The following is a 57,173-nucleotide window of genomic DNA, read 5'->3' on the forward strand; positions in this document are numbered from 1 at the left end:
TCATCGATTTTCTCGACATTCCCACCAGCAGTGGCAGGCCGAACTGATGAAACTCTGATAAGCGCGCAAGCAACGCGTAATTGTGTGAGAGATTTTTACCGAAACCGAAGCCCGGGTCGAGCAGCAATTTCTCTTTTGCGATACCCGCACGTTCACAGCGTTCGATATGCTCAATAAAGAAGCGGGTGACGTCGGCAAACACATCGTCATATTTTGGCGCCTCCTGCATTGTCTTAGGCTGGCCCTGCATATGCATCAGACACACCGGTAGCCCGGTTTCTGCGGCGGCTTCAATCGCGCCCGGCTCGGTCAGCGAGCGGATATCATTGATAATGTGAGCGCCAACTCTCGCCACTTCACGGATCACTTCGGGTTTGGAGGTATCAACGGAGATCCACACTTCAAAGCGCCGGGCGATAGCCTCCACCACCGGCACCACGCGCGCCAGCTCTTCCTCCACCGAAACCTCCGCCGCACCAGGCCGCGTTGACTCCCCTCCAACGTCAATGATGGTGGCACCCGCGTTGATCATTAAATTCGCGTGTTTAACCGCGTCGATAAGCGAATTATGCGTGCCGCCGTCAGAGAAGGAATCAGGCGTGACATTCAGGATCCCCATCACATGAGGATGTGAAAGGTCGAGATGCGAGTCCTGGGCGAATAGTTTCATGGTGAAGTCTCTGGAATTAATGTGGTTAAACAGATAAGAAAAACCCCGGAGCAAGCTCCAGGGTTTGAGATACAGACAAACGCTTCAACAGCAGTGACTTACTTGTCGCCCAACTGCTCTGACATGGTGTTGCCCGGGTTTGGCGTACGCGGTTCATCGACCGGACGCGGCGCACGCGGGGTGCCATTGTTGTCAGAATTGTTAGACGCGCCTGGGTCTTCCCAGCCTGCCGGCGGACGCACTTCGCGGCGCGCCATCAGGTCGTCAATCTGCGGTGCATCGATGGTCTCATATTTCATGAGCGCATCTTTCATCGAATGCAGGATGTCCATATTGTCGTTCAGGATCTGACGGGCGCGAGCGTAGTTACGTTCAATCAGCGCTTTCACTTCCTGGTCGATGATACGTGCCGTTTCATCGGACATATGTTTCGCTTTTGCCACGGAGCGGCCCAGGAATACTTCGCCCTCTTCCTCTGCATACAGCAGCGGACCGAGTTTGTCGGAGAAGCCCCACTGAGTCACCATGTTACGCGCCAGGTTTGTCGCCACTTTAATATCGTTCGACGCACCGGTGGAAACATGTTCCGCACCGTAGATAATCTCTTCAGCCAGACGACCGCCGTACAGGGTTGAAATCTGGCTTTCCAGCTTCTGACGGCTGGCGCTGATCGCGTCGCCTTCAGGCAGGAAGAAGGTCACACCCAGCGCACGACCGCGCGGAATAATCGTCACCTTGTGTACGGGATCGTGTTCCGGCACCAGACGACCGATAATCGCGTGGCCCGCTTCGTGATATGCCGTGGACTCTTTCTGCGCTTCCGTCATCACCATGGAGCGACGTTCCGCACCCATCATGATTTTGTCTTTCGCTTTCTCGAATTCCACCATGGACACCACGCGCTTGTTACCGCGAGCGGCAAACAGTGCTGCTTCGTTGACCAGGTTAGCCAGATCCGCACCGGAGAAGCCTGGAGTACCACGCGCGATGATTGCCGCGTCGATATCTGGCGCCAGCGGTACGCGTCGCATATGCACTTTCAGAATCTGTTCACGACCGCGAACATCCGGCAGACCGACCACAACCTGACGGTCAAAACGGCCTGGACGCAGCAGCGCAGGGTCGAGTACGTCCGGACGGTTAGTTGCCGCGATAACGATAATACCTTCGTTACCTTCGAAGCCGTCCATCTCAACCAGCATCTGGTTCAGGGTCTGCTCACGTTCATCGTGACCACCACCCAGGCCTGCGCCACGCTGGCGGCCTACGGCGTCGATTTCATCGATGAAGATGATGCACGGTGCTGCCTTCTTAGCCTGCTCGAACATGTCACGCACACGAGATGCACCGACACCCACGAACATTTCAACGAAGTCAGAACCTGAAATAGTAAAGAACGGCACCTTCGCTTCACCCGCGATGGCTTTTGCCAGCAGGGTTTTACCGGTACCCGGAGGGCCGACCATCAGGACGCCTTTCGGGATCTTACCGCCCAGTTTCTGGAAACGGCTCGGCTCGCGCAGGTATTCAACCAGTTCACCCACCTCTTCTTTTGCTTCGTCACAACCTGCTACGTCAGCAAACGTGGTCTTGATCTGGTCTTCCGTCAGCATACGCGCCTTGCTCTTACCGAACGACATGGCACCTTTGCCACCACCGCCCTGCATCTGGCGCATAAAGAAGATCCAGACGCCGATAAGAAGCAGCATCGGGAACCAGGAAATGAAGATAGAAGCCAGCAGGCTTGGTTCTTCCGGCGGCTCGCCTACCACTTTGACGTTTTTGGTCAGAAGGTTATCAAGCAGCTTAGGATCGTTCACCGGGATGTAAGTCGTGTAACGGTTACTATCTTTCTTGGTAACGTTGATCTCACGTCCGTTGATACGCGCTTCGCGAACCTGGTCCTGATTGACCTCTTGCAGGAAGGTAGAATAATCCACCTTGCGGCCATTCGACTCGCTGGGCCCAAAGCTCTGGAATACTGACATCAGCACAACGGCAATGACCAGCCAGAGTATTAGGTTTTTCGCCATGTCACTCAAGGGATTAACCTCATATTACAACTGTGTTAAAAACAGCGTCAGGATACTCTATATCCAGTTTCATTCAAACTTTCGCCTGAAATCTACCGGTTATCATTTTCGCCCGGTCGCTACAATATACACTTCACGGGAACGGGCCCGGGAAGAGTCCGGCTTACGAACTTTCACCTTCGCAAACAGGGAGCGAATTTCCTTAAGATACTCCTCGAAACCTTCGCCCTGAAACACCTTCACAACAAAACTACCACCAGGCGCTAGTACATCACGACACATTTCTAACGCTAGTTCCACCAGATACATGGCGCGGGGGATATCCACCGCCGGTGTTCCACACATATTTGGCGCCATATCCGACATGACAACCTGGACCTTACTGTCACCTACACGATCAAGTAGTGCTTTAAGCACTAATTCATCACGAAAGTCGCCCTGAAGGAAGTCGACACCGACGATGGGATCCATTGGTAAAAGATCGCATGCGATGATTCGGCCCGTTCCGCCGATCTGCGTAACCGCATACTGGGACCATCCGCCAGGTGCCGCACCGAGGTCGACCACCGTCATTCCCGGTTTAAAAAGTTTGTCACTTTGCTGTATTTCATCAAGTTTAAACCAGGCGCGGGAACGCAACCCCTTTTTCTGCGCCTGTTGAACATATTTATCGCTAAAGTGTTCCTGAAGCCAGCGGCTGGAGCTGGCAGAACGCTTTTTACCTGTCATTTAACATTTCCGTCCTGGTTCATCGTTGCTTGCCTGTGACGTAAATTTCTACGCAGCTATTTGGCGATATTAGGGAGATGGCGGTAGAATGAACCGTTTTCAATCCCAACGTAAGCAAAAATATACGATGAATCTGAGTACTAAACAAAAACAGCACCTTAAAGGTCTGGCACATCCGCTCAAGCCTGTAGTGATGCTTGGCAACAATGGTTTGACCGAAGGGGTGCTTGCCGAGATTGAACAAGCGCTGGAACACCACGAGCTGATCAAGGTGAAAATCGCCTCTGAAGACAGAGACACTAAAAACCTGATCGTGGAAGCCATCGTGCGCGAAACCGGCGCCTGTAATGTACAGGTCATCGGTAAAACGCTGGTGCTCTATCGCCCATCTAAAGAGCGCAAAATCTCGCTGCCACGTTAAGGATATCCTGAATCGAACACATTTTCTGTGTGAAACGAGGGATTTCTTTCAGCAGGCGAGCAAAATGCCATGCTCCTTGAGTTGATAAAAGGCCGCTATGCGGCCTTTTTCTTTTCTTTACAATGTATCAACATCTTAGTAGAGAAGCGAATTACAGGTATTCAACCTTAATAATTTCGTATTCCACTTCACCACCAGGGGTGCGGATGGTGACCACATCGTCCTGCTCTTTGCCAATCAGGCCACGAGCAATCGGCGAGTTCACCGAAATCAGGTTCTGTTTGAAGTCCGCTTCATCATCACCCACGATGCGATAGGTCTGCTCTTCGTCGTTGTCCAGATTCAGGACGCTGACGGTAGAGCCGAAGATCACACGGCCATTATTTGGCATTTTGGTGATATCGATAACCTGCGCGTTAGACAGTTTCGCCTCGATATCTTTAATGCGCCCCTCACAGAAACCCTGCTGCTCACGCGCCGCGTGGTATTCAGCATTCTCTTTCAGGTCGCCATGCTCACGCGCTTCCGCGATAGCGGCGATGATTTCAGGGCGACGCACGGATTTGAGAAAATCCAGCTCTTCGCGCAGTTTTTCGGCACCACGTAAGGTCATCGGAATAGCTTGCATTTGTTATACCTCTTAAACATTCCTGTTGGGAGCAGTGTTCCCTGCTCCAGCCCACCTGAACAGGCCAGAAGCAAAAAGAAAACCGACCCGGGAGCAACGCCCCAGGTCAGCAGCAATTTTTCAATTTGATACGCATTTTACCGCGAAGTTCACTATGGGTCATCGTTTACTTTACAGTGCCATGCACCGTAGTATGACGGTTTGTTTTCGGGTTGTTAGCGCGAGATTATGCGATTTTCCAGTTTTATCATCGGATTGACTACCAGTATAACGTTCACCGTTCAGGCCGCGAATGTTGATGAGTACATTAATCAACTGCCCGCCGGCGCGAACCTTGCCCTGATGGTGCAGAAGGTTGGCGCGCAGGCTCCCGAGATTGACTATCACAGTCAACAGATGGCGCTGCCTGCCAGTACCCAGAAGGTGATCACTGCCCTCGCCGCCCTGCTCCAGCTCGGGCCTGACTTCCGTTTTACTACCACCCTTGAAACCAGAGGTAACGTTGAGGGTGGCGAACTGAAAGGCGATCTTATCGCCCGTTTTGGTGGCGATCCCACCTTTAAGCGCCAGGATGTCCGCAATATGGTGGCGGTACTGAAAAAATCCGGCGTAACAAAAATTGATGGCAACGTGCTGATCGACACCTCCATTTTCGCCAGCCACGATAAAGCGCCTGGCTGGCCGTGGAACGACATGACGCAGTGCTTTAGCGCCCCGCCAGCCGCCGCCATCGTTGACCGTAACTGCTTCTCCGTATCGCTTTACAGCGCGCCAAAACCAAATGACTTAGCTTTTATCCGCGTGGCCTCATACTACCCGGTCACGATGTTCAGCCAGGTGCGGACGCTGGCGAAAGGCTCCCCGGAGGCGCAGTATTGCGAGCTGGACGTGGTACCGGGCGATCTCAATCGCTATACGCTCACCGGCTGCCTGACCCAGCGGTCCGATCCCCTCCCGCTGGCCTTCGCCATTCAGGATGGCGCGGGCTATGCCGGTGCCATTTTTAAAGATGAACTGAAGCAGGCGGGCATAACCTACACCGGAACGCTGCTGCGCCAGACGCAGGTGAATGAGCCAGGCACGGTGATCGCCAGCAAACAGTCCGCGCCACTGCATGATTTGCTTAAGATTATGCTGAAAAAGTCGGATAACATGATTGCCGACACGGTGTTCCGCATGATTGGGCACGCGCGATTTGGTGTGCCGGGCACCTGGCGGGCCGGTTCTGATGCCGTACGTCAGATCCTGCGCCAGCAGGCGGGTATCGATCTGGGCAATACGATCGCCGTTGATGGTTCCGGTTTATCGCGTCATAACCTGATCTCGCCGGCCACCATGATGCAGGTGTTGCAGTACATTGCTCAGCATGACGCTGAGCTAAACTTTATTACGATGCTGCCGCTTGCCGGACACGACGGCTCTCTTCAGTACCGCGCGGGCCTTCACGCTGCGGGCGTGGATGGCAAAGTGTCAGCCAAAACGGGTTCCCTGCAAGGCGTTTACAACCTTGCCGGTTTTATCACTACCGCCAGCGGACAACGCATGGCATTTGTGCAGTATCTTTCCGGCTATGCCGTCGAACCGGCTGACCAGCGCAATCGCCGTATTCCACTGGTGCGTTTCGAAAGCAGGCTCTATAAGGACATCTACCATAATAACTAGCGATGAAACTACTGATAGTTGAAGACGATCTGTTATTGCAGGAAGGGTTAGCGCTGGCGCTGGGGAATGAAGGCTACGCCCTGGATTGTGCCACCACGGCCGCTGAAGCAGATGCCCTGATCCAGAGCGGTGAATACAGCCTCGTGATCCTGGATTTAGGGCTGCCGGATAAAGACGGCGCGACGCTACTCTGCCAGTGGCGTCGTCGCGGGGTTGAGAATCCCGTCTTGATTCTCACCGCCCGCGATGCCATTGAAGACAGAATTAACGGGCTGGATTCTGGCGCTGACGATTATCTGGTAAAACCCTTCGCCCTTGCCGAGCTACAGGCTCGCGTACGGGCGTTGATCCGCCGCTATCAGGGCCACAGCGACAACCTGCTGACGGACGGAGATATCACCCTCAATCTGCAAACTCAGCAGGTGCTGCGCCAGTCTCAGCCTGTGGAAGTGACGCCAAAAGAGTTCGCTCTGCTGACGCGCCTGATCATGCGCAGCGGGCAGACCGTGCACCGCGAAACGCTGCAACAGGACATCTACTCCTGGCAGGACGATCCAGGATCAAACACGCTTGAAGTTCACATTCATAATCTGCGGCGCAAGCTCGGTAAAGATCGCATCAAAACCGTACGCGGCGTGGGTTACCGTCTGGAGAGCCAGAAATGAACAGTATGCGCCGGCGATTAATGGTGTTGCTGGCGGTTATTCTGCTATTTTTTCAACTCATTAGCGTTGTCTGGCTGTGGCATGAGAGCCGCGAGCAGATCGGTTTTTTGGTGAACGAAACGTTGTCCGCCAAAGCGCGCAACAACCATGTCGAAAAAGAGATCCGCGAAGCCATTGCCTCCCTGCTGGTCCCTTCTCTGGTGATGGTCGGTTTTACCCTGCTCTTCTCATTTTGGGCCGTCACCTGGATCACCCGACCACTCAACAAACTTCGCGCCAGCCTTGCGAACCGTTCGGCGGATAATCTGACTCCCCTGCCGATGTATTCCGATATGGAAGAGATAGGCGCTGTGACCACGTCGCTCAATCAACTCCTCGCCCGGCTGGACCACACTATTCAACAGGAACGCCTGTTTACCGCCGATGCGGCACACGAGTTACGTACGCCGCTTGCGGGGATCAGGCTCCATCTGGAACTGATGGCTCAGTCCGGTTCCCCGCAGGCCACGCCACTGATAAGCCGTATCGATCAGCTGATGCACACGGTGGAACAGCTGCTGATGCTGGCGCGTGCCGGACAGGCGATGGCCAGCGGCCATTACGATACCGTGAACTGGACAGAAACGATCATTGCTCCGCTCAGTCTGGAGCATGAAGCCAAAGAGCATACGGTAATATGGCCGGCCCACAGCGCGCTGACGGTACAGGGGGACGCCGTCCTGTTACGTCTGATGCTAAGGAACCTTCTGGAGAATGCCGCCCGCTACAGCCCGGCAGGCACAACCATTGAAGTGGCATTAACAGCGACGGAGGGCGGTACCCGGGTGAGCGTTACCGATCAGGGGCCGGGTATTGATGAGGCGCACCGCCAGTCGATCACCGAACCTTTCCGACGTCTCGACCAGCGCTACGGCGGCAGCGGCCTTGGGCTGAGCATCGTACAGCGTATCGTACAGCTCCATCATGGCCATTTAACGCTGGAGAACGGCGCTGAGGGCGGCCTCATCGCCAGCTGTTGGTTACCGGCGAAAATAGGATAAAAAAAAGCCCCGTTAAGGGGCTTTATACAGGGTTAGTGCTTGTAGATGAACTCGACGCCTTCTTCGTCGTCTTCATCCCAGTCATCGTCCCAGTCTTCATCATCTTCTTCCGCTTCCAGCTCTTCGAGTTGCTGGCGGTGGTAGTCATCCCACATGAATTCGACTTTTTCAGGCTGTTTCGCCTCTTCTGCCTGAACAACCGGATTCTCGATGATAAAGGTCATCACATCCCAGCAGAGATCTTTCACGCCAACCTGGCTGGCGGCAGAGATCAGATAGTACTTATCTTCCCAACCCATCGCGTCGGCAATCGCTTTAGCTTTCGCTTCAGCTTCCGCTTTATCCATCAGGTCGATCTTGTTAAATACCAGCCAGCGCGGTTTTTGCGCCAGTTTTTCACTGTATTTCTCCAGCTCGCCGATAATAATACGGGCGTTTTCAACCGGATCGGAACCGTCGATTGGATCGATGTCGATGAGGTGCAACAGTACGCGACAACGCTCAAGGTGCTTCAGGAAGCGAATACCCAGACCGGCGCCTTCTGCTGCCCCTTCAATCAGACCCGGGATGTCAGCGACCACAAAGCTCTTCTCGTTATCCATACGGACAACGCCCAGGCTCGGCACCAGCGTCGTAAACGGATAATCCGCTACTTTGGGTTTCGCCGCAGAGACCGCACGGATAAACGTCGATTTACCGGCGTTTGGCATACCCAGCATCCCCACATCCGCCAGCAGCATCAGTTCCAGTTGCAGGTCGCGCTTATCACCCGGGGTACCCATGGTTTTCTGACGCGGGGTACGGTTAACGGAAGATTTGAAACGGCTGTTACCCAGACCATGCCAGCCGCCTTTCGCCACCATCAGGCGCTGACCGTGTTTGGTCATATCACCCATGGTTTCGCCCGTGCCCTGATCGATGACACGCGTACCCACCGGCACTTTGATCGTCACGTCTTTACCGCGTTTACCGGTACAGTCGCGGCTCTGGCCGTTCTGGCCACGCTCGGCGCGGAAAGATTTTTCGAAACGGTAGTCGATCAGCGTGTTGAGGTTTTCATCCGCCTCCAGCCACACGTCGCCACCGTCCCCACCGTCACCGCCGTCAGGACCGCCACGAGGAATATATTTTTCACGGCGGAAGCTTACACAACCGTTACCGCCATCACCTGCCACGACCAGAATCGTCGCTTCATCAACAAACTTCATTTTACTCTCCGTAACTCATTCGCCTGAGCGGGGGACTATTACAACCGCTTCATTTTTGCGCCAACGCCCCCAAAGACGATGACCAATGGCGGAATACATCGCGCCCGCAACCACGACAAACGCACCGAGATAACCCAACAGGTTGAGCATCGGCTTGACGAAGACATCGGGCCAGGCCATTGATAACAAATCTGAAAATAACAGCGTAAACAGCGGGGTAAGCGTGATTAAGGCGCTCACCTGTGCTGCCTGCCAGCGCGCCATGGCTTCAGCCAGAGCGCCATAACCGACCAGCGTATTCAGCCCACAAAAAATGAGGCACGCCAGTTGCCAGTCGCTGAGCTGGGTAATTACACCCGGCTTCGCTAAAGGCAATAATGCCAGTGTACACAAAGTGTACAGCAAAAAGAGGATCTGCTGTGAGGCAAGACGGCGCAATAACACCTTTTGCGCGACGCCATAACTCACCCAGACCGTTGCTGCACCCACCCCAAAAATGACACCCCAGGTGTAATCCGTCAGGCGGGTAAAAATCTCAATCAGGCTGGTGTTAAAGAACATCACCAGCCCGCAAAGCAGCATGCTTGCCCCGATGATCTGCGTGCCGCGCATCTTCTCCTTGAGGATGAATACGCTGGCGACCATCATGCCGACCGGTGAAAGCTGACCAATCACCTGCGACGCTGTAGGGCTAAGATATTGCAGGGAAGAGCTGAACAGAATGAAGTTACCGAACAGACCGCCCGTCGCGATAGCCAGTAACACCAGCCAACGCGGTTTTCGGAAGATGCGCAGCGGTGGCAGCTTACCTTTGACGGCCAGAATGGCGCCCAGGCCTATGCTTGCCATCAGGAAGCGATAAAACACCACCGTCGGTGGCTCCATGACTTCCAGTACCTGCTTCATTGCAATTGGCAGCGCACCCCAGCACATTGCGGTAGTGAGCGCCAAAAGAATACCCATGCCGGCCTGCTGCTTCATGCCCGTTTTCCCTACAGAAAATTTTCCGGGTTTCCAATGTAAAAAGCCCCGCAACACGTTGCGGGGCTTTAATCCGTTACCGGACCGAGAAAACCTTACTCAGCAACGATGCTGATGTATTTACGGTTGTTCGGGCCTTTAACTTCAAATTTCACTTTACCGTCTGCTTTAGCAAACAGAGTGTGGTCACGACCGCAACCTACGTTGGTACCCGCGTGGAACTTGGTGCCACGCTGACGAACGATGATGCTACCCGCCAGAACGGATTCGCCACCGAAACGCTTAACGCCCAGGCGTTTAGCTTCTGAATCGCGACCGTTACGTGTGGAGCCGCCAGCCTTTTTATGTGCCATTTAAATCTCTCCTCAGGTCTTAGGCGCTGATGCCAGTAATTTTCACATCAGTGAACCACTGACGGTGGCCCTGCTGCTTACGATAGTGTTTACGACGACGAAACTTAACGATTTTAACTTTCTCGCCACGACCGTGAGCAACAACTTCAGCTTTGATAACGCCGCCATCAACGAAAGGAACGCCGATTTTGACTTCTTCACCGTTTGCGATCATCAGAACTTCAGCGAACTCAACAGATTCGCCAGTTGCGATGTCCAGCTTTTCCAGGCGAACGGTCTGACCTTCGCTTACTCGGTGTTGTTTACCACCACTTTGGAAAACCGCGTACATATAAACTCCGCTTCCGCGCACATCCTCGTATGATTCAGAGTGCGCTATAAATATTCACAATAGGGCGCGAATATTACGCAAAACGCGAGCCTTTGACAAGTGCTACCATCAATACATGAAGAAAAAAAACACAACACGTACGGTAACGTTTATCTGAGCCGTTTTTTCAGTACAATCAGCAATACTATTTATAAACCGAAACCCTTTGTGTACCCATCTCGTGTGGGATAAACAGGATAAAAAGCCCGGCTTTTGCGATGAATTTAGAAAAAATCAATGAGTTAACCGCGCAAGATATGGCGGGTGTGAATGCAGCAATCCTGGAGCAACTCAACTCTGACGTTCAGCTGATCAATCAGTTGGGCTATTACATCGTCAGCGGCGGCGGTAAACGTATTCGTCCGATGATTGCCATTCTGGCCGCACGCGCGGTTGGCTATCAGGGAAATGCCCACGTCACGATCGCGGCGCTGATCGAATTTATCCACACCGCCACCCTGCTTCACGACGATGTTGTGGATGAATCAGACATGCGTCGTGGAAAAGCCACCGCCAACGCCGCGTTTGGTAATGCGGCAAGCGTTCTGGTAGGCGATTTTATCTATACCCGCGCCTTCCAGATGATGACCAGCCTTGGCTCGCTGAAGGTGCTGGAAGTGATGTCAGAAGCCGTGAACGTTATCGCTGAAGGTGAAGTCCTACAGCTGATGAACGTCAACGACCCGGACATCACCGAAGAAAACTATATGCGGGTGATTTACAGCAAGACCGCACGTCTGTTCGAAGCCGCCGCGCAATGCTCCGGCATTCTGGCAGGCTGTAGCGAAGCTCAGGAAAAGGGCCTTCAGGACTATGGCCGTTATCTCGGCACCGCGTTCCAGCTGATTGATGATTTGCTGGACTACAGCGCGGATGGCGAAACGCTCGGTAAAAACGTCGGCGATGACCTGAACGAAGGCAAGCCAACGCTGCCGCTGCTCCACGCGATGCGCAATGGCACACCAGAGCAGGCGAAAATGATACGGGAGGCTATCGAGCAGGGAAATGGACGCCATCTTCTGGAACCGGTACTGGAAACAATGGCTATCTGCGGCTCCCTGGAATGGACGCGTCAGCGCGCTGAAGAAGAAGCGGACAAAGCCATCGCCGCCATTCAGGTCATTCCCGACAGCCCATGGCGTGATGCGCTAATCGGCCTCGCGCACATCGCCGTCCAGCGCGATCGATAATCCCCTCCTCATCTCCCTGCGCCCACGCAGGGAGATTCCAGTACACACCAATAAATTACATTTCCGCGTAAGCCCATCGGGTTACAGGCCGCATGTATAAAGCCGTGCCTTATTCTGAATATTGCTTCTCGTAACATGAACTTTTTAGAACACATGTTCGAAGTGAGTATAGTAATGCTGTCTTTTCACACGAAACGACGTGGACGATAACGAACACAAGGACAGCATTATGGATACAAAATTCATCGACTGGCATTCTGCTGACATTATTGCGGCACTGCGTAAAAAAGGAACATCGCTGGCTGCCGAATCACGTCGTCATGGGCTAAGCTCGTCGACGCTGGCAAACGCCCTGACCCGCCCATGGCCGAAGGGGGAACTGATTATCGCGACGGCGCTGGATACGCATCCGTGGGTGATATGGCCGTCACGCTACCACGATCCTATTACCCATGAATTTATCGACAGAACGCGCATGATGCGCCAGGGCAAAACGAAGAAAGCACATCAGGACTGATGCACCAGGATTGACAGGAACAGCAATCCCCCGGCCTGTTATGGCAGGGGGGTGCCGGAACGATTACTCGCCCTTCACACGCTCGATATTTGCACCCAGCGCGCGCAGTTTGTCCTCAATACGCTCGTATCCACGATCGATGTGGTAGATACGATCGACAACGGTAGTCCCTTCCGCAATACAACCTGCCAATACGAGGCTCGCAGACGCGCGCAGATCGGTCGCCATCACCTGCGCACCGGACAGTTTTTCAACGCCGTGGCAAATTACCGTGTTGCTTTCAATCTCAGCATGCGCACCCATACGGATCAGTTCCGGTACGTGCATGAAACGGTTTTCGAAGATAGTTTCCGTGATGAAGCCCGTGCCTTCGGCCACCAGGTTCAACAGCGTGAACTGTGCCTGCATATCCGTCGGGAATGCCGGATGTGGCGCAGTACGCACGTTAACGGCTTTAGGACGCTGCCCGTGCATATCGAGGCTGATCCAGTCTTCACCGATTTCGATATCCGCACCCGCATCGCGCAGTTTCGCCAGCACCGCATCCAGGGTATCCGGCTGGGCGTTACGGCAGACAATCTTACCGCCAGAAATGGCCGCGGCCACCAGGAAGGTACCGGTTTCGATACGATCTGGCAGTACGCGATACACACCACCACCCAGACGTTCAACGCCTTCGATGGTGATACGGTCTGTGCCCTGCCCGCTGATCTTCGCCCCCAGCGCGACCAGGAAGTTCGCGGTATCCACGATCTCCGGCTCACGGGCGGCGTTTTCGATGATGGTAGTGCCTTCTGCCAGCGTAGCAGCCGACATGATGGTGACCGTTGCGCCCACGCTCACTTTGTCCATGACAATGTGCGCGCCTTTCAGACGACCATTGACGGACGCTTTAACGTAACCCTCTTCCAGCTTGATCTCCGCGCCGAGTTTTTCCAGGCCGAAGATATGCAGGTCAACGGGACGCGCGCCGATAGCGCATCCGCCCGGCAGTGAAACCTGTCCCTGACCGAAACGCGCCACCAGCGGACCAAGCGCCCAAATGGAAGCACGCATGGTTTTCACCAGCTCATACGGCGCTGAGAAGTTGTTCACGTTGCTGGCATCGATCCAGACGGAACCGTTACGCTCCACTTTGGTGCCCAACTGGCCGAGCAACTTCATGGTCGTGTCGATATCTTTCAGCTTCGGTACGTTCTGGATCTCTACCGGCTCTTCTGCGAGCAGCGCAGCGAAAAGAATGGGCAGCGCGGCGTTTTTAGCGCCAGAAATTGTGACTTCGCCCTGGAGACGCGTGGGTCCCTGTACACGAAATTTATCCATCGTTTGCTCTCTTATAAATTCAACCGTGCTGCGGGCGTTTCGCCCTCAGCTCAAAAACCGTTTAGTTTGCGATCGCGTGCCCACTCCTGTGGGGTGAACGCTTTAATCGACAGGGCGTGGATGCGGTTATCCGCAATGTATTCCATCAGCGGCGCGTACACAGCCTGCTGTTTCTTCACGCGACTCATTCCGTCGAACATCTCACCCACAGCAATAACCTGGAAGTGACTGCCATCGCCAGAGACGTGGGCTTCCTGAAGGGAGAGTGCATTCATCAGCACAGTCTGGATTTCATTATTTTCCATGGGGTCTACATCATCTGATAGTGAAAACAAGCTCAACATCTTAGAGCAAAGTGGCGCGGTCTTAAACAAGCAAAAAGCCCCGACGCGTAAACTGTCGGGGCTTTCAGAAGTAACGTACTGAAAAAATTAGCGAGGTAATACGTCTTCGGGCAAATTGTAAAGCTGTGCAAGGGTAATCACGTTATCGCTTACCCCCGTCAGGGTAACGCTGCTCCCCTGCTTTTTGCCCGTGGCCACCAGGTGCGCCAGCAGGGCGATACCGGCGGTATCTACCCGCGTAACGCCATGGAGATCAATCAGCGTCACGCCCTGCATCGCGTTATGGCGAGCGTCCCACAGCGGGTTAAGCAGATCCTGATCCAGCTCTCCCGTCAGCGTCAACGTCTCGCCGTCACGCGCCCAGCTAAGCTGCTGTGACATTACTTCTTCTCGTCCAGGGTAATTTTCTGACGAGAGATGGACTGAAGCTGAGCCGTCAGGCCATCGATGCCTTTAGTGCGCAGCAGATCGCTCCACTCGTTCTGTTTAGTGGTGATCATGCTGACGCCTTCAGCGATCATGTCGTACGCCTGCCAGTTTCCGGTCTGGCTGTTTTTACGCCACTGGAAGTCCAGACGAACCGGTGGACGACCGTTTGGATCGATAATCGTCACGCGAATAGGAATGATAGTGGCATCGCCCAGCGGCTGTTCAGGGGCAATCTGATAGGTCTGCCCGTGGTACATCGCCAGCGCCTGGCCGTAAGCCTGTTTCAGGTATTCACGGAACGCCGCAAAGTAAGCCTCGCGCTGTGCAGGGGTCGCATCTTTGTAGTAACGGCCCAGCACCAGTGCGCCCGCATACTTGATCTGCACATACGGCAGCAGTTCCTGATCCACCACATCACGCAGATAATCAGGGTTAGAACGGATTTTTGGCTGTTCGTTTTTAAGACGGTCGAAGGTTTTCTTCGCGGCCTCATCCATCAGTTTGTACGGGTTACTCTGATCCGCAGCGTGCGCCGCGGTAAGAGGGGCAATGACCAGCATGGCAACCATTAACAGTCGTTTAAACATGAATGACTTCTCCTGAAATTAATTCGTCGCGCCTGGCGTCGGTTCGACGTTGGTGTGGTCTTCACTCTGCGCAGGGGCATCGTCAGACTTTTTATCATCCCCTTTACTGTTGTAAAGGAACTGACCAATCATATCTTCCAGCACCATCGCTGACTTGGTATCCTGGATTACGCTACCGTCTTTAAGGATAGTCGTTCCCAGCTCAGGATCTTCAAAACCAACGTTAAGGGCCAGATATTGCTCCCCCAGCAGGCCAGAGGTGCGGATAGAAAGCGAGCTGGTGTCCGGAATGTGGTTATAGCGCTCTTCGATATCCATCGCGACGCGCGGCAGATAGGTTTTCTCATCAAGCGTAATGTCAGCGACACGTCCGATAACGACGCCACCAATACGCACCGGTGAGCGCGCTTTCAGGCCGCCGATGTTATCGAAAGTCGCGTAGACACGATACGTCGGCTCGGCGCGAACAGAGGTGATGTCCGCCGCTCGCAGGCAGATGAACAGCGCGGCCAGCAGCGCCAGAAGCAGAAACACGCCAACCCAAATTTCATTTTTTCTCGTTTGCATGAACTCAATTCCCAAACATCAGTGCGGTGAGCACAAAATCCAGACCTAAAACGGCCAGCGACGAATGTACGACAGTACGCGTCGTTGCACGGCTAATGCCCGCCGACGTCGGAATGGCATCGTAACCATTAAACAACGCAATCCAGGTAACCGTCACAGCGAAAACCACGCTCTTGATCAGACAGTTCACCAGATCCATCCGCAGATCGATGGCGTCCTGCATGGCAGACCAGAAGAATCCGGCATCAATGCCTTTCCAGTTAACGCCAACCAGCGCGCCTCCCCAGATACCTACCGCCACAAAGAGGATAGTCAGTAACGGCAAGGAGATAACCCCGGCCCAGAAGCGCGGCGAGATTACCCGGCGCAGCGGATCGACTGCCATCATCTCCATACTGGAGAGCTGCTCGGTGGCGCGCATCAGGCCAATTTCCGCCGTCAACGCTGACCCGGCACGCCCGGCGAACAGCAGCGCGGCAACCACCGGCCCGAGTTCACGCAGCAGCGAGAGCGCCACCAGCATGCCAAGGCTGGTTTCCGCGCTGTAGGTTGTCAGCACCAGATACCCCTGCAACCCCAGCACCATGCCAATAAACAGACCCGACACGATGATGATAAGCATCGACAGCACGCCGACGTTATAAAGCTGCCGTACCAGTAACGGCGCATGCTTGCGGAACTCCGGTTTGCCGACCAGCGCGTTGAACAACATTAATCCGGCACGCCCGAACGTACTGATGGTTTTTAGGCCACGGTGTCCAAGACCCGCCAACGCATTTAACAGCATGAGTGGCTTAACTCCCTATTCCGAGTAAATCGTCATGATAGTCGCCCGCCGGATAGCGGAAAGGCACCGGCCCATCTGCGATACCGTCCAGGAACTGCCGCACGCGTGGATCGCCATTCTCCTGCAACGCCTGCGCGCTGCCGTGGGCGACGATCTTTTTGTCAGCCACAATATAGGCGTAATCAGCGATACTCAGCACTTCCGGCACGTCGTGGGAAACCACCACGCAGGTGACGCCAAGGGCGCTGTTCAGCTCCGAAATTAACTTCACCAGCACGCCCATGGTGATGGGGTCCTGCCCGACGAACGGTTCATCGAACATGATTAAATCGGGTTCCAGGGCAATAGCACGCGCCAGCGCGGCGCGGCGCGCCATCCCACCCGAGAGTTCGGACGGCATGAGTTTCGCAGCCCCCCGCAGCCCCACGGCTTCAAGCTTCATCATCACCGTACTGTGCAACAGCTCAGGAGGAAGATGGGTGTGCTCACGCAACGGATAGGCCACGTTGTCAAAAACGTTCATATCCGTGAACAGCGCGCCCGACTGAAAGAGCATGCTCATCCGTTTGCGAACCGTGTAGAGGCGCGAGCGAGACATCGCCGGGACATTTTCGCCGTCGAAGAGAATTTCGCCGCTGTCAGGGGGGATTTGCCCGCCGATAAGACGCAGCAACGTGGTTTTACCGATCCCTGACGGCCCCATGATGGCGGTGATTTTACCGCGCGGCACGGTCAGCGAAATATCATCAAATATTAACCGGTTGCCGCGAGAAAAACTGACGCCCCGGACATCGACTATATTCGCCATCGTTTGGCTCATTTATGGTTCCTTACTTACCTTGCTTCACGGCTGGCATGAAGCGTAAATCAGCCCTAAACCCCGCATTTTTACAGAATATTCACTATTGGGGTTAGCGAAAGCTGGCATTTGTTTTACTTTTCCGGCGCATAAAGTCAAAATTAGGAATTCGTTACGTCTCAGACTTCATCTGGCGCCAACATTCGTGCGCAGTGGACCAGCGAGTATACCTGAAGAAAGGACTTTTGATGCTTTTAGCAACAGCACTGTTAATAATTGGTTTACTGTTGGTGGTCTACAGTGCTGACCGTTTGGTCTTTGCCGCATCCATTCTCTGTCGACTCATTGGCATGCCGCCCATCATTATCGGCATGACGGTGGTCAGTGTAGGCACATCGCTTCCTGAAATCATCGTTTCTGTTTCAGCCTCGCTGCATGGGCAGGTCGACCTCGCTATCGGCACCGCGATTGGCTCTAACATCGTCAATATCTTACTGATTTTAGGCTTAGCCGCATTACTGCATCCATTTCGCGTGCATTCTGATGTTTTGCGCCGGGAATTGCCGTTAATGTTAGTCGTCAGTCTGCTGGCAGGCTACGTACTTTATGACGGGGTGCTGAGCGTCGGTGACGGTATATTCCTGCTCGCCCTGGCCGTGATCTGGTTGCTTTACAGCGTGAAGATCGCACGTCTGGCGGAAAAACAGGGTAACGATAGCCTCACGCGTGAGCATCTCGCCGAGCTGCCCCGGGAAGGGACCTTACCCGTCGCCCTGCTGTGGTTGGGCGTCGCGCTAATCATCATGCCAATGGCCACGCGGATGGTGGTCGATAACGCGACGGTGCTGGCGCACGCGTTTGCGATGAGCGAACTGACAATCGGTCTGACGGTAATCGCCATCGGCACCAGCCTGCCAGAGCTGGCCACCGCCATCGCCGGGGCGCGTAAAGGGGAAGATGATATCGCCATCGGCAATATCATCGGCTCGAATATTTTCAATATCGCAATCGTGACAGGGCTGCCGGCGCTAATCTCGCCGGGGCCGTTTAACCCTATGGTTTTCACGCGCGATTACGGTGTGATGCTGCTGGTCAGCGTGATTTTCGCCCTGCTCTGCTGGCGGCGAAAAGAGCAGATCGGCAAAGGCGCAGGCGCGCTGCTGACGGGTGGATTTATCGTATGGCTGGCGATGCTGTACTGGCTTTCGCCTCTTCTCTCTGGGTAAACGGAAACGCATTATGTCGCAAATAGAATTGCAGCCGGGTTTTGACTTTCAGAAAGCAGGCAAAGACGTTCTGGAGATTGAACGTGAAGGTCTGGCGCAGTTAGATCAGTACATTAATCAGGATTTTAGTCTGGCCTGTGAGAAGATGTTCTACTGTGCCGGCAAAGTCGTGGTGATGGGGATGGGCAAATCCGGCCATATCGGACGCAAAATGGCGGCGACCTTTGCCAGTACCGGCACGTCGTCATTCTTCGTTCATCCCGGTGAAGCCGCGCACGGTGACCTCGGCATGGTTACGCCGCAGGACGTGGTTATTGCGCTGTCCAACTCCGGGGAATCGAATGAAATCCTGGCGTTGATCCCGGTACTGAAGCGTCTGCACGTACCGCTGATTTGCATGACCAGCCGACCGGAAAGCAGCATGGCGCGTGCGGCGGATATTCACCTGTGCGTGAAAGTGCCTAAAGAAGCCTGTCCGCTGGGGCTGGCGCCGACCTCCAGCACAACCGCCGCGCTGGTGATGGGCGATGCCCTTGCCGTTGCGCTGCTGGAAGCCCGCGGTTTTACGCCTGAAGATTTTGCCCTGTCTCATCCCGGCGGCGCGCTCGGGCGCAAACTGCTGCTGCGGGTTAACGATATTATGCACACCGGAGATGAGATCCCGCACGTGAGCAAAGAGGCCTCTTTGCGCGACGCGTTACTGGAGATCACCCGTAAAAACCTGGGCATGACGGTTATCTGCGACGATCTGATGAAGATTCAGGGCATTTTCACCGACGGCGACCTGCGCCGGGTATTCGATATGGGTGTGGATGTCCGAACGCTGGGCATTGCTGATGTGATGACGCCAGGCGGGATCCGCGTCCGTCCGGGCACGCTGGCGGTAGATGTGCTGAACCTGATGCAGTCCCGTCATATTACCTCAGTGATGGTTGCCGATGGCGACCAACTGCTGGGTGTGGTACATATGCATGATCTGCTGCGCGCTGGCGTAGTGTAATGAAGGATAAGACAATGAGTAATGCGGGTGCATCCCTTGCAACCTGTTATGGCCCGGTGAGCGCCCACATGATGGCAAAGGCGGAAAATATCCGCCTGCTGATCCTCGATGTGGATGGTGTGCTCTCCGACGGTCTGATTTATATGGGCAATAACGGCGAAGAGCTGAAAGCCTTTAACGTTCGCGACGGTTACGGTATCCGCTGTGCGCTCACGTCCGGAATTGAAGTTGCAATCATCACCGGGCGGAAAGCTAAACTGGTAGAAGATCGGTGTGAAACGCTGGGCATTACCCATCTCTATCAGGGGCAGTCTGATAAGATGGTAGCTTTCCGGGATCTGCTGGGAAAACTGGCCATTGCACCAGAGAATGTGGCATACGTCGGGGATGATTTGATCGACTGGCCAGTGATGGCGGAGGTGGGTCTGAGCATCGCCGTGGCTGACGCGCACCCGCTGCTGATCCCGCGTGCTGATTACGTTACCCATATTCACGGTGGCCGCGGCGCCGTCCGTGAAGTCTGCGATCTGCTTCTGCTGTCGCAGGGCAAGCTTGATGAGGCGAAAGGGCAATCGATATGAGTAAAACCAGACGTTGGGTTATCATTCTGCTTGCGCTTGTCGCCCTGGTACTGATTGGCGTCAACCTCGCTGACCGCGATGATACGCAAGCGGAAGTGGTTAACACGAGCGACCCGACCTACAAAAGCGATCACAGCGACACCGTGGTCTATAGCCCGGAAGGCGCGCTGAACTATCGCCTCGTTGCTCAGCATGTAGAATATTTTTCAGATGACGGTACCTCGTGGTTTACCCAACCGGTCATGACCACCTTTGATACGGACAAAGTGCCGACGTGGTCTATCAAGTCTGACCGGGCAAAACTGACAAATGACCGTATGCTTTACCTGTATGGTCACGTTGAAGTCAACGCCCTGACCGCTGACGCGCAACTGCGAAAAATTACGACGGATAACGCCCAGATCAACCTGGTCACCCAGGATGTCACGTCGCAGGATCTAGTCACCCTGTATGGCACAACATTTAATTCCAGCGGTTTAAGAATGCGCGGGAACTTACGCAGCAAAAACGCCGAGCTGATTGAAAAGGTTAGAACCTCCTATGAAATTCAAAACAAACAAACTCAGCCTTAAAGTTGTTATCGCCAGCGCGCTGCTGGCGGCCAGTCTTCCCGCGCTTGCTGTGACTGGCGACACCGAACAGCCGATTCATATTGAATCCGATACCCAGTCTCTGGATATGCAGGGTAACGTCGTCACCTTTACCGGCAACGTCGTCATGACCCAGGGCACCATTAAAATCAACGCCGACAAAGTGGTCGTTACCCGTCCGGGCGGCGAGCAGGGCAAAGAGATTATCGATGGTTATGGCAACCCGGCCACCTTCTACCAGATGCAGGACAACGGCAAGCCGGTGAAAGGCCATGCCTCGCATATGCACTATGAACTGGCGAAGGATCTGGTCATCCTGACCGGTAATGCTTACCTGGAACAGCTGGACAGCAATATCAAAGGCGACAAGATCACCTATCTGGTGAAAGAGCAGAAAATGCAGGCCTCCAGTGAAAAAGGCAAACGCGTCACGACCGTGCTTGTGCCTTCGCAGTTGCAGGACAAGAACAACGGTCAGGCTCCGGCACAGAAAAAGAGTAACTAATTCGTTATGGCAACTTTAACTGCAAAAAACCTCGCGAAAGCGTATAAGGGCCGCCGCGTCGTCGAAGATGTCAGTCTGACCGTCAACTCCGGCGAAATCGTGGGTTTGCTTGGCCCTAACGGGGCGGGTAAAACCACGACCTTCTACATGGTGGTGGGCATCGTCCCGCGTGACGCCGGCAACATCATCATCGATGATGAAGATATCAGCCTGCTGCCGCTGCATGCCCGCGCGCGTCGTGGCATCGGCTATTTGCCGCAGGAAGCGTCTATTTTCCGCCGCTTAAGCGTGTTCGACAACCTGATGGCCGTGCTCCAGATCCGTGACGATCTGACCAGCGAGCAGCGCTCTGACCGTGCGAACGAGCTGATGGAAGAGTTTCATATCGAACATCTGCGTGACAGCCTCGGCCAGGCGCTGTCCGGTGGTGAACGCCGCCGCGTTGAGATTGCGCGCGCGCTGGCAGCAAACCCAAAATTCATCCTGCTGGATGAACCGTTTGCGGGCGTTGACCCCATCTCCGTTATCGATATCAAACGTATCATTGAGCACCTGCGCGACAGCGGGCTTGGCGTACTGATCACGGACCACAACGTTCGTGAAACGCTGGCCGTGTGTGAGCGCGCCTACATAGTGAGCCAGGGCCATCTGATTGCCCACGGTACGCCGCAGCAAATCCTCGAAGATGAGCATGTTAAGCGCGTGTACCTTGGGGAAGACTTCAGACTCTGATAGGGTAGAGGTTAAGTCACGCCGAACCGGAGAAAAACGCTCTGAACATGAAGCAAGGTTTGCAATTACGGCTCAGCCAGCAACTGGCCATGACGCCGCAGCTACAGCAGGCAATCCGTCTGTTGCAGCTGTCCACGTTAGAACTCCAGCAGGAGCTCCAGCAGGCGCTGGACAGCAATCCGCTGCTGGAGCAAACCGATCTTCATGACGAGGTAGACGCCCAGCAGACGCAGGACACAGAAACGCTCGACTCCGTAGATGCGCTTGAACAGAAAGAGATGCCGGACGAACTGCCGCTGGATGCCAGCTGGGACGAAATCTACACCGCGGGTACCCCTTCCGGGACACGTGCAGACTACCAGGACGATGAACTCCCGGTCTACCAGGGCGAAACCACCCAGTCGCTTCAGGACTACCTGATGTGGCAGGTAGAGCTGACCCCTTTCTCCGATACCGATCGCGCCATTGCCACCTCGATTGTCGATGCCGTTGACGACACGGGCTATTTGACCGTGACGCTGGACGAGATTCTGGAAAGCATCGGCAATGACGAGATTGAACTGGAAGAGATTGAAGCCGTCCTGAAACGCGTTCAGCGCTTCGACCCGATTGGCGTCGCCGCGAAAGATCTGCGCGACTGCCTTCTGATCCAACTTTCGCAGTTTGCCAAAGAGACACCGTGGATTGACGAAGCCCGGCTCATCATCAGCGATCATCTGGATCTGCTGGCGAATCATGACTTCCGCACCCTGATGCGCGTCACGCGCCTGAAAGAAGAGGTGCTGAAGGAAGCGGTGAATCTGATCCAGTCGCTCGATCCGCGTCCGGGGCAGTCGATCCAGACCAGTGAACCGGAATATGTCATCCCCGATGTGCTGGTGAGAAAACACAATGGCCGCTGGGTCGTTGAACTGAATGCCGACAGCATTCCTCGCCTGCAAATCAACCAGCAATACGCCTCCATGTGCACCAGCGCACGTAATGACGCTGATAATCAATACATTCGCAGCAACCTTCAGGAAGCACGCTGGTTGATCAAGAGCCTGGAGAGCCGTAATGACACGCTGCTGCGCGTCAGCCGCTGTATTGTCGAACAGCAGCAGGCGTTCTTTGAGCAGGGCGAAGAGTTTATGAAACCGATGGTGCTGGCAGACATCGCCCAGGCCGTCGAGATGCATGAATCAACCATTTCCCGCGTGACCACGCAGAAATATCTGCACAGCCCACGCGGTATTTTTGAGCTTAAGTATTTCTTCTCCAGCCACGTGAACACCGAAGGCGGCGGCGAGGCCTCGTCAACGGCTATTCGCGCACTGGTGAAGAAGTTGATCGCCGCGGAGAACCCCGCGAAGCCACTCAGTGACAGTAAGTTAACCACCATGCTGTCCGATCAGGGTATTATGGTGGCACGTCGTACTGTCGCGAAGTATCGAGAGTCTTTATCCATTCCGCCGTCTAACCAGCGTAAACAACTGGTTTGACACAACCGATAAGGAAGACACTATGCAGCTCAATATCACCGGACATAACGTCGAGATTACTGAGGCTTTACGCGATTTTGTAAACACTAAGTTTGCGAAACTCGAGCAGTATTTCGAGAGGATCAACCAGGTCTATGTTGTGTTGAAAGTGGAGAAAGTGACGCATATCTCGGATGCGACCCTGCACGTCAACGGAGGGGAACTCCATGCCAGTGCGGAAGGGCAAGACATGTACGCGGCTATCGACGGCTTGATTGATAAGCTTGCGAGACAGCTCAATAAACATAAAGATAAACTGAAACAACACTAATTGTCCGGGCAGTTAACGGGTGCAGGACGGCCTGTTGTGAAACACAACAGGCCATTTGTACAGTTAGCGCTTAGGTGAAATTATGATAAACAACGATTCCGCTCTTCAACTGAGCAATGTCCTTAACCAGGATTGTACCCGCAGTGGCGTTCACTGCCAGAGCAAAAAACGTGCGCTGGAAATCATCAGTGAGCTGGCCGCAAAACAGCTGGGTCTGCCGCCGCAGATCGTGTTTGAAGCCATTCTGACCCGTGAAAAAATGGGCAGTACCGGCATCGGCAATGGCATTGCGATCCCGCATGGCAAGCTGGAAGAAGATACGCTGCGTGCCGTGGGGGTGTTTGTGCAACTGGAAACGCCTATCGCTTTTGACGCCATCGATAACCAGCCTGTGGATCTGCTTTTCGCGCTGCTGGTTCCTGCCGATCAGACCAAAACCCACCTGCACACGCTGTCGCTGGTTGCCAAACGTCTGGCGGATAAAACCATTTGTCGTCGACTGCGCTCAGCCCAAAGTGATGAAGAGCTTTATCAAATTATCACTGAAGCAGAAGGCAATCAGGATGAGGCATAATCGGGAAAGGGCCTTCAGAACGGCTGCCCTGAGGAGAAACGGAACATGGTGCTGATGATCGTCAGCGGTCGTTCGGGGTCCGGGAAGTCCGTGGCCCTGCGCGCGCTGGAAGACATGGGATTTTACTGTGTAGATAACCTGCCGGTAGTGTTGTTACCCGATCTGGCGCGGACGCTGGCGGACAGGCAAATCTCTGCCGCCGTCAGTATCGACGTGCGTAACATGCCGGAATCGCCGGAAATCTTCGAGCAGGCAATGAACAGCCTGCCGGAATGCTTCTCGCCTCAGCTCTTGTTCCTGGACGCTGACCGCAACACGCTGATCCGTCGCTACAGCGATACACGTCGTTTGCATCCGCTCTCCAGTAAAAATCTTTCGCTGGAAAGCGCCATCGATAAAGAGAGCGATCTGCTTGAGCCGCTGCGTTCCCGGGCCGACCTGATTGTCGACACCTCCGAAATGTCCGTCCACGAGCTGGCGGAAATGCTGCGTACGCGCTTACTCGGCAAGCGCGAGCGCGAACTGACGATGGTGTTTGAATCCTTCGGCTTTAAGCACGGCATACCTATCGATGCGGATTACGTTTTTGATGTGCGTTTCCTGCCGAACCCACACTGGGATCCGAAACTGCGTCCGATGACCGGTCTGGATAAGCCGGTGGCGGCGTTCCTCGACAGACACACAGAAGTACACAATTTTATCTACCAGACGCGAAGCTACCTTGAGCTATGGTTACCTATGCTGGAAACAAACAATCGCAGCTACCTGACGGTGGCGATTGGCTGTACCGGCGGTAAACATCGTTCGGTCTACATTGCCGAACAGCTGGCCGATTACTTCCGCTCACGCGGGAAGAACGTTCAGTCCCGCCATCGCACGCTGGAAAAACGCAAAACATGACCGTAAAACAGACCGTCGAAATCACCAACAAGCTGGGCATGCATGCGCGCCCGGCGATGAAGCTGTTTGAACTGATGCAGGGTTTTGATGCTGAGGTGCTGCTGCGCAACGACGAGGGAACCGAGGCAGAAGCCAACAGCGTGATTGCGCTACTGATGCTGGATTCTGCCAAAGGCCGTCAGATTGAAGTTGAAGCCACCGGCCCGCAGGAAGAAGAAGCGCTGGCGGCAGTGATTGCCCTGTTCAACGCCGGGTTTGACGAAGACTAACGTTCGCCATGTCGGCGGGTAGCGCTGCGCTTACCCGCCCTACCTAAGATTATTTCGCTCCATAAACCCTTCCCCACCCAGCTGACGCATCTGGCGCATAATCCACGCCTGGCGGCTTCGCACGTAGCCTGACGGGGCGCTGGCCTTAAAACGCAGCGGGTTCGGCAGCACGGCGGCAAGCAGTGCCGCTTCGGACATAGTCAGCCTGCTGGCGGGCTTGCCAAAATAGCGCTGCGATGCCGCTTCGACACCAAATACGCCGTCACCAAATTCCGCGATATTCAGGTAGACGGTTAAAATGCGTTTTTTGCTCCACACCGTCTCGACCCCCAGCGTCAGCCCGGCCTCCAGCCCTTTTCTCACCCAGCTGCGACCGTCCCATAAGAACAGGTTTTTTACCGTCTGCTGAGAAAGCGTTGACGCGCCGCGGACGCGGTTTTCATGACGTTCATTATGATCCAGCGCCTTCTCGATAGCCGCCACGTCAAAACCCCAGTGCTCCGGGAATTTCTGATCTTCTGCCGCAATGACCGCCAGCCCCATCCACGGGGAGATGGCATCCATGCTGACCCAGTCAGAATGGGCAACATAGCCAAAATCCCCAGAGAGCCAGGCGCTAATCTGCCGCTCTGCCATCACGGCCGAGAACGGGACGGGCAGGATGCTGAACAGCGCAATACCGCCGCCCCAGAACACAGCCAGGACCAGCACAATACGCAGCAGGATCCGTTTTAACCACCCGCCGGGGGAGAATTTACGACTCATTCGGTCAGGACCAGCACTCTGTCCACCAGCTTTTCAATGCCTGCGGCAGCCTCGGCGATGTTCTGCGCCAGCATATACGCTGGCGTGGTGATGATCTTGTTGTCCTCGTCCACCACAATGTCGTCTACCGGACATGGCACGTGTTCACCGCCCATATCCTCGACAATCTCAGCGGTATCAATGTCGGTTCCGATCGTGAGCCGCAGCGGGAAATCAAAAATTTTCGGCAGCATGGCCGGCGCAATGCAGATAAAGCCCTGCGGCTTACCTGCCGCATGCATCGCCAGCGATAGCGCTTTCAAATCGGGATCGACATGACACGCCGTGCCTTCCGTTGCAAACGTGCTCAGGTTTTTCGCCGCGCCAAAACCGCCCGGCACGATGAGCGCATCAAGTTCAGCGGCATCGGCCTGTGCCAGCGGGTGAATATCGCCGCGCACAATACGCGCCGCTTCAATCAGCACGTTACGGCTTTCCGCCATTGGCTCGCCGTTAAGATGATTAATCACATCTGCCTGGGTTTTATCCGGGGCGAAGCAGATAACATCTGCTCCCTGGCGCGATAATGCCAGCAGCGTTAATACGGTTTCATGTATCTCTGAACCATCGTAAACACCACATCCGCTCAGCACGACACCAATCTTTTTCATTCTGACGATCCTTCTATGCAACTCGCTGAAGCACATTAAAAATTCTGATTAAAACGCTATGCTTCACACATTTCACTGATTCATGTAACAAACTGTTTAAGATTTGCTATCTTATCTGCGTGCGGCCTCAATTTTCAGGCGGCGTCCATGCGAAAACAACCCATAAAAATCAGGCGCAGCCACGATTTCCCTGGTGTTGGCGCAGTATTCGCGCACCCCGGTATAGCCGGGGTCATTTTTTTCTGGCGTCCACCCAGGCTTTCAGCACTGCCACATCGTTTTGCCACTCTTGTTTCATCTCTTCGACCCAATCACCTACGTTATCTTCCCAGGCAGGTAAATCAGGAGACTGAATCTGTTGGCCCAGCTGCTGGAGATGGCGTAACCCGACAGATCCTGCCGCGCCTTTGATTTTATGTCCCTCTTCGACGATGCCCTTCTGGTCACGCGCCGTCAGGTTGGATTCGAGCACGTTCAGATAGCCCGGCATCATTTTTTCGAACACGGCGAGGCCATCGGTGATCAGTTTTGGTCCCACCAGATCGATATACTGCTCCAGCATGGCGGTATCCAGTATCGTTTGGGCTTTAGCGCTATCAACAGACGTCATGGTGCTCTCCTCTTCATCACAGGTATCCCAGAACTTCTTGATCATCGCCGTCAGGGCGGGTACCGCCAGCGGCTTGCTGAGCACATCGTCCATACCGGCCTCGAGATACTCTTTTTTATCTTTCAACACGTTTGCGGTCAACGCCACCAGCGGCGGCAGCTCGTCAGGAGCATATTTGCGCGTCAGCTCGCGGGAGATATCCAGCCCGGTCATGTCCGGTAGCTGAATATCGAGCAGCACCAGGTCATACTCGCCCGGCGTGAACATCTCCAGCGCGGCTTTGCCGGTCATCGCCACATCCACGCTGTTACCGAGTTTTTCCAGTACCGACCGGGCGACAATGACGTTCAGCTCAATATCTTCCACCAGCAGGACGTGCAGGGCTGGCAGCGGCATATCGTCGTTCTCAAACGTATCTTCCACCTCTTCCGCCACGGCAGGCGCGTGGACGGTAAGCGTAAAGGTGGAGCCTTTACCCGGCTGGCTGGCAACGGTGATATCCCCGCCCATACTTTTCGCCAGACGTTTCGACACCGCCAGTCCAATGCCCGTACCGGTCGCCGGTTTACCGCCGTGGCTGTCTTTAACCTGATAATACATGGCGAAGATCTTATCCTGCTCCTCCTGAGGAATGCCGATACCCGAGTCCTCAACTTCAAAGTGCAGCATGTCGCCTTCGTCATAGCGAATGCGCACCGCAACCTGCCCCTTCTGGGTAAACTTCACGGCGTTGCTGATGAGGTTCCACAGGATCTGCCGCAGACGTGTGCCGTCCGTCACCACTTTATGCGGCAACGGCAGCGTTGGCTCCATCACAAAGCTCAACCCTTTTTGCTGAGCCTGTAAACCTGACAGGTTTTCCAGGTCCGCGAGGAAACCGGTAAAATCAACCGGCTGGTTGTCGAGCTGAACTTTACGGCGCTCCATCTTATCCATGTCGATAATATCATTGAAGATATTACCCAGCGTGACCGCCGAGACGTGGATCGTTTTCAGGTATTTTTCCTGCTCGCTGGTCAGCTCGGTATCCAGCAGAATGCGGCTCAGCCCCACAATGCCATTCAGCGGGGTGCGCAGTTCATGGCTGATGGTGGAGATGAAGGTTGTTTTATCCCGGCTGGCGCGCTCCAGCGCATCCTGATAGCGCTTACGCTCGGTGATATCGCGGCCAAAGCCCATCAGACCATGACGTTTCCCCACCCGGTCGTAATAAGGCACTTTGCGGATCTCAAAGCAGGCTTTGCGCCCGTCAGGATAGTCCAGCCACTGCTCATAGGTCAGCGAAACGTTATGGCGGAAGACCTTTTCATCCGTCTCCATCACTTTTGCTGCCGCCTCTTCGGAATAGACATCCTGAGGTTTCAGGTGGATCAGCTGCTTTTCGCTTTTCCCGGTCAACAGTTCCATGGCCCGGTTACAGCCGGAGAACTCTTTATCTTCATTACGGTAGAACACCAGATCCGGCGACGCATCGAGGAACGAGCGCAGGAAAGAGGATTGCTGTTCAAGCTGGATCTGCGTCACTTCACGCTCTTTCATCTCAACTTTTAGCTGCTCAAGCGTGGTCTGACGCTCGGCTTCCGCCTTCTCACGGTCTGAAATTTCCTGATTCAGCTGGGCAATGTTGTCCTTGAGCTGGACGTTGAGTTTGAGATCGCGCTCGCGCATCTCTTCCAGCTTATCCACCAGTTTCGATAAACGCTGTCGGGACTCTTCCAGTTGCTCAACCACCACGGAGAGAAAATAGACCGCCCATGGGGTAATCAGCAGGCCAAAGAAAATAGAGCGGATCACGTCGATGCTCTCGACCTGACCATGCAGAACCATGGTCACGGCCATTTGCACGACGATGGCCAGAACGACCAGCGCCAGCGCCAGCAGCATGGAAAAACGCACCAGCCCGAGCTTCATCATCAGGTCGACGTAGTACTGGGCCAGCATTCGAATTTGCTTCATAGAGGATCCCTTCACGACTTTATCGCTCAATAATACTCAAATTCACGGCGAGGCGTTGAAGGTTGTGAGAAAAAGTGCGGGGTGAAACAGGAGATTAGCCTCGCCCCCGGGCAACCGGGAGCGAGGAAGAAGGTTTATCAGGAGCGTTTTAGCAGCATCCAGAGGCTGATCAGGAAGAAACTGGCGCTCGGCAACAGTGCGCCGATAATTGGCGGAATGCCATACACCAGCGTCAGCGGACCGAAAATCTGATCGAGGACGTAGAACACAAAACCAAAGCTGATACCGGTTACCACGCGAACCCCCATCGGCACGCTACGCAGCGGTCCAAAGATGAACGATAGCGCCATCAGCATCATCACGGCCACGGACAGCGGCTGGAAGATTTTGCTCCACATGTTGAGCTGGTAACGCCCCGCATCCTGTCCGCTCGATTTCAGATACTTCACGTAATTATGCAGACCGCTGATGGAGAGCGCATCGGGATCGAGCGCTACCACCCCAAGCTTGTCCGGCGTCAGGTTGGTTTTCCAGGTACCGCTAACGGTCTGCGAACCGGTGATCTGTTTCGGGTTCGTCAGGTCAGATTCATCAACCTGGGATAACCGCCAAAGCTTGTTGTTCGCATCAAATTTAGCGGAGGCGGCATAACGCACCGACTGTAAACGACGATCGTTATTGAAGGCATAGATACTCACGCCGCCCAGTTCATCGTCCCCTTTCACGCGTTCGATATAGACAAAGTTCTGACCATCTTTCGCCCATAACCCCTGCTGCGTGGAGAGCAGTGAACCGCCGTACATAGCCTGAGCACGGTAGTTACGCGCCATCTGTTCGCCCTGCGGCGCGACCCATTCGCCAATCGCCATGGTCAACAGCACCAGCGGGATCGCGGTTTTCATCACCGACAGCGCAACCTGCATACGGGTAAAACCCGATGCCTGCATCACCACCAGCTCGCTACGCTGAGCCAGCATCCCCAGGCCCAGCAGCGCACCGAGCAGGGCCGCCATCGGGAAGAAGATCTGCACATCTTTTGGTACGCTGAGCAGGGTGTACATCCCGGCGCCCAACGCGTCGTAACTCCCCTGCCCGGCTTTTTTCAGCTGGTCGACAAATTTGATAATGCCCGAGAGCGACACCAGCATGAACAGGGTCATCATGATGGTGGTGAAAATCGTTTTACCGATATAGCGGTCAAGTACGCCAAACGCCTGCATTAGATGGCTCCTTTACGCGTAAACCGGGCACGAAGACGACGCACAGGCACCGTGTCCCACAAGTTGAGTCCGACTGCCAGCAGCAGATACAAACCATTCACGACCCAGGTCCAGAGCATCGGGTCAATTTTTCCTTTCCCGCCGTTAGACTTGATTGAGGTTTGCAGCAGGAAGAACACCAGATACAGCAGCATCGCTGGCAGCATCGACAGCACGCGGCCCTGACGCGGGTTTACCACGCTCAGCGGAACCACCATCAGCGCCATCATAAATACGGTGAAGACCAGCGTGATACGCCAGTGCAGTTCAGCACGCGCACGATCGGTATCGGTATTCATTAAGGTGCGCATATCCATCTGCTCAGTATCCGTGGGATCGAGCGCGACGGCCTGATGGCCAATGATGGCCTGGTAGTTCTGAAAATCGGTAATACGGAAGTCGCGCAGCATAGCCGTGCCTTCGAAACGCGTTCCTTTGTTCAGCGTGACAACCTGAGAGCCGTCTTTACGCTGAGACAGCTGACCGGAGTCCGCCACCACCACAGAAGGCCGAGCGTTACCTTTCGGGCGCAGTTGAGCAAGAAACACGTCATTGAAGCGGTTGCCATCGACGCTTTCGATAAACAGCACGGAGTTACCGTCGGTCGCCTGCTGGAACTGCCCCTGCGCCAGCGCCGCCAGCCCCGGGTTAGCTTTTGCTTCCGCCAGCACCTCATCCTGATGACGAGAGGAGGTCGGCCCCGCCCACATGACGTTAACCGCGGCAACAATGCCCGTAAACAGCGCCAGCACCATGGCTGCTTTTACCAGTACGGCTTTACTGAGGCCGCAGGCATGCATCACGGTGATTTCACTTTCGGTATAGAGCTTACCCAGGGTCATCAGCAGACCAAGGAACAGGCTTAACGGCAGGATAAGCTGCGCCATTTCCGGCACGCCAAGCCCGAGCAGGGAAAGCACCAGATTCGTTGGGATTTCGCCATCAACCGCCGCGCCGAGGATCCTGACCAGCTTCTGACAGAAAAAGATCAGAAGGAGGATAAAGAGGATCGCCAGTTGGCTCTTCAGCGTCTCCCGAACCAGATATCTTATGATTATCACTTTAAATACGCCCGTTAAAACTCGTCTTATGCAGGAATTTAGCTTGTTTCATGGCTTAAACGTCATTTATTCTCTTGAGTCGTCGAAATCATCGCTAAGATTAAAAAACCCGGCGGATTCGCGCTTCATGACATTTATTGACGTGTCGAAACCGTAGTAACGTAAGATTAACACGAAGTCACCACAACGGCGGACATGAGTTACGAAAGGTTTCAATTCTATCCGTAGCCGCCGCCGTTGTCTTTAAGATTCAGGAGCGTAGTGCATGGAGTTCAGTGTAAAAAGCGGTAGCCCGGAGAAACAGCGGAGTGCCTGCATCGTTGTGGGCGTCTTTGAACCACGCCGACTCTCCCCGATCGCCGAGCAACTCGATAAAATCAGCGACGGCTATATCAGCGCCCTGCTGCGCCGTGGCGAACTGGAAGGCAAACCAGGGCAGACCCTGTTGCTGCACCATGTTCCGAACGTCCTGTCCGAGCGTATTCTGCTGATTGGCTGTGGTAAAGAACGTGAGCTTGATGAGCGCCAGTACAAGCAGGTTATTCAGAAAACCATTAATACACTGAATGATACTGGTTCGATGGAAGCCGTCTGCTTCCTGACGGAGCTGCACGTTAAGGGCCGCAACACGTACTGGAAAGTGCGTCAGGCCGTCGAAACCGCAAAAGAGAGCCTCTACAGCTTTGATCAGCTGAAGACCACCAAAAGCGAGCCGCGTCGCCCGCTGCGTAAAATGGTCTTTAACGTGCCAACCCGTCGCGAGCTGACCAGCGGCGAGCGCGCCATTCAGCACGGTCTGGCCATTGCCGCCGGTATTAAAGCGGCAAAAGATCTTGGCAATATGCCGCCAAACATCTGTAACGCCGCGTACCTGGCGTCTCAGGCGCGCCAGCTGGCTGACGCGTACAGCAAGAACGTCATCACCCGCGTTATCGGCGAACAGCAGATGAAAGAGCTGGGGATGCACTCTTATCTGGCGGTCGGTAACGGTTCCCAGAACGAATCCCTGATGTCGGTCATTGAGTACAAGGGCAATCCGTCAGAAGATGCGCGACCCATCGTGCTCGTCGGTAAAGGGCTGACCTTCGACTCCGGCGGTATCTCCATCAAGCCTTCAGAAGGCATGGATGAGATGAAGTACGACATGTGCGGCGCGGCGGCGGTTTACGGCGTCATGCGCATGGTCGCGGAACTTCAGTTGCCCATCAACGTGATCGGCGTGCTGGCGGGCTGCGAAAACATGCCTGGCGGCCGCGCTTATCGTCCGGGTGATGTGCTGACCACCATGTCCGGCCAGACCGTTGAGGTGCTGAACACCGACGCCGAAGGCCGTCTGGTGCTGTGCGACGTGCTGACTTACGTTGAGCGTTTCGAACCTGAAGCGGTTATCGACGTGGCTACCCTGACCGGCGCCTGCGTGATCGCGCTGGGCCATCACATCACTGGCCTGATGTCGAACCACAACCCGCTGGCGCATGAGCTGATCGGCGCGTCCGAGCAGGCCGGCGACCGCGCGTGGCGTCTGCCGCTGGGGGACGAGTTCCAGGAACAGCTGGAGTCTAACTTCGCAGACATGGCGAACATCGGCGGTCGTCCTGGCGGAGCAATTACCGCGGGCTGCTTCCTGGCGCGCTTTACCCGCAAGTACAACTGGGCGCACCTGGACATCGCGGGGACCGCATGGCGCTCCGGTAAAGCCAAAGGCGCGACCGGACGTCCGGTGGCGCTGCTGTCGCAGTTCCTGCTCAATCGTGCGGGTTTTAACGGCGACGAGTGATGTAAAACGCCGGGTGGCGGCTACGCCTTACCCGGCCTACACGCCACTCAACCGTAGGCCGGGTAAGCGAAGCGCCACCCGGCTTTGCATTTAAATCCACGACAAGAAGCCCCATATATGAAGAATGCAACGTTCTACCTTCTGGACAATGACACCCATCAGGATGGCCTCAGCGCCGTTGAACAGCTGGTGTGTGAAATTGCCGCAGAACGTTGGCGCGCAGGTAAACGCGTCCTGATTGCCTGTGAAGATGAGCAGCAGGCGATTCGCCTGGATGAAGCGCTATGGGCGCGCCCGCCGGAGAGTTTTGTTCCGCATAACCTGTCGGGCGAAGGTCCACGCGGCGGGGCACCGGTGGAGATTGCCTGGCCGCAAAAACGCAACAGCAGCGCGCGCGATATTCTCATTAGCCTGCGGACAGACTTTGCAGATTTTGCCACCGCTTTCACAGAAGTGGTAGACTTTGTCCCTTACGAAGAATCCTTGAAACAACTGGCGCGCGAACGCTACAAAGCGTACCGCCTGGCCGGTTTTAACCTGAATACGGCAACCTGGAAATAATGGAAAAGACATATAACCCACGCGATATCGAACAGCCGCTTTACGAGCACTGGGAACAGCAGGGCTATTTCAAGCCTAACGGCGACGAAAGCAAAGAGTCCTTCTGCATCATGATCCCGCCGCCGAACGTCACCGGCAGTTTGCATATGGGGCATGCTTTCCAGCAGACCATCATGGATACCATGATCCGCTACCAGCGCATGCAGGGCAAAAATACCCTGTGGCAGGCGGGGACTGACCACGCGGGTATCGCGACCCAGATGGTGGTTGAGCGTAAAATTGCCGCTGAAGAGGGTAAAACCCGCCACGACTACGGTCGCGACGCGTTCATCGACAAAATCTGGCAGTGGAAGGCAGAATCCGGCGGCACCATTACCCGTCAGATGCGCCGTCTCGGCAACTCCGTAGACTGGGAGCGCGAGCGCTTCACCATGGATGAAGGCCTGTCCAACGCCGTGAAAGAAGTCTTTGTGCGCCTGTACAAAGAAGACCTGATTTATCGTGGCAAGCGCCTGGTCAACTGGGACCCGAAACTGCGCACCGCCATCTCTGACCTGGAAGTGGAAAACCGCGAGTCTAAAGGCTCCATGTGGCACATCCGCTATCCGCTGGCCGACGGCGCAAAAACCGCCGACGGTAAAGATTACCTGGTGGTGGCGACCACCCGTCCGGAAACCCTGCTGGGCGATACCGGCGTGGCCGTTAACCCGGAAGATCCGCGTTATAAAGATCTGATCGGCAAATTCGTGGTACTGCCGCTGGTGAACCGCCGTATTCCGATTGTGGGCGACGAACACGCCGACATGGAAAAAGGCACCGGCTGCGTGAAAATCACCCCGGCGCATGACTTCAACGACTATGAAGTCGGTCGTCGTCATCAACTTCCGATGATCAACATTCTGACCTTCGACGGCGATATCCGCGAAAGCGCAGAAGTGTATGACACCAAAGGCAACGAATCCGACGTTTATTCCAGCGACATCCCGGCTGAGTTCCAGAAGCTGGAGCGCTTTGCCGCGCGTAAAGCCATCGTAGCCGCCGTTGACGCACTCGGCCTGCTGGAAGAGATTAAACCTCACGATCTGACCGTGCCGTACGGCGACCGTGGCGGCGTGGTTATCGAGCCAATGCTGACCGACCAGTGGTACGTGCGTGCCGACGTGCTGGCGAAACCGGCTGTGGAAGCGGTTGAGAACGGCAGCATTCAGTTCGTGCCGAAGCAGTACGAAAACATGTACTTCTCCTGGATGCGCGATATTCAGGACTGGTGTATTTCCCGTCAGCTGTGGTGGGGTCACCGTATCCCGGCATGGTACGACAACGAAGGCAATGTCTACGTTGGCCGCACCGAAGAGGAAGTGCGTCAGGAAAACAACCTGGGCGCGGATGTTGCCCTGCGCCAGGACGAAGACGTGCTGGATACCTGGTTCTCCTCCGCGCTGTGGACCTTCTCCACCCTCGGCTGGCCGGAAAACACCGACGCGCTGCGTCAGTTCCACCCAACCAGCGTGATGGTCTCCGGCTTCGACATCATCTTCTTCTGGATTGCCCGCATGATCATGATGACCATGCACTTCATCAAAGACGAAGACGGCAAGCCGCAGGTTCCGTTCCATACCGTCTACATGACCGGCCTGATCCGCGACGACGAAGGCCAGAAGATGTCCAAATCCAAGGGTAACGTTATCGACCCGCTGGATATGGTGGACGGTATCTCTCTGGAAGAGCTGCTGGAAAAACGTACCGGCAACATGATGCAGCCGCAGCTGGCAGAGAAAATCCGCAAGCGTACCGAGAAGCAGTTCCCGAACGGGATCGAATCTCACGGTACCGACGCCCTGCGCTTCACCCTGGCGGCGCTGGCCTCCACCGGTCGTGACATCAACTGGGATATGAAGCGTCTGGAAGGTTACCGTAACTTCTGTAACAAGCTGTGGAACGCCAGCCGCTTCGTGCTGATGAACACCGAAGATCAGGATTGCGGCTTTAACGGCGGCGAAATGACCCTGTCTCTGGCAGACCGCTGGATCCTGGCGGAATTTAACCAGACGGTGAAAGCATTCCGCGACGCGCTGGACAGCTACCGCTTCGACATCGCGGCAGGCATCCTGTACGAATTCACCTGGAACCAGTTCTGCGACTGGTACCTGGAGCTGGCGAAGCCGGTCATGAACGGCGGTTCTGAAGCGGAACTGCGCGGCACGCGTAATACGCTGATTACCGTTCTGGAAGGTCTGCTGCGCCTTGCGCACCCGATCATTCCGTTCATCACCGAAACCATCTGGCAGCGCGTGAAGGTGATTGCCGGTATTAATGCCGATACCATCATGCTCCAGCCGTTCCCGGCATTCGACGCCGCGAAAGTGGATGAAGCCGCGTCTGCGGATACCGAGTGGCTGAAGCAGGCGATCGTTGCGGTACGTAACATCCGCGCGGAAATGAACATCGCTCCGGGTAAACCACTGGAGCTGCTGCTGCGCGGTTGCAGCGAAGCTGCCGTTCGTCGCGTCACCGAGAACAACACCTTCCTGAAAACCATGGCGCGTCTGGAAAGCATCACCGTGCTGCCTGCCGATGACAAAGGTCCGGTTTCCGTGACCAAAATCATCGACGGCGCGGAGCTGCTGATCCCGATGGCGGGCCTGATCGACAAAGATGCGGAGCTGGCGCGTCTGGCGAAAGAAGTGGCGAAAGTCGACGTGGAAATTGGCAAAATCGAAAGCAAACTGGCGAACGAGGGCTTTGTGGCCCGCGCGCCGGAAGCGGTCATCGCCAAAGAGCGTGAGCGTCTGGTTGCCTTCGCCGATGCGAAGACCAAACTGATCGAGCAGCAGGCGGTTATTGCGGCGCTGTAATATCATGAAAACACCGGAGACTCTCTCCGGTGTTTTCTTTTATAACGCATTTTTTATTCGCACCAACTTCCCGTCCGGCATGGTTATCCAGTAATACTCACTCTTACTGAAGGAGAATTTTTCATAGTAACCTTGCTCATAATCCACGCTCATAAGCATATTTTTCTCAACACAATGTTTTTCTGTTTCCTTTATCGGAGGCAGGCAATACATATCGCCATCCCCTGAGCTTGCAAAATCAGTAAAGCCATCACCGATATCCCAAAAGGTAATGTTATAGCCATCGGATGATGGTATGTGATAAAGGTTTTTCAGTTCTTCTTTATGATCCAGATACCAATGAATACGTCCCCACTCCGTTAAAGCCAGATGGTCTACCAGGATTCCATAGGCCTCAAATTTTCTGTCTTTGCTGGCAAACTCCTTGAGGACAAATCCGGGATCATACTCAGCATGGCTACCGGCGCGGATGATAGTCACTGGTCGTTGAGTCCAGAGTAAATAGCAGGTTATCAACAGCACCAGGCTAAGAAAAGCCGCTTTACGTTTCCGATGATTCAGCATCAAACGCCACCGTTTATATGAATATAAGCTCTAAAATTTGTCATGAAGGGTTTAAATGCATAATCGCGATGTCGTTGCAAAAAAAACCAAAGGCGGAAGAAGCGAAAGTTCTTATAGAAGTCATTTGTAATATCTTCCGTCCCAAGACCAAAATGATCCTGTCCGGTAAATAACAGCACCCCCTCCCAGGATACAGCATTGCGATGGAAACTTTCCAGGCTGACCTTCTGGGCATAAATATCATGTACGCTTATTCCCAACCCATTAAACCTATCGATGAAACGGTTAAATTTTGGCAGCCTGACGTTTCTAGTGATGTGTCCGCTTAAAGCCGTAAGAAAATTAAAATCAATCCCTATCTGCTGTTTCAGATAGAAACGTTCATTTATCTCCGTCTGAATGCAATGCAACAAATGATTTGTTTCTGTACCTCTAATCACTTCTGCATATGCTCTACTCAGACGCTCACTGTGCCATGATCCTCCATTACCGTAATGAAAATGATTAATCAACTCACCTATAAGCGGGGCGTATGGCCCGTGAGCAAATTGTGTCGAGAGTTCTATCATCTCATCAAACATAATCTCAGCGCAGCGCTGACGGCTAAGTGACACACCCTGCGGTTTCCGTAGGCCGAAGTCCGCCACCCGAGGACTATAGAAATTATTCGCATTGAATTGCAAACACCTGAACGGGTCTACCCGCGCAGAAATGTCCTCAAGTCCTAATAACTGGAAATCCCTATCGACTAAATCTCCACACTGCATATCATCTACATAATAGTTTTCAAAACGGTGGAACGTGGAAAAAACTTCACACGGCAAAGACATTGATAAAAGCGTATCTATATTCATAATTCATCATCCTGATAAATAATAACAGCGCACTTCACAACAACAGAAAATAATATAACTTTGAAAAAGAGAACATGAGCGAAATGGTATAAACACCATGTGGATGATGAAAATTCTTCCCTGTCATTATCTCTGCCTTGCATGATTGTAAAGAGGGTGGTATCAAATATCACTATGATGAATTTTTATTGATTGAGTAACAAAATGAGCTCCACGCAGTCCCTCCCTACACTCCGCCGGATATCCGCCAGCGACAACCCGGCTATCGCCGCCGTTATCCGCACGGTTTCTGCCGAATATGGCCTGACCGCCGACAAAGGCTACACCGTGGCCGACCCAAATCTGGACGAACTTTTTCAGCTGTACAGCCAGCCGGGTCATGCCTACTGGGTCATCGAGCAGGACGGCCAGGTCGTGGGCGGCGGCGGCATTGCCCCACTGCTTTGCAGCGAGCCGGATATCTGTGAACTCCAGAAAATGTATTTCCTGCCAACGATACGCGGACAAGGCCTGGCGAAAAAGCTGGCGCTGGTCGCCCTGGAACATGCACGCTCACAGGGCTTTAAACGTTGCTACCTTGAAACCACCGCTTTCCTTAAAGAGGCCATTGGCCTGTATGAACATCTCGGCTTTGAGCATATCGATGCGCCACTGGGCTGCACGGGCCACGTGGACTGCGAAGTCAGGATGCTGAAAAATCTGTAAGTTTTGTTCCTGCCGTCTTCTGTTAAGCGTCTGTAAACTGAATGCTCTACACTCACAGTTCACACCAAAACAGGGGAAATGCGATGTCGAAGATAAAAAGCTACGCCGCACCGCAGGCGGGTGCAGAACTTGAGCTGTACGAGTACGATGCGGGCGAACTAAAAGCGGAAGACGTCGAAGTACAGGTTGATTACTGCGGGATCTGCCACTCAGATCTCTCGATGATCGACAATGAATGGGGCTTCTCCAGCTATCCGCTGGTGGCCGGGCACGAAGTCATTGGCCGCGTCGTGGCGCTCGGCAGCGCCGCGCAGGACAAAGGGCTGAAAGTGGGCCAGCGCGTGGGTATCGGCTGGACGGCACGCAGCTGCGGCCACTGCGACGCCTGTATCAGCGGCAATCAGATCAACTGCCTTGAGGGCGCAACGCCGACCATCCTGAACAAGGGCGGTTTCGCCGATAAGCTGCGCGCCGACTGGCAATGGGTTATCCCGCTGCCGGATAGCATTGATATTGAATCCGCAGGTCCGCTGCTGTGTGGCGGTATCACCGTCTTTAAACCGCTGCTGATGCATCACGTCACCGCCACCAGCCGCGTGGGCGTGATCGGGATTGGCGGTCTGGGCCATATCGCCATCAAGCTGCTGCACGCGATGGGCTGTGAAGTGACGGCGTTCAGCTCTAACCCGGCGAAAGAGCAGGAAGTGCTGGCGATGGGTGCGGATAAAGTGGTGAACAGTCGCGATCCCCAGGCGCTCACCGCTCTGGCAGGCCAGTTTGACCTGATCATTAACACCGTGAACGTCGATCTCGACTGGCAGCCGTACTTTGAAGCCCTGGCCTACGGCGGTAACTTCCACACCGTGGGTGCGGTGATGAAGCCGCTGCCGGTTCCGGCGTTTACCCTGATCGGCGGCGATCGCAGCATATCCGGCTCTGCTACCGGCACACCATATGAGTTACGCAAGCTGATGAAGTTTGCCGGACGCACAAAAGTGGCACCCACCACCGAGCTGTACCCGATGTCAAAAATCAACGAAGCGATCCAGCACGTGCGCGACGGCAAAGCCCGCTACCGCGTGGTGTTGAAAGCGGATTTCTGATGTGAGATTGCCGGGGAATGTGCTCCCTGATGCCCTCACCCCAACCCTCTCCCACAGGGAGAGGGCGCAAACACTAAAAACGGTAACGGTTGTTACCGTTTTGCATCTACCATGGTCTTAAACACTTCCGCCACCGCGACCGCTCCCGGATCCATCACCCCGTCCAGATTCTCTTTATTCACGTACGACGAGCGTCCCGCGCCGGCTTTCGCCATTTTCGCCGTTGCTTCAGCCCCTTGCTGCGCGGCCTGCGCTGCCGCCTGAATATTGCCTTTCTGTAACGCCTCCAGCGCCGGTTGCAGGGCATCGATCAGCGTACGATCGCCGAGATCTGCACCGCCATACTGCTTCATCTGCGCCAGTCCGCTCAGCAATGCTTCAGGTAGCGGCTGTCCATCGTGAAGCTTTTGTCCTGCCGCAGTGAAGAAGATCGACATCAACACCCCACTCGATCCGCCCATCACCGTTGCCAGCCGCTCGCCAACCAGCAGGAGGAATGTCGGCACGTCGTTAAGGGGCAGGTTGTTCTCCTCAAGTCGCTGCGCAATATCCCGCGCCCCTTGCGCAAAGGTGGAGCCCGTATCGCCATCGCCTACTTTGGCATCCAGCGCGTTAAGGCGATTTTCCAGCTGGATCAATGTTTTCGTTACCGAGGCGACGGCCTCGCTCACCTGCGGATTGTCCGACGGGGTATATTCCACGCGATCATGAAGGGCGCTATGGGGGACGGTACGCAGGGGCGCGAACGCGACGGGCTTCTGCCAGCCCAGCGTCTCGACCTCGGCGTGAATCGCCTTCTCGAAGAAATCGTTGAGCTTTAACAGCGTTAGCGAAAAGCCTTTCATATCCAGCGCACTCACCAGCGGCGCCGGGCCAATCAGATACGCAATGTTCTCTTTCAACGCCGAATGCGCCAGCTCTTTGGTGAGCAGAGCCATCTCCAGCGCTGACACGCCGCCGAGGTTGTTGATCAGCACCGCAAAGCGCCCGTCACCCGCCTGGGCTTTTAGCGGCGTCACCAGCGTATCGATAATCGCCCTGCTGTTCTGCGTATCCACCACCGATGCCCCCGGCTCGCCGTGAATCCCCAGCCCCAGCTCCACGTGGCCTTGCCTGATGCGTCCTTCTTCATCATCGCTACCCGGCAGGTTACAGGTTTGCATCGCAACCCCCAGGCTCCAGAGGTTATCGCAGGCCTGTTGCGCAATATCCCGCACGTCGTTTAGCGATTTCCCCTGTTCTGCCGCATATCCCGCAATCTTATGCACCAGCGCCGTTCCCGCGATACCACGCGGCTGCTTGTTATCCGGTAGGGCGATATCATCCGCCACGATAACCATCTCGACCTTCAGGCCGTAGCGTTTGGCTTTTTCCGCCGCCAGGCCAAAGTTAAGCCGGTCACCGGTGTAGTTTTTCACAATCAGCAGGCAGCCACGATCGCCCGTCACCGCCACAATGGCATTGAGGACCGCATCGACGCTTGGGGAAGCGAACAGATCGCCACACACCGCTGCGGTAAGCATGCCTTTACCGACGAACCCGGCATGTGCCGGTTCATGGCCGGAGCCGCCACCGGAGATCACCGCCACGCGGCTTTTATCCCAGTCGCCGCGTGCCACCACGCGGATGGCCGGATCGATATCCAGTTTGACGAGATTACCGTGCGGCGCCGAGAGAAGTATGCCTTCAATGGCATCGTTGACAAGCTGTTTGCGGTCGTTAAAAAAGAATCTGGACATAGTTTCCCAAAATTTTGTTTACCGTATGCAAAAGCATAGTCCGCACTGGATAATGCGCCGCAAAGTGAGGAATTTACGCAGACATTTTGCCGTCAGGTTGCCTATACTCCACCCAGGACTACGAGAGGACGTGCATCATGAGTACACCATTGTTAATCGCCAGGACGCTGGAAAAAGAGCTGTTTTTACTGCCCGCGATGGCGAACCGTCATGGCCTGATCACCGGCGCGACCGGGACGGGAAAAACCGTCACCCTGCAAAAGCTGGCTGAGTCGTTGTCAGAGACTGGCGTGCCGGTTTTTATGGCTGACGTGAAGGGCGATTTAACCGGGGTGGCTCAGGAAGGTGCAGCGTCAGAAAAACTCCTCGAGCGCCTGAAAAATATCGGCATCACCGACTGGACGCCGCACGGTAATCCGGTGGTGGCCTGGGATATCTTCGGCGAAAAAGGCCATCCGGTGCGCGCCACCGTCTCCGACCTCGGCCCGCTGCTGCTGGCCCGTCTGCTTAACCTCAACGACGTGCAGTCCGGGGTACTGAACATTATCTTCCGTATCGCCGACGATCAGGGGCTACTGCTGCTCGACTTCAAAGATCTGCGCGCCATCACCCAGTACATTGGCGATAACGCCAAATCCTTCCAGAATCAGTACGGCAATATCAGCAGCGCCTCGGTGGGCGCCATTCAGCGCGGGCTCCTGACGCTGGAGCAACAGGGTGCCGAACACTTCTTCGGCGAGCCAATGCTGGATATCAAAGACTGGATGCGTACCGACAGCAGCGGCAAAGGCATCATCAACATTCTGAGCGCAGAGAAGCTCTACCAGATGCCGAAGCTTTACGCCGCCAGCCTGCTGTGGATGCTCTCTGAACTGTACGAACAACTGCCGGAAGCAGGCGATCTGGAAAAACCCAAACTGGTGTTCTTCTTTGACGAAGCGCACCTGTTGTTTAACGACGCGCCGCAGGTGCTGCTGGATAAAATTGAACAGGTTATCCGCCTGATCCGCTCCAAAGGTGTCGGGGTCTGGTTTGTGTCGCAAAACCCGTCGGATATTCCGGACAACGTACTGGGGCAGCTGGGTAACCGCGTGCAGCACGCCCTGCGCGCCTTTACGCCGAAAGATCAGAGAGCGGTCAAAGCCGCGGCGCAAACCATGCGTGCCAATCCGGCCTTTGATACCGAAACCGCCATTCAGGCGCTGGGTACCGGTGAAGCGCTGATTTCGTTCCTCGATGCAAAAGGCAGCCCGACAGTTGTCGAGCGTGCGATGGTGATTGCGCCCTGCTCGCGCATGGGGCCGGTAACGGACGATGAACGCAACGCCCTGATTAATCACTCCCCGGTGTACGGGAAGTATGAAGACGAGGTGGATCGCGAATCCGCGTTCGAGATGCTGCAAAAAGGGGTGCAGGCGACTGCCGAATCGCAGGATGCCCCTGCCGCAAAAGGGCAATCTGTTGCCGTGGACGACGGCATTCTCGGCGGGCTGAAAGATATTCTGTTCGGCAGCACCGGGCCACGCGGCGGCAAACGCGATGGCGTGGTTCAGACCATGGCAAAAAGTGCGACGCGTCAGATTACCAACCAGATAGTACGCGGCATGCTGGGAAGTCTGCTAGGCGGCCGTCGCCGGTAGCGGGGGAACCCACGGGCGGCCAAGCGCCGACCCCTGTACGCCGTTCTCCTGTAGATAGCGGTCGATTTCCAGCATCCCCGTCCAGCGGTTCTCACACCAGAGCGGTGCCAGAAGCGTTGGGCGGCGGGCGCTGGCCGAGATGCGGTGGTAAACAATCTCCGGAGGCGTGTGGCGAATCATCTCCCCCGCCGTCACCGTATAGTCGTCGAGTTCGATACCACTTAACCGCCCCGCTTCCCAGGCTTTCGCCATTATGCTGCCCTTCACGATATGCAGCGGATGCAGCTTAATGCCATCCACGCCGGTCTCGACGACTTTTTCCAGCGTTTCCAGCCCGTGCTGCTGCCCTTCTCCTGGCAAGCCGACAATCAGATGCGAGCAGACTTTTAATCCACGCTCACGGGCGAGACGCGTGGTGCGCTGGTAGCAGGCGAAATCATGCCCGCGATTGATACGGTGCAGGGTTTTGTCATGCGCGGTCTGCAAGCCCAGCTCCAGCCAGATCTCGTAGCCCTTCTCTTTGTACTCACTAAGTAAATCCAGCACGGCCTCCGGCACGCAGTCCGGACGCGTCCCCACGCACAGCCCGACAATGTTCGCTTGAGCAACCGCCTGCTGATACATCGAGCGCAGCACCTGCACCTCAGCCCACGTGCTGGTGTAGGCCTGGAAATAGGCCAGATACTGCTTCGCGCGATTCACCAGACTCGCCTGATGGGCGAGCTGTTCAGCGATAGATTTATGCTGCTGGGCCTCGTCAGCAAACGAGGCCACGTTACAGAAAGTGCAGCCACCACGCCCGATGGTGCCATCGCGATTCGGGCAGCTAAAGCCGCCGTGCAGCGTCAGTTTGTGAACCTTTTGCCCATAGCGCTGCAAAAGATCCCCACCAAACATATTGACTAATTTCTGTAACTGCATAATCTGATAGACCGTCCCGAAGAAAGGGGACAAGCCTGCCATTTTTAGCCTCTGTCGGCGATGACCTGGATCAATCGCCCTGGACGGCCTTTATCTGTTTGAATAAATAATCACGATTACCGAGATTTCATTCACCCTGTACGTAATTACTTTTCCTTATGTTCTGATGGTTTTTTTCATTTATAGCGCCAGGACTGAAAAACAGTGATTTTATGCGGGTTTGAATGCAAAACCAGATTAATATTCTGCTATAAATCTGCATTTCAGCACGCTGCATCGATAATACCGCTTTCATATAGTGAGTCAGATCACACTCCCCTGCACCTCCCCGGTGCTTTAAGTGGTTGTAAAAATAGTTAAATACATATTAAAAACAAAAAGATAACTACGCTTTAGCACATTTTTGTATAAATAAGATTGCCATTTGACCTGTGTACCAATTCCCGATAAGTTGGAAATCCGCTGGAAGCTTTCTGGATGAGCGGCCTGCTCATCATATTTATGCAGTAATTGAGATTCCCTCTGAAGCAAGTCCTCAAACTTGTTTACCTGCGCGAAAGGATGAAAAAGAGGGCGAATGCGAGGTCCGCGTATGAAACGCTAACCCCGTCGCCATGCTCTTTCTGCGCCTGTGCGCCACGGTAAAGTTCAGTGGGAAGCCCGACGAGCCTGGGGAGGTTCACTGATATGTTGTACGATAAATCCCTTGAGAAGGATAACTGTGGTTTCGGCCTGATCGCCCACATAGAAGGCGAACCTAGCCACAAGGTAGTGCGTACTGCTATTCACGCACTGGCCCGTATGCAGCACCGTGGCGCCATCCTTGCCGATGGTAAAACCGGCGACGGTTGCGGCCTGCTGCTGCAAAAACCGGATCGTTTCTTCCGTATCGTAGCGGAAGAGCGCGGCTGGCGTTTAGCCAAAAACTACGCTGTCGGTATGCTGTTCCTGAATCAGGATCCTGAAAAAGCTGCCGCGTCGCGCCGCATCGTTGAAGAAGAACTTCAGCGTGAAACCCTGTCGATTGTCGGCTGGCGCGATGTGCCAACCAACGAAGGGGTGCTCGGTGAAATCGCCCTCTCCTCGCTGCCTCGTATTGAACAGATTTTTGTCAATGCGCCTGCGGGCTGGCGTCCGCGTGATATGGAACGCCGTCTGTTTATCGCCCGCCGCCGCATTGAAAAACGTCTCCAGGACGATAAAGAGTTCTACGTCTGTAGCCTCTCTAACCTGGTGAACATCTATAAAGGTCTGTGTATGCCGGCTGACCTGCCGCGCTTCTACCTGGACCTGGCGGACCTGCGTCTGGAATCGGCCATTTGCCTGTTCCACCAGCGCTTCTCCACCAACACCGTTCCACGCTGGCCGCTGGCGCAGCCGTTCCGCTACCTGGCGCATAACGGCGAGATCAACACCATCACCGGCAACCGTCAGTGGGCCCGCGCCCGTACCTATAAATTCCAGACGCCGCTGATCCCGGACCTGCACGATGCCGCGCCGTTCGTGAACGAAACCGGCTCGGACTCCAGCTCCATGGATAACATGCTGGAACTGCTGCTGGCGGGCGGGATGGACATCGTGCGCGCCATGCGTCTGCTCGTGCCACCGGCCTGGCAGAACAACCCGGATATGGACCCTGAGCTGCGCGCGTTCTTCGACTTCAACTCCATGCACATGGAGCCGTGGGACGGCCCGGCGGGCATCGTTATGTCCGACGGTCGTTTTGCCGCCTGTAACCTGGACCGTAATGGTCTGCGTCCGGCGCGCTACGTTATTACCAAAGACAAGCTCATCACCTGTGCCTCTGAAGTCGGGATCTGGGATTACCAGCCAGACGAAGTGGTCGAGAAAGGCCGCGTCGGACCGGGCGAGCTGATGGTGATCGACACCCGCGGTGGGCGTATTCTGCATTCCGCCGAAACAGACAACGATCTGAAGAGCCGCCATCCGTACAAAGAGTGGATGGAGAAAAACGTGCGTCGTCTGGTGCCGTTTGAAGATCTGTCGGACGAAGAAGTGGGCAGCCGCGAGCTGGACGATGACACCCTCGCGAGCTTCCAGAAGCAGTTTAACTACAGCGCGGAAGAGCTGGACTCGGTTATCCGCGTGCTCGGTGAAAACGGCCAGGAAGCGGTCGGCTCAATGGGTGACGATACCCCGTTTGCCGTGCTCTCCAGCCAGCCACGCATTATTTATGACTACTTCCGTCAGCAGTTTGCGCAGGTCACTAACCCGCCAATCGATCCGCTGCGCGAAGCCCACGTCATGTCGCTGGCCACCAGCATCGGCCGTGAGATGAACGTCTTCTGTGAAGCTGAAGGCCAGGCGCACCGTCTGACCTTTAAATCACCGATCCTGCTGTACTCCGATTTCAAACAGCTCACCACCATGACCGAGGAGCACTATCGCGCCGACACGCTCGATATCACCTTCGACGTGACCGAAACGAGCCTCGAAGAGACGGTGAACGCGCTGTGCGATAAAGCCGAGCAGATGGTGCGTAACGGCACCGTTCTGCTGGTGCTGTCTGACCGCAACATCGCGAAAAACCGTCTGCCGGTGCCTGCACCCATGGCGGTGGGGGCTATCCAGACGCGTCTGGTGGACAAGAGCCTGCGCTGCGACGCCAACATCATCGTTGAAACCGCGAGCGCGCGCGACCCGCACCACTTTGCGGTGCTGTTAGGCTTTGGCGCCACGGCAATCTACCCGTATCTGGCCTACGAAACGCTGGCCCGCCTGGTAGATACCCGCGCGATCGACAAAGACTACCGCGCCGTGATGCTGAACTACCGTAACGGCATCAACAAAGGTCTGTACAAAATCATGTCCAAAATGGGCATCTCGACCATCGCCTCTTACCGCTGCTCGAAGCTGTTTGAAGCGGTCGGCCTGCATGACGACGTCGCCAACCTCTGCTTCCAGGGCGTGATCAGCCGTATCGGCGGCGCCGGTTTTGCTGACTTCCAGCAGGATCTGGTGAACCTGTCGAAACGCGCCTGGCTGGCACGTAAGCCGCTGGAACAGGGCGGCCTGCTGAAATATGTCCACGGGGGTGAGTATCACGCTTATAACCCGGACGTGGTGCGCACGCTGCAACAGGCGGTGCAGAGCGGCGAGTACAGCGATTATCAGCAGTATGCAGAGCTGGTGAATAACCGTCCGGCAGCGACGCTGCGCGATCTCATTGCCCTCAATCCAGGTGATGAAGCGGTCAGCATTGACGAGGTTGAACCCGCGTCTGAGCTGTTCAAACGTTTCGACACCGCGGCGATGTCTATCGGCGCGCTGAGCCCGGAAGCCCACGAAGCGCTGGCGGAAGCCATGAACAGCATCGGCGGCAACTCCAACTCCGGCGAAGGCGGTGAAGATCCGGCCCGCTATGGCACCAATAAAGTGTCCCGTATTAAGCAGGTGGCGTCTGGTCGCTTTGGCGTAACGCCTGCGTACCTGGTTAACGCCGACGTGATTCAGATTAAAGTCGCGCAGGGTGCGAAACCGGGTGAAGGCGGTCAGCTGCCGGGTGATAAAGTCACCCCATACATCGCTAAGCTTCGCTATTCAGTGCCGGGCGTGACGCTGATCTCCCCGCCGCCGCACCACGATATCTACTCTATCGAGGATCTGGCGCAGCTGATTTTCGACCTGAAACAGGTCAACCCGAAAGCGATGATCTCCGTGAAGCTGGTTTCCGAACCGGGCGTTGGCACCATTGCCACCGGTGTGGCGAAAGCTTATGCGGATCTGATCACCATCGCCGGTTACGACGGCGGCACCGGCGCAAGCCCGCTCTCCTCCGTGAAATACGCGGGTTGTCCGTGGGAGCTCGGCCTGGTGGAAACCCAGCAGGCGCTGGTCGCTAACGGCCTGCGTCACAAGATCCGTTTGCAGGTGGACGGCGGACTGAAAACCGGCCTCGACATCATCAAAGCGGCGATTCTGGGAGCGGAAAGCTTCGGCTTCGGTACCGGCCCGATGGTTGCGCTCGGCTGTAAATACCTGCGTATTTGCCACCTGAACAACTGTGCAACGGGCGTTGCTACCCAGGACGAAAAGCTACGTAAAAATCACTACCACGGCCTGCCGTTCAAAGTGACCAACTACTTTGACTTCATCGCCCGTGAAACCCGCGAGCTGATGGCGCAGCTGGGCGTGAAGCGTCTGGTAGACCTGATTGGCCGTACCGACCTGCTGAAAGAGCTTGAGGGCTTCACGGCCAAGCAGCAGAAGCTGGAGCTGTCTAAGCTGCTGGAAACCGCTCAGCCGCATCCTGGCAAAGCGGTTTACTGTACCGAGAACAACCCGCCGTTCGACAACGGCGTGCTGAACGCACAGCTGCTGCAACAGGCGAAGCCGTATGTGGATGAGAAGCAGAGCAAAACGTTCTGGTTTGATATCCGCAACACCGACCGTTCCGTGGGTGCGTCCCTCTCCGGTTACATCGCGCAAACGCACGGTGACCAGGGTCTGGCGTCGGATCCGATTACCGCGCACTTCAGCGGTACCGCGGGTCAGAGCTTCGGCGTGTGGAACGCAGGCGGAGTTGAGTTATACCTGACCGGCGATGCCAACGACTACGTCGGAAAAGGCATGGCGGGCGGTCTGCTGGCGGTGCGTCCTCCGGTTGGTTCAGCCTTCCGCAGCCATGAAGCGAGCATCATCGGCAATACCTGTCTGTACGGCGCAACCGGCGGTCGTCTGTTTGCCGCGGGCCGTGCGGGCGAACGTTTTGCGGTGCGTAACTCCGGCGCCATCACCGTGGTGGAAGGCATCGGCGATAACGGCTGTGAATACATGACGGGCGGAATTGTGTGCGTCCTGGGTAAAACCGGCGTGAACTTTGGCGCGGGCATGACGGGCGGTTTTGCCTACGTCCTGGATGAAGACGGTGAGTTCCGCAAACGTGTGAACCCGGAGCTGGTGGAAGTGCTGGACGTTGATACGCTGGCCATCCACGAAGAACACCTGCGCGGTTTAATTACCGAACACGTGCAGCATACCGGTTCTTCGCGCGGCGAAGAGATCCTGGCCAACTGGCCGGCGTTCTCTGCGAAATTCGCGCTGGTGAAGCCGAAGTCCAGCGATGTTAAAGCCCTGTTGGGTCACCGTAGTCGTAGCGCAGCAGAGCTGCGCGTGCAGGCGCAGTAAGGAATTCAGATGAGCCAGAACGTTTACCAGTTTATCGACCTTCAGCGTGTTGATCCGCCAAAGAAACCGCTGAAGATCCGTAAAATTGAATTTGTTGAAATCTATGAGCCGTTTTCAGAAGGCCAGGCCAAAGCACAGGCAGACCGCTGCCTGTCCTGCGGTAACCCTTACTGCGAATGGAAGTGTCCGGTCCATAACTACATCCCGAACTGGCTGAAGCTGGCCAACGAAGGGCGTATTTTTGAAGCCGCCGAGCTGTCTCATCAGACCAACACCCTGCCGGAAGTGTGCGGCCGCGTGTGCCCTCAGGATCGTCTGTGTGAAGGCTCCTGTACGCTGAACGACGAGTTTGGCGCGGTAACCATCGGCAACATCGAACGCTATATCAACGATAAAGCGTTCGAGATGGGCTGGCGCCCGGATATGACCGGTGTGCGTCAAACCGACAAGCGCGTAGCGATTATCGGCGCGGGCCCGGCAGGCCTGGCCTGTGCGGACGTGCTGACCCGTAACGGCGTGAAGGCGGTGGTCTTTGATCGCCACCCGGAGATTGGCGGCCTGCTGACCTTCGGTATCCCGGCCTTCAAGCTGGAGAAAGAGGTGATGACCCGCCGCCGCGAAATCTTCACCGGCATGGGCATTGAGTTCAAACTCAACACCGAAGTGGGCCGCGACGTGCAGCTCGACGACCTGCTGAAAGATTACGACGCCGTGTTCCTGGGCGTAGGCACTTATCAGTCCATGCGCGGTGGTCTGGAGAACGAAGATGCGCCAGGCGTGTACGACGCGCTGCCGTTCCTGATTGCGAATACCAAACAGCTAATGGGCTACGGCGAGACCGCCGATGAGCCGTTCGTCAGCATGGAAGGCAAACGCGTGGTGGTGCTGGGCGGCGGTGATACCGCAATGGACTGCGTGCGTACCTCCATTCGCCAGAATGCGGCGCATGTCATCTGTGCCTACCGCCGTGACGAAGAGAACATGCCGGGCTCTAAGCGCGAAGTGAAAAACGCACGTGAAGAGGGCGTCGAGTTCCAGTTCAACATCCAGCCTCTGGGTATTGAAGTGAATGCCAACGGTAAAGTGAGCGGCGTGAAGATGGCGCGCACGGAGATGGGTGCGCCAGATGCGAAAGGCCGTCGTCGCGCGGAGATCGTGGCCGGTTCTGAACACGTGATCCCGGCTGACGCCGTGGTGATGGCGTTTGGTTTCCGTCCTCACAGCATGGAGTGGCTGGCGAAGCACAGCGTAGAGCTGGACTCTCAGGGCCGCATCATTGCGCCAGAAGGCAGCGATAACGCGTTCCAGACCAGCAACCCGAAAATCTTCGCCGGTGGCGACATCGTTCGCGGCTCTGACCTGGTGGTCACGGCGATTGCCGAAGGCCGTAAAGCGGCTGACGGGATCATGAACTTCCTGGAAGTGTAAGCCCCTCTGACTCCCCGGCAGAAGCATAAAGCGGAACGCTGGGGAGCCTGTTTTCAGTAGCCTACCCTTAAGTTAATGGTACCTTTTTAAGCAAAAAAGCAGCGTAAATCCCGACGTAAACGTTTGCTTTCATGAAAAAAATGTATATTATGCGGCGGATTTTTTGGCCAAAATTCAAGGAGGCGTTGTGTCGCAAGATAACAATTATAGCCAGGGCCCCGTCCCTCTGGCGGCGCGGAAAGGCGTGGTTCCACTCACTTTTGTGATGTTAGGGTTAACGTTTTTTTCCGCCAGTATGTGGACCGGAGGCACGCTCGGTACCGGTCTTTCCTATAATGATTTCTTCCTCGCAGTTCTCTTCGGCAATCTCCTCCTCGGTATTTACACTGCTTTTCTTGGCTACATTGGCGCAAAAACCGGCCTCTCAACCCATCTTCTTGCGCGTTACTCGTTCGGTATAAAAGGTTCCTGGCTTCCCTCCATGCTTTTAGGCGGTACGCAGGTAGGGTGGTTTGGCGTCGGCGTAGCGATGTTTGCCATCCCGGTGAGTAAAGCCACGGGCATTGACGTGAACATCCTGATTGCAGTTTCCGGCCTGTTGATGACGTTAACCATTTTTTTTGGCATCTCGGCACTGACGATTTTATCCATCATCGCCGTACCCGCTATCGTCATCCTGGGTAGCTACTCCGTCTGGCTGGCGGTGGACGGCGTGGGAGGATTGGACCACCTCAAATCCATTGTGCCGCAGACGCCGCTCAACTTTTCCAGCGCGCTGGCGCTGGTCGTAGGCTCGTTTATCAGCGCAGGCACGCTGACCGCCGACTTCGTCCGCTTTGGCCGCAATGCCAAAGGTGCCGTTCTGGTGGCGATGGTGGCATTTTTCCTTGGCAACTCGCTGATGTTTATCTTCGGTGCGGCAGGCGCTGCCGCCGTAGGACAGGCCGATATTTCTGACGTGATGATCGCCCAGGGACTGCTGCTGCCGGCCATTGTCGTTCTTGGCCTGAATATCTGGACCACCAATGACAACGCGTTGTACGCCTCTGGTTTGGGTTTCGCCAATATTACTGGCCTTTCCAGTCGTACGCTGTCGGTGGTTAATGGCATTATCGGTACGCTGTGCGCGCTGTGGCTATACAACAACTTCGTTGGCTGGCTGACCTTTTTGTCGGCAGCGATTCCGCCGATTGGCGGGGTGATTATCGCCGACTACCTGATTAATCGCCGCCGCTATGCCAGCTTCGACCACGCAAAATTTGTGTCCGTTAACTGGATTGCCATTTTCTCGGTTGCCCTGGGTGTTGCTGCCGGGCACTACATTCCGGGAATTGTCCCCGTTAACGCAGTATTGGGTGGCGTCTTCAGCTATTTGGTGTTAAACCCATTCGCCAAACGTACCCTTGCTAATCCTTCGGAGGTTTCCCATGCAGAATAATTCCCTCACTATCCGTCAGGCCCGTTTGCAGGGGCAAGAGGGTTTATGGCAAATCACGATTGAGGACGGACGCTTCAGCCGTATCGATCCTCAGGAAACCGCCTCTGCGCCAGTCGGTCAGGTGCTGGACGCCGAATGCGGGCTGGTTATCCCTCCTTTCATCGAGCCGCATATCCATCTGGATACAACGCAAACGGCGGGTGAACCGAACTGGAACCAGTCCGGCACGCTTTTCGAGGGAATCGAGCGCTGGGCCGAACGCAAGGCGATGCTTACCCATGAAGACGTTAAAACTCGCGCGATCCAGACCCTGAAGTGGCAAATCGCCAACGGCATTCAGTACGTACGTACACACGTTGACGTCTCGGACCCCACCCTTACGGCACTGAAAGCCATGCTGGAGGTGAAGCAGGAAGTCGCCCCGTGGGTCGATATGCAAATTGTGGCATTCCCGCAGGAAGGCATTCTTTCTTATCCGAACGGTGAAGAACTGCTTGAGGAAGCCGTGCGTTTAGGGGCGGATGTCATCGGCGCAATCCCCCACTTTGAATTTACGCGTGAATATGGCGTTGAGTCGCTGCATAAAACGTTTTCCCTGGCCAGAAAGTACGACCGACTGATCGATGTCCACTGTGATGAGATTGATGATGAACAATCGCGCTTCGTTGAAACCGTTGCCGCACTGGCACATCGTGACGGAATGGGTTCACGCGTGACCGCCAGCCATACCACGGCGATGCACTCCTATAATGGCGCGTATACGTCCCGACTGTTCCGCCTGTTAAAAATGTCAGGCATTAACTTCGTGGCAAACCCGCTGGTTAACACGCATTTGCAGGGCCGTTTCGATACCTATCCCAAACGCCGAGGCATCACACGCGTCAAAGAAATGCTGGAAGCGGAGATCAACGTCTGCTTTGGTCATGACGACGTTTTCGATCCGTGGTATCCGCTGGGAACCGCGAATATGCTTCAGGTTCTGCATATGGGGCTGCACGTTTGCCAACTGATGGGTTACGGGCAAATAAATGATGGGCTTAACCTGATCACTACCCACAGCGCGAAAACGCTCGATTTGCAGGACTATGGCGTGCGCGTTGGGAATACAGCAAACCTGGTGATTCTCCCGGCAGAGAATGGGTTTGATGCAGTTCGTCGCCAGACGCCGGCACGATACTCTGTTCGCCACGGCAAGGTGATTGCCGAGACGGTGCCCAGCCAGACAACCTTGCACCTGACGCAGCCGGAAGCGGTGACGTTTAAGCGCCAGAATATCGAATAACATTGCCGGATGGCGGCTGCGCCTTATCCGGCCTGCAAATTACGTTATGCCCGCAGGCCTGATAAGCGAAGCGCCATCAGGCCTATAAACTACGTATCCAGCAAGCGGGCGCGTACCTTCACCACGACTTTCTTTATCTCGCCTGGCTCAAGGATTGCGCATCCTGGCTTATGTGGCTCTCCCGGCATAAATACGGCGCACATCCCCGGCCGGAGGGTGACACACTGTTCACCTGCAATCTCACTGCACAACTGATAATCTTCTTCAGGATGAAAATCTTCACGCTGGCGTGCCGAGCCCGTCACGCCAAAGAGGATGCGCTCTTCTCCCGTCAATAACACCTGGATATCAATATATTGCTCATGCAGTTCCGCTTTCTTCTGGTCTGGAAACTGCGTGGCAAACGTCATCACGTTCATGAAGATATCCTCACCGCGAAGCTCATAACGTCCTGCCGCTTTTTCCAGCGGACGGGCAGCCAGCGCGAGGGTTAGCGCCTCCAGAAGAACGGGATGCAACCCCGTGGAGGGAAGCGTCCGAATCTCACCAAAAAACATCATCTTTCTCCCTGAGCTAACAGCGCCGCGCCCAGTAAGCCCGCATCGTGTCGATAGTGCGCGGCGGTTAATTCAACGTGATAAACAGAAGGATGCTCCTCAAGATACGCGCGGACCCGCGCCAGATACCCTCCTGCCAGCCCGATGCTGCCGCCAATCACCACGCGCTGGCAGTCCATCACCGCTTTCGTGTCGGCAATAAGCCGCGCAAGTACCTGTGCAGAACGTTGGACCAGTTCCGCCGCCTGTTTATTTCCCTCTGCCGCGCGCGCAAAAATCGTTTTTGCATCGCATCCTGCAAGCTCTCCCCTGGCTGCGGCGGCAATACCGCGACCAGACGCGATGGCTTCCACGCACCCCACGCGACCACAGCCGCATTGCGGGCCGTTTGGATCGGCGAGCGTATGCCCAAGATGCCCTGCCAGTCCGCCGCTTCCGGTCACGAGTTTCCCGTTACTGACTACGCCGCCCCCCACGCCCGTTGAAACAGTCAGGAATACCATGTCTTTAATTTCCTTCGCACTAACGTGATATTCCGCCCATGCCGCAGCCTGAGCATCATTGATCGCCAGGGTCGGCAAACCAGCAATGTCTTCGAGCGTCTGCACCAGCGGAAAATGGTGCAATCCTCCGAGATTTTGCGGGTTAATCGCCAGCAGATTGCCGTCCTGAATGATTCCGGTTGAGGCAATGGCCGCACGCGTTGCCTGGGTCTGTAACGGCTTGACCAGCTCAGCCAGCGCCTCACGCAGTGCGTCAGGCGTCTTACTGGCGGGCGTAGGGCATTCGCGTCGCGCGTGGATCTGTAAACCGTCATCCACCAGGGCGGCGGCAAGTTTAGTTCCACCTATGTCTATCGCCAGTGTCGTCATAGCACCGCCCCGCTCGGAAATGTTTTTATCCCGTTGTGACATACTTCATCCCTTACGAATGTGCCCGGTACAGGTCCGGGCAAGCGGATTAACTTTTGCTTTTCGCTAAAGCGCTTTTATCGCCGCCAAACGGGACGGCTCCGCTGAAAGGTTTACCGTCAATAGCGTCATGCGTACGCAGGGCTTCTGGCCTGATCCAGCGCTGAACGCGGGAGGGCATATCCAGACCAATAAGCAAGATCACCACAAACGTCAGGCCAAAGGAGAGCGATCCCAGGGCCGTGCCCAGCGCCATATCCTGCGACAGCAGCGCGCCAATCACCGGGGCAATCGCGCCGCCCAACGCGCCAACGTTGTAGGTAAAGCCCAGACCCGCCGCACGCTGGTCGGTATCGAAATAGCCGCCGATGAGTTTGGGTAAGATCCCGGAGATCCCCTGCCCCAGCATCTGCTGGAAAAAGAGTAACAAGCCCAACACCCAGACATTGGCGCCGCCGATCGCAAAGACGGGAACAATCAGGAGCTGTGAGGCCAACAGGCTACAGACATAGGCCTTGCGGGTGCCAAGCCAGTCACCGAGAAAACCACCCACGCAGCAGCCTACTGCCGCGCCGAAGCCGCTAAAGAACAGCACCTTCGCCACCGTTGAGGGATCATAGGCCAGGTCGGTTTTCAGATAAGTGGGTAATAGCGCCTGAATCGGCCAGGAGTAGAGAAAGGCGAAGAGTACGACAACCATCAACGTGACGCCCGTCGGCCAGCGTTTACCGCTGCTTTGCACCATAAAGCTGATAAAGACGATGGCGCACAGCAGGCCGAGAATAACGACCAGCCCCGCGTTGTTGAGTTCGCCTGCAAAACAGAACCACAGCGCCGTACCGGCAAACAGCGTCATCGCCATATTGATGACGCGGTATTTGCCGCGATACAGAATATCAACCATGGTGCGCACCGGGGCTTTGCCTTCGTGCTTCGCTTTCCAGTCCTCAGCTTCCGGAATATTTTTCCGCAGCCACAGGGCAAAGACGATGGGCAGAATGCCGATAAAGAACAGCGCCCGCCAGCCCCAGACGGGCACGACAAGGCTGTAGACCTGGGCCGCAACCACGGCGCCGACGGAGAAACCGGAAATCAGAAAACCACTCGCCTTGTTGCGCAGGTGCTTTGGCCAGCTTTCAATCACATAGGTTGCGCTGGAGCCATATTCCCCCGCCATCCCCATGCCTATCACCATGCGGGCGATAAACAGGGTGACGTAACCCGGCGCAAAACCGCAGGCCAGCGTACCGCAGGAAAAGAGCACGATGCTGGTGATCATCGCCAGCTTGCGGCCATAGCGGTCGCCCATGGCGCCCAGCAGCAGGCCGCCGAACCAGCGCGATATAAAGGCCGCCGAAATCAGGCTCGCCGCTTCCACTGTCGTCAGGGCAAACTCGCTTTTTATTTCTGTCAGGACTAAGGCTATCAATACAAAATCGAAGCCATCAAGCAGATATCCCAGCCAGGCGGCGGAGAAGGCGCGCCACTGAGGACGGGTAAGATGGCGGTACCACGGGATGCTTTGGGTAGACTTACTCATTTCACTCTCCCGACGATTTCTCTGTCGTTTTGCCGGATGGCGGCTGCGCCTTATCCGGCCTACGTAGCATGTTTTTGTAGGCCGGATAAGGCGAAGCGCCCCCGGCTATGCGTTAGCGTTTTTCCGCCATTAGCTGCTCCGCCAGCGCTTTCAGCGCTGGCACGAATTTTTCATCCACAGGGGCAAACGGCTTACGGCACAGCGGCACGGATACCACGTCCATATAGTGCAGAACCGTTTTCAGACCACGGAACACCCCGGCTTTAATCAGCAGATCGATCACCGTGTTGCATTCGCTTTGCAGGCGCTGTGCGGTGGCGTTATCCCCTTCACGAACTGCTTTAGCGATCGCCTGGTAGCGCCAGCCCATAATGTTGT

The 57,173-nt window shown here is 55.4% G+C and carries 55 protein-coding genes (2 of these 55 running past the window's edge); 27 read left to right on the top strand and 28 right to left on the bottom strand.

Translation table 11 applies throughout. From position 1 onward, the window contains the following. From folP to rlmE, 3 genes are all read right to left on the bottom strand, one after another. Nucleotides 1-670: the 5' portion of a dihydropteroate synthase gene (folP, locus tag LOC22_RS07975; protein WP_032655232.1), read on the bottom strand. The gene continues 179 nt to the left of window position 1, outside the view; the window shows 670 of its 849 coding nt (coding positions 1-670); it begins with the start codon at nt 668-670; its stop codon lies off the left edge, out of view. Nucleotides 671-768: 98 nt separating this feature from the next. Further along, nucleotides 769-2,703, bottom strand: coding sequence for an ATP-dependent zinc metalloprotease FtsH (ftsH, locus tag LOC22_RS07980; RefSeq protein ID WP_003861810.1), 1,935 nt, complete (start codon nt 2,701-2,703; stop codon nt 769-771). Nucleotides 2,704-2,805: 102 nt separating this feature from the next. After that, on the bottom strand, nt 2,806-3,432 hold the full coding sequence (gene rlmE, locus LOC22_RS07985) for a 23S rRNA (uridine(2552)-2'-O)-methyltransferase RlmE (protein WP_003861812.1): 627 nt from the start codon (nt 3,430-3,432) through the stop codon (nt 2,806-2,808). Between the two features lie 127 nt (nt 3,433-3,559). Here rlmE and yhbY point away from each other — a divergent pair, with 127 nt between their 5' ends. Continuing rightward, nucleotides 3,560-3,853, top strand: a complete 294-nt coding sequence (gene yhbY / locus LOC22_RS07990) for a ribosome assembly RNA-binding protein YhbY (protein ID WP_003861814.1) — start codon at nt 3,560-3,562, stop codon at nt 3,851-3,853. Nucleotides 3,854-4,004: 151 nt separating this feature from the next. Here yhbY and greA read toward each other — a convergent pair whose 3' ends face one another. After that, nucleotides 4,005-4,481, bottom strand: coding sequence for a transcription elongation factor GreA (greA, locus tag LOC22_RS07995; protein ID WP_006812122.1), 477 nt, complete (start codon nt 4,479-4,481; stop codon nt 4,005-4,007). A gap of 228 nt (nt 4,482-4,709) precedes the next feature. Between greA and dacB the strand changes: the two genes are divergently transcribed. The 3 genes from dacB to pmrB are packed head-to-tail and all read left to right on the top strand — an operon-like array spanning nt 4,710 to nt 7,848. Further along, complete coding sequence (dacB, locus tag LOC22_RS08000) at nt 4,710-6,143, top strand: serine-type D-Ala-D-Ala carboxypeptidase (RefSeq protein WP_230239481.1); 1,434 nt, start codon at nt 4,710-4,712, stop codon at nt 6,141-6,143. A gap of 2 nt (nt 6,144-6,145) precedes the next feature. Next, the gene (gene pmrA / locus LOC22_RS08005) at nt 6,146-6,808 is read left to right on the top strand and encodes a two-component system response regulator PmrA (protein ID WP_015571977.1); all 663 of its coding nucleotides are present in this window, start codon (nt 6,146-6,148) and stop codon (nt 6,806-6,808) included. Then, nucleotides 6,805-7,848, top strand: coding sequence for a two-component system sensor histidine kinase PmrB (pmrB, locus tag LOC22_RS08010; RefSeq protein WP_017382733.1), 1,044 nt, complete (start codon nt 6,805-6,807; stop codon nt 7,846-7,848). The genes pmrA and pmrB overlap by 4 nt, the downstream gene beginning before the upstream one ends. 32 nt (nt 7,849-7,880) lie before the next feature. Here pmrB and cgtA read toward each other — a convergent pair whose 3' ends face one another. The 4 genes from cgtA to rplU form a co-directional block, all read right to left on the bottom strand. After that, complete coding sequence (cgtA, locus tag LOC22_RS08015; RefSeq protein WP_006812124.1) at nt 7,881-9,056, bottom strand: Obg family GTPase CgtA; 1,176 nt, start codon at nt 9,054-9,056, stop codon at nt 7,881-7,883. Between the two features lie 15 nt (nt 9,057-9,071). After that, entirely contained in the window at nt 9,072-10,037 is a 966-nt protein-coding gene (locus LOC22_RS08020) for a DMT family transporter (protein ID WP_015571979.1), read from the bottom strand. 95 nt (nt 10,038-10,132) lie between these two features. Continuing rightward, on the bottom strand, nt 10,133-10,390 hold the full coding sequence (gene rpmA / locus LOC22_RS08025) for a 50S ribosomal protein L27 (protein ID WP_003861831.1): 258 nt from the start codon (nt 10,388-10,390) through the stop codon (nt 10,133-10,135). Nucleotides 10,391-10,409: 19 nt separating this feature from the next. Continuing rightward, nucleotides 10,410-10,721 (bottom strand): 50S ribosomal protein L21, encoded by a 312-nt coding sequence (gene rplU, locus LOC22_RS08030; protein WP_003025032.1) that lies wholly within the window; start codon nt 10,719-10,721, stop codon nt 10,410-10,412. A 257-nt stretch (nt 10,722-10,978) separates the two neighbouring features. Between rplU and ispB the strand changes: the two genes are divergently transcribed. Both ispB and sfsB read left to right on the top strand, forming a co-directional pair. Beyond that, on the top strand, nt 10,979-11,950 hold the full coding sequence (gene ispB, locus LOC22_RS08035; RefSeq protein WP_006812126.1) for an octaprenyl diphosphate synthase: 972 nt from the start codon (nt 10,979-10,981) through the stop codon (nt 11,948-11,950). Between the two features lie 229 nt (nt 11,951-12,179). After that, on the top strand, nt 12,180-12,467 hold the full coding sequence (sfsB, locus tag LOC22_RS08040) for a DNA-binding transcriptional regulator SfsB (RefSeq protein WP_020480545.1): 288 nt from the start codon (nt 12,180-12,182) through the stop codon (nt 12,465-12,467). Between the two features lie 63 nt (nt 12,468-12,530). Here the strand turns inward: sfsB and murA are convergent, their stop codons facing one another. The 7 genes from murA to mlaF all read right to left on the bottom strand — a co-directional run bounded on the left by murA (nt 12,531) and on the right by mlaF (nt 17,324). After that, on the bottom strand, nt 12,531-13,790 hold the full coding sequence (gene murA / locus LOC22_RS08045) for a UDP-N-acetylglucosamine 1-carboxyvinyltransferase (RefSeq protein ID WP_006812128.1): 1,260 nt from the start codon (nt 13,788-13,790) through the stop codon (nt 12,531-12,533). Between the two features lie 50 nt (nt 13,791-13,840). Beyond that, nucleotides 13,841-14,095 carry a BolA family iron metabolism protein IbaG gene (gene ibaG, locus LOC22_RS08050; RefSeq protein WP_003861840.1) on the bottom strand — a complete coding sequence of 85 codons (255 nt, stop codon included), beginning with the start codon at nt 14,093-14,095 and terminating at the stop codon, nt 13,841-13,843. A gap of 126 nt (nt 14,096-14,221) precedes the next feature. Then, nucleotides 14,222-14,515 carry a lipid asymmetry maintenance protein MlaB gene (gene mlaB, locus LOC22_RS08055; protein ID WP_003861843.1) on the bottom strand — a complete coding sequence of 98 codons (294 nt, stop codon included), beginning with the start codon at nt 14,513-14,515 and terminating at the stop codon, nt 14,222-14,224. Beyond that, entirely contained in the window at nt 14,515-15,150 is a 636-nt protein-coding gene (mlaC, locus tag LOC22_RS08060; RefSeq protein WP_006812130.1) for a phospholipid-binding protein MlaC, read from the bottom strand. Before mlaC ends, mlaB begins: the two co-directional genes overlap by 1 nt. An 18-nt stretch (nt 15,151-15,168) precedes the next feature. After that, the gene (gene mlaD, locus LOC22_RS08065) at nt 15,169-15,717 is read right to left on the bottom strand and encodes an outer membrane lipid asymmetry maintenance protein MlaD (RefSeq protein ID WP_006812131.1); all 549 of its coding nucleotides are present in this window, start codon (nt 15,715-15,717) and stop codon (nt 15,169-15,171) included. A gap of 4 nt (nt 15,718-15,721) precedes the next feature. Beyond that, the gene (gene mlaE / locus LOC22_RS08070; protein WP_003861848.1) at nt 15,722-16,504 is read right to left on the bottom strand and encodes a lipid asymmetry maintenance ABC transporter permease subunit MlaE; all 783 of its coding nucleotides are present in this window, start codon (nt 16,502-16,504) and stop codon (nt 15,722-15,724) included. Nucleotides 16,505-16,511: 7 nt separating this feature from the next. Then, a complete protein-coding gene (mlaF, locus tag LOC22_RS08075) occupies nt 16,512-17,324 on the bottom strand; it encodes a phospholipid ABC transporter ATP-binding protein MlaF (protein ID WP_017382730.1) in 813 nt (270 codons plus the stop codon). 227 nt (nt 17,325-17,551) lie between these two features. Between mlaF and LOC22_RS08080 the strand changes: the two genes are divergently transcribed. The 11 genes from LOC22_RS08080 (at nt 17,552) to npr (ending at nt 25,471) form a co-directional block, all read left to right on the top strand. Next, the gene (locus LOC22_RS08080; protein ID WP_126340367.1) at nt 17,552-18,529 is read left to right on the top strand and encodes a calcium/sodium antiporter; all 978 of its coding nucleotides are present in this window, start codon (nt 17,552-17,554) and stop codon (nt 18,527-18,529) included. A gap of 13 nt (nt 18,530-18,542) precedes the next feature. Beyond that, a complete protein-coding gene (gene kdsD / locus LOC22_RS08085; protein WP_003861853.1) occupies nt 18,543-19,529 on the top strand; it encodes an arabinose-5-phosphate isomerase KdsD in 987 nt (328 codons plus the stop codon). Nucleotides 19,530-19,543: 14 nt separating this feature from the next. Continuing rightward, nucleotides 19,544-20,110, top strand: coding sequence for a 3-deoxy-manno-octulosonate-8-phosphatase KdsC (kdsC, locus tag LOC22_RS08090; RefSeq protein ID WP_017693909.1), 567 nt, complete (start codon nt 19,544-19,546; stop codon nt 20,108-20,110). Further along, nucleotides 20,107-20,682 carry an LPS export ABC transporter periplasmic protein LptC gene (gene lptC, locus LOC22_RS08095; protein WP_015571983.1) on the top strand — a complete coding sequence of 192 codons (576 nt, stop codon included), beginning with the start codon at nt 20,107-20,109 and terminating at the stop codon, nt 20,680-20,682. The genes kdsC and lptC overlap by 4 nt, the downstream gene beginning before the upstream one ends. Then, on the top strand, nt 20,651-21,205 hold the full coding sequence (gene lptA / locus LOC22_RS08100; RefSeq protein ID WP_006812136.1) for a lipopolysaccharide ABC transporter substrate-binding protein LptA: 555 nt from the start codon (nt 20,651-20,653) through the stop codon (nt 21,203-21,205). The genes lptC and lptA overlap by 32 nt, the downstream gene beginning before the upstream one ends. 6 nt (nt 21,206-21,211) lie before the next feature. Further along, entirely contained in the window at nt 21,212-21,937 is a 726-nt protein-coding gene (gene lptB / locus LOC22_RS08105; RefSeq protein ID WP_023304493.1) for an LPS export ABC transporter ATP-binding protein, read from the top strand. A gap of 47 nt (nt 21,938-21,984) precedes the next feature. Beyond that, nucleotides 21,985-23,418, top strand: a complete 1,434-nt coding sequence (rpoN, locus tag LOC22_RS08110; RefSeq protein WP_023295498.1) for an RNA polymerase factor sigma-54 — start codon at nt 21,985-21,987, stop codon at nt 23,416-23,418. A 22-nt stretch (nt 23,419-23,440) separates the two neighbouring features. Further along, on the top strand, nt 23,441-23,728 hold the full coding sequence (gene hpf, locus LOC22_RS08115; protein ID WP_003861866.1) for a ribosome hibernation promoting factor: 288 nt from the start codon (nt 23,441-23,443) through the stop codon (nt 23,726-23,728). Nucleotides 23,729-23,810: 82 nt separating this feature from the next. Then, the gene (ptsN, locus tag LOC22_RS08120) at nt 23,811-24,302 is read left to right on the top strand and encodes a PTS IIA-like nitrogen regulatory protein PtsN (RefSeq protein WP_003861869.1); all 492 of its coding nucleotides are present in this window, start codon (nt 23,811-23,813) and stop codon (nt 24,300-24,302) included. Between the two features lie 45 nt (nt 24,303-24,347). Continuing rightward, the gene (gene rapZ / locus LOC22_RS08125) at nt 24,348-25,202 is read left to right on the top strand and encodes an RNase adapter RapZ (protein WP_003861870.1); all 855 of its coding nucleotides are present in this window, start codon (nt 24,348-24,350) and stop codon (nt 25,200-25,202) included. Next, entirely contained in the window at nt 25,199-25,471 is a 273-nt protein-coding gene (gene npr, locus LOC22_RS08130) for a PTS phosphocarrier protein NPr (protein ID WP_003861872.1), read from the top strand. The genes rapZ and npr overlap by 4 nt, the downstream gene beginning before the upstream one ends. A gap of 39 nt (nt 25,472-25,510) precedes the next feature. Here npr and mtgA read toward each other — a convergent pair whose 3' ends face one another. From mtgA to lptF, 5 genes are all read right to left on the bottom strand, one after another. Then, a complete protein-coding gene (mtgA, locus tag LOC22_RS08135) occupies nt 25,511-26,236 on the bottom strand; it encodes a monofunctional biosynthetic peptidoglycan transglycosylase (RefSeq protein ID WP_015571986.1) in 726 nt (241 codons plus the stop codon). Continuing rightward, nucleotides 26,233-26,886 (bottom strand): isoprenoid biosynthesis glyoxalase ElbB, encoded by a 654-nt coding sequence (gene elbB / locus LOC22_RS08140; RefSeq protein ID WP_032655241.1) that lies wholly within the window; start codon nt 26,884-26,886, stop codon nt 26,233-26,235. The genes mtgA and elbB overlap by 4 nt, the downstream gene beginning before the upstream one ends. A 232-nt stretch (nt 26,887-27,118) precedes the next feature. Beyond that, entirely contained in the window at nt 27,119-29,452 is a 2,334-nt protein-coding gene (gene arcB / locus LOC22_RS08145; protein WP_017382727.1) for an aerobic respiration two-component sensor histidine kinase ArcB, read from the bottom strand. Between the two features lie 137 nt (nt 29,453-29,589). Then, on the bottom strand, nt 29,590-30,672 hold the full coding sequence (lptG, locus tag LOC22_RS08150) for an LPS export ABC transporter permease LptG (RefSeq protein WP_001147540.1): 1,083 nt from the start codon (nt 30,670-30,672) through the stop codon (nt 29,590-29,592). Further along, nucleotides 30,672-31,772: an LPS export ABC transporter permease LptF gene (gene lptF, locus LOC22_RS08155; RefSeq protein WP_032669096.1), complete on the bottom strand. Its 1,101-nt coding sequence runs from the start codon at nt 31,770-31,772 to the stop codon at nt 30,672-30,674. Before lptF ends, lptG begins: the two co-directional genes overlap by 1 nt. A 265-nt stretch (nt 31,773-32,037) precedes the next feature. Between lptF and pepA the strand changes: the two genes are divergently transcribed. From pepA to LOC22_RS08170, 3 genes are all read left to right on the top strand, one after another. Continuing rightward, nucleotides 32,038-33,549 (top strand): leucyl aminopeptidase, encoded by a 1,512-nt coding sequence (pepA, locus tag LOC22_RS08160; RefSeq protein ID WP_003861882.1) that lies wholly within the window; start codon nt 32,038-32,040, stop codon nt 33,547-33,549. A 117-nt stretch (nt 33,550-33,666) separates the two neighbouring features. Further along, complete coding sequence (holC, locus tag LOC22_RS08165) at nt 33,667-34,110, top strand: DNA polymerase III subunit chi (protein ID WP_003861884.1); 444 nt, start codon at nt 33,667-33,669, stop codon at nt 34,108-34,110. Next, nucleotides 34,110-36,965 carry a valine--tRNA ligase gene (locus LOC22_RS08170; protein ID WP_017382726.1) on the top strand — a complete coding sequence of 952 codons (2,856 nt, stop codon included), beginning with the start codon at nt 34,110-34,112 and terminating at the stop codon, nt 36,963-36,965. Before holC ends, LOC22_RS08170 begins: the two co-directional genes overlap by 1 nt. Before the next feature lie 39 nt (nt 36,966-37,004). Here the strand turns inward: LOC22_RS08170 and LOC22_RS08175 are convergent, their stop codons facing one another. Further along, nucleotides 37,005-37,529, bottom strand: coding sequence for a DUF943 family protein (locus LOC22_RS08175; protein ID WP_045141583.1), 525 nt, complete (start codon nt 37,527-37,529; stop codon nt 37,005-37,007). Further along, nucleotides 37,529-38,383, bottom strand: a complete 855-nt coding sequence (locus LOC22_RS08180) for a DUF3289 family protein (RefSeq protein WP_230239482.1) — start codon at nt 38,381-38,383, stop codon at nt 37,529-37,531. The genes LOC22_RS08175 and LOC22_RS08180 overlap by 1 nt, the downstream gene beginning before the upstream one ends. A 204-nt stretch (nt 38,384-38,587) precedes the next feature. On the opposite strand from LOC22_RS08180, the gene LOC22_RS08185 reads away from it, so the two are divergent. Together LOC22_RS08185 and ahr are read left to right on the top strand one after the other, a co-directional pair. Next, on the top strand, nt 38,588-39,088 hold the full coding sequence (locus tag LOC22_RS08185; RefSeq protein WP_045141585.1) for a GNAT family N-acetyltransferase: 501 nt from the start codon (nt 38,588-38,590) through the stop codon (nt 39,086-39,088). A gap of 83 nt (nt 39,089-39,171) precedes the next feature. Next, nucleotides 39,172-40,191, top strand: coding sequence for an NADPH-dependent aldehyde reductase Ahr (gene ahr, locus LOC22_RS08190; protein WP_015571992.1), 1,020 nt, complete (start codon nt 39,172-39,174; stop codon nt 40,189-40,191). A gap of 92 nt (nt 40,192-40,283) precedes the next feature. Here the strand turns inward: ahr and LOC22_RS08195 are convergent, their stop codons facing one another. Beyond that, nucleotides 40,284-41,930: a dihydroxyacetone kinase subunit DhaK gene (locus LOC22_RS08195; protein WP_032655246.1), complete on the bottom strand. Its 1,647-nt coding sequence runs from the start codon at nt 41,928-41,930 to the stop codon at nt 40,284-40,286. Between the two features lie 137 nt (nt 41,931-42,067). Between LOC22_RS08195 and LOC22_RS08200 the strand changes: the two genes are divergently transcribed. Then, nucleotides 42,068-43,570, top strand: coding sequence for a helicase HerA-like C-terminal domain-containing protein (locus LOC22_RS08200; RefSeq protein ID WP_230239483.1), 1,503 nt, complete (start codon nt 42,068-42,070; stop codon nt 43,568-43,570). Here the strand turns inward: LOC22_RS08200 and LOC22_RS08205 are convergent. After that, on the bottom strand, nt 43,550-44,491 hold the full coding sequence (locus LOC22_RS08205) for a TIGR01212 family radical SAM protein (protein WP_096152317.1): 942 nt from the start codon (nt 44,489-44,491) through the stop codon (nt 43,550-43,552). The genes LOC22_RS08200 and LOC22_RS08205 overlap by 21 nt on opposite strands. 687 nt (nt 44,492-45,178) lie before the next feature. Between LOC22_RS08205 and gltB the strand changes: the two genes are divergently transcribed. The 4 genes from gltB to LOC22_RS08225 all read left to right on the top strand — a co-directional run bounded on the left by gltB (nt 45,179) and on the right by LOC22_RS08225 (nt 53,787). Beyond that, the gene (gltB, locus tag LOC22_RS08210) at nt 45,179-49,639 is read left to right on the top strand and encodes a glutamate synthase large subunit (RefSeq protein ID WP_017382722.1); all 4,461 of its coding nucleotides are present in this window, start codon (nt 45,179-45,181) and stop codon (nt 49,637-49,639) included. 9 nt (nt 49,640-49,648) lie between these two features. Continuing rightward, nucleotides 49,649-51,067: a glutamate synthase subunit GltD gene (gene gltD / locus LOC22_RS08215; RefSeq protein WP_017382721.1), complete on the top strand. Its 1,419-nt coding sequence runs from the start codon at nt 49,649-49,651 to the stop codon at nt 51,065-51,067. Nucleotides 51,068-51,254: 187 nt separating this feature from the next. Further along, a complete protein-coding gene (gene codB / locus LOC22_RS08220) occupies nt 51,255-52,505 on the top strand; it encodes a cytosine permease (RefSeq protein ID WP_017382720.1) in 1,251 nt (416 codons plus the stop codon). Next, a complete protein-coding gene (locus LOC22_RS08225) occupies nt 52,495-53,787 on the top strand; it encodes a cytosine deaminase (protein ID WP_163293897.1) in 1,293 nt (430 codons plus the stop codon). The genes codB and LOC22_RS08225 overlap by 11 nt, the downstream gene beginning before the upstream one ends. An 89-nt stretch (nt 53,788-53,876) precedes the next feature. Here the strand turns inward: LOC22_RS08225 and nanQ are convergent, their stop codons facing one another. The 4 genes from nanQ to nanA form a co-directional block, all read right to left on the bottom strand. Then, on the bottom strand, nt 53,877-54,344 hold the full coding sequence (nanQ, locus tag LOC22_RS08230; protein ID WP_023295505.1) for an N-acetylneuraminate anomerase: 468 nt from the start codon (nt 54,342-54,344) through the stop codon (nt 53,877-53,879). Next, nucleotides 54,344-55,216, bottom strand: coding sequence for an N-acetylmannosamine kinase (gene nanK / locus LOC22_RS08235; protein WP_015571999.1), 873 nt, complete (start codon nt 55,214-55,216; stop codon nt 54,344-54,346). The genes nanQ and nanK overlap by 1 nt, the downstream gene beginning before the upstream one ends. Before the next feature lie 88 nt (nt 55,217-55,304). Then, a complete protein-coding gene (locus LOC22_RS08240; RefSeq protein WP_015572000.1) occupies nt 55,305-56,795 on the bottom strand; it encodes an MFS transporter in 1,491 nt (496 codons plus the stop codon). 112 nt (nt 56,796-56,907) lie between these two features. After that, nucleotides 56,908-57,173: the 3' end of an N-acetylneuraminate lyase gene (gene nanA, locus LOC22_RS08245; RefSeq protein WP_017693901.1), read on the bottom strand. The gene runs 628 nt beyond the window's last position; the window shows 266 of its 894 coding nt (coding positions 629-894); its start codon lies off the right edge, out of view — the gene reads right to left on this strand; its stop codon occupies nt 56,908-56,910.

The sequence above is a fragment of the Enterobacter sp. AN-K1 genome, assembly GCF_020971765.1.
GTDB classification, from domain to species: domain Bacteria; phylum Pseudomonadota; class Gammaproteobacteria; order Enterobacterales; family Enterobacteriaceae; genus Enterobacter; species Enterobacter hormaechei_C.

What these genes read in the sequence shown, in the direction of transcription:
- lptA (WP_006812136.1), top strand. Translation starts at nt 20,651, where the DNA reads ATGAAATTCAAAACAAACAAACTCAGCCTTAAAGTTGTTATCGCCAGC.
- sfsB (WP_020480545.1), top strand. Translation starts at nt 12,180, where the DNA reads ATGGATACAAAATTCATCGACTGGCATTCTGCTGACATTATTGCGGCA.
- dacB (WP_230239481.1), top strand. Translation starts at nt 4,710, where the DNA reads ATGCGATTTTCCAGTTTTATCATCGGATTGACTACCAGTATAACGTTC.
- hpf (WP_003861866.1), top strand. Translation starts at nt 23,441, where the DNA reads ATGCAGCTCAATATCACCGGACATAACGTCGAGATTACTGAGGCTTTA.
- ftsH (WP_003861810.1), bottom strand. Translation starts at nt 2,703, where the DNA reads ATGGCGAAAAACCTAATACTCTGGCTGGTCATTGCCGTTGTGCTGATG.
- LOC22_RS08020 (WP_015571979.1), bottom strand. Translation starts at nt 10,037, where the DNA reads ATGAAGCAGCAGGCCGGCATGGGTATTCTTTTGGCGCTCACTACCGCA.
- pepA (WP_003861882.1), top strand. Translation starts at nt 32,038, where the DNA reads ATGGAGTTCAGTGTAAAAAGCGGTAGCCCGGAGAAACAGCGGAGTGCC.
- ahr (WP_015571992.1), top strand. Translation starts at nt 39,172, where the DNA reads ATGTCGAAGATAAAAAGCTACGCCGCACCGCAGGCGGGTGCAGAACTT.
- LOC22_RS08170 (WP_017382726.1), top strand. Translation starts at nt 34,110, where the DNA reads ATGGAAAAGACATATAACCCACGCGATATCGAACAGCCGCTTTACGAG.
- mlaB (WP_003861843.1), bottom strand. Translation starts at nt 14,515, where the DNA reads ATGTCACAGCAGCTTAGCTGGGCGCGTGACGGCGAGACGTTGACGCTG.
- mlaD (WP_006812131.1), bottom strand. Translation starts at nt 15,717, where the DNA reads ATGCAAACGAGAAAAAATGAAATTTGGGTTGGCGTGTTTCTGCTTCTG.
- lptG (WP_001147540.1), bottom strand. Translation starts at nt 30,672, where the DNA reads ATGCAGGCGTTTGGCGTACTTGACCGCTATATCGGTAAAACGATTTTC.
- mlaF (WP_017382730.1), bottom strand. Translation starts at nt 17,324, where the DNA reads ATGAGCCAAACGATGGCGAATATAGTCGATGTCCGGGGCGTCAGTTTT.
- LOC22_RS08225 (WP_163293897.1), top strand. Translation starts at nt 52,495, where the DNA reads ATGCAGAATAATTCCCTCACTATCCGTCAGGCCCGTTTGCAGGGGCAA.
- nanK (WP_015571999.1), bottom strand. Translation starts at nt 55,216, where the DNA reads ATGACGACACTGGCGATAGACATAGGTGGAACTAAACTTGCCGCCGCC.
- holC (WP_003861884.1), top strand. Translation starts at nt 33,667, where the DNA reads ATGAAGAATGCAACGTTCTACCTTCTGGACAATGACACCCATCAGGAT.
- greA (WP_006812122.1), bottom strand. Translation starts at nt 4,481, where the DNA reads ATGCAAGCTATTCCGATGACCTTACGTGGTGCCGAAAAACTGCGCGAA.
- yhbY (WP_003861814.1), top strand. Translation starts at nt 3,560, where the DNA reads ATGAATCTGAGTACTAAACAAAAACAGCACCTTAAAGGTCTGGCACAT.
- pmrA (WP_015571977.1), top strand. Translation starts at nt 6,146, where the DNA reads ATGAAACTACTGATAGTTGAAGACGATCTGTTATTGCAGGAAGGGTTA.
- murA (WP_006812128.1), bottom strand. Translation starts at nt 13,790, where the DNA reads ATGGATAAATTTCGTGTACAGGGACCCACGCGTCTCCAGGGCGAAGTC.
- rpoN (WP_023295498.1), top strand. Translation starts at nt 21,985, where the DNA reads ATGAAGCAAGGTTTGCAATTACGGCTCAGCCAGCAACTGGCCATGACG.
- LOC22_RS08180 (WP_230239482.1), bottom strand. Translation starts at nt 38,383, where the DNA reads ATGAATATAGATACGCTTTTATCAATGTCTTTGCCGTGTGAAGTTTTT.
- lptC (WP_015571983.1), top strand. Translation starts at nt 20,107, where the DNA reads ATGAGTAAAACCAGACGTTGGGTTATCATTCTGCTTGCGCTTGTCGCC.
- pmrB (WP_017382733.1), top strand. Translation starts at nt 6,805, where the DNA reads ATGAACAGTATGCGCCGGCGATTAATGGTGTTGCTGGCGGTTATTCTG.
- ibaG (WP_003861840.1), bottom strand. Translation starts at nt 14,095, where the DNA reads ATGGAAAATAATGAAATCCAGACTGTGCTGATGAATGCACTCTCCCTT.
- nanQ (WP_023295505.1), bottom strand. Translation starts at nt 54,344, where the DNA reads ATGTTTTTTGGTGAGATTCGGACGCTTCCCTCCACGGGGTTGCATCCC.
- LOC22_RS08240 (WP_015572000.1), bottom strand. Translation starts at nt 56,795, where the DNA reads ATGAGTAAGTCTACCCAAAGCATCCCGTGGTACCGCCATCTTACCCGT.
- LOC22_RS08185 (WP_045141585.1), top strand. Translation starts at nt 38,588, where the DNA reads ATGAGCTCCACGCAGTCCCTCCCTACACTCCGCCGGATATCCGCCAGC.
- npr (WP_003861872.1), top strand. Translation starts at nt 25,199, where the DNA reads ATGACCGTAAAACAGACCGTCGAAATCACCAACAAGCTGGGCATGCAT.
- gltD (WP_017382721.1), top strand. Translation starts at nt 49,649, where the DNA reads ATGAGCCAGAACGTTTACCAGTTTATCGACCTTCAGCGTGTTGATCCG.
- lptB (WP_023304493.1), top strand. Translation starts at nt 21,212, where the DNA reads ATGGCAACTTTAACTGCAAAAAACCTCGCGAAAGCGTATAAGGGCCGC.
- mtgA (WP_015571986.1), bottom strand. Translation starts at nt 26,236, where the DNA reads ATGAGTCGTAAATTCTCCCCCGGCGGGTGGTTAAAACGGATCCTGCTG.
- LOC22_RS08195 (WP_032655246.1), bottom strand. Translation starts at nt 41,930, where the DNA reads ATGTCCAGATTCTTTTTTAACGACCGCAAACAGCTTGTCAACGATGCC.
- gltB (WP_017382722.1), top strand. Translation starts at nt 45,179, where the DNA reads ATGTTGTACGATAAATCCCTTGAGAAGGATAACTGTGGTTTCGGCCTG.
- LOC22_RS08200 (WP_230239483.1), top strand. Translation starts at nt 42,068, where the DNA reads ATGAGTACACCATTGTTAATCGCCAGGACGCTGGAAAAAGAGCTGTTT.
- kdsC (WP_017693909.1), top strand. Translation starts at nt 19,544, where the DNA reads ATGAGTAATGCGGGTGCATCCCTTGCAACCTGTTATGGCCCGGTGAGC.
- rapZ (WP_003861870.1), top strand. Translation starts at nt 24,348, where the DNA reads ATGGTGCTGATGATCGTCAGCGGTCGTTCGGGGTCCGGGAAGTCCGTG.
- rplU (WP_003025032.1), bottom strand. Translation starts at nt 10,721, where the DNA reads ATGTACGCGGTTTTCCAAAGTGGTGGTAAACAACACCGAGTAAGCGAA.
- arcB (WP_017382727.1), bottom strand. Translation starts at nt 29,452, where the DNA reads ATGAAGCAAATTCGAATGCTGGCCCAGTACTACGTCGACCTGATGATG.
- kdsD (WP_003861853.1), top strand. Translation starts at nt 18,543, where the DNA reads ATGTCGCAAATAGAATTGCAGCCGGGTTTTGACTTTCAGAAAGCAGGC.
- elbB (WP_032655241.1), bottom strand. Translation starts at nt 26,886, where the DNA reads ATGAAAAAGATTGGTGTCGTGCTGAGCGGATGTGGTGTTTACGATGGT.
- mlaC (WP_006812130.1), bottom strand. Translation starts at nt 15,150, where the DNA reads ATGTTTAAACGACTGTTAATGGTTGCCATGCTGGTCATTGCCCCTCTT.
- LOC22_RS08175 (WP_045141583.1), bottom strand. Translation starts at nt 37,529, where the DNA reads ATGCTGAATCATCGGAAACGTAAAGCGGCTTTTCTTAGCCTGGTGCTG.
- ptsN (WP_003861869.1), top strand. Translation starts at nt 23,811, where the DNA reads ATGATAAACAACGATTCCGCTCTTCAACTGAGCAATGTCCTTAACCAG.
- ispB (WP_006812126.1), top strand. Translation starts at nt 10,979, where the DNA reads ATGAATTTAGAAAAAATCAATGAGTTAACCGCGCAAGATATGGCGGGT.
- mlaE (WP_003861848.1), bottom strand. Translation starts at nt 16,504, where the DNA reads ATGCTGTTAAATGCGTTGGCGGGTCTTGGACACCGTGGCCTAAAAACC.
- rpmA (WP_003861831.1), bottom strand. Translation starts at nt 10,390, where the DNA reads ATGGCACATAAAAAGGCTGGCGGCTCCACACGTAACGGTCGCGATTCA.
- LOC22_RS08205 (WP_096152317.1), bottom strand. Translation starts at nt 44,491, where the DNA reads ATGCAGTTACAGAAATTAGTCAATATGTTTGGTGGGGATCTTTTGCAG.
- LOC22_RS08080 (WP_126340367.1), top strand. Translation starts at nt 17,552, where the DNA reads ATGCTTTTAGCAACAGCACTGTTAATAATTGGTTTACTGTTGGTGGTC.
- cgtA (WP_006812124.1), bottom strand. Translation starts at nt 9,056, where the DNA reads ATGAAGTTTGTTGATGAAGCGACGATTCTGGTCGTGGCAGGTGATGGC.
- rlmE (WP_003861812.1), bottom strand. Translation starts at nt 3,432, where the DNA reads ATGACAGGTAAAAAGCGTTCTGCCAGCTCCAGCCGCTGGCTTCAGGAA.